This is a genomic window from Paenibacillus sp. LT-B23 (assembly GCF_059417685.1).
Genome location: NZ_JBSQBM010000018.1, coordinates 57,672 through 115,342 on the forward strand (window position 1 = coordinate 57,672; position 57,671 = coordinate 115,342).

The 57,671-nt window shown below is 46.8% G+C and carries 49 protein-coding genes (2 of these 49 cut by a window edge); 39 read left to right on the forward strand and 10 right to left on the reverse strand.

Translation table 11 applies throughout. From position 1 onward, the window contains the following. The 7 genes from ACWXW9_RS20865 to ACWXW9_RS20895 all read left to right on the forward strand — a co-directional run. Positions 1-385: the 3' portion of a deoxynucleoside kinase gene (locus ACWXW9_RS20865; protein WP_134911064.1), read on the forward strand. The gene continues 257 nt to the left of window position 1, outside the view; only the last 385 of its 642 coding nucleotides appear in the window; the start codon falls outside the window, past its left edge; the stop codon is at positions 383-385. Positions 386-388: 3 nt separating this feature from the next. After that, complete coding sequence (locus ACWXW9_RS20870; protein WP_494930974.1) at positions 389-1,282, forward strand: Rpn family recombination-promoting nuclease/putative transposase; 894 nt, start codon at positions 389-391, stop codon at positions 1,280-1,282. 193 nt (positions 1,283-1,475) lie between these two features. Next, on the forward strand, positions 1,476-2,477 hold the full coding sequence (locus ACWXW9_RS20875) for a Gfo/Idh/MocA family protein (protein ID WP_134914447.1): 1,002 nt from the start codon (positions 1,476-1,478) through the stop codon (positions 2,475-2,477). 329 nt (positions 2,478-2,806) lie between these two features. Beyond that, positions 2,807-3,832 carry a methionine ABC transporter ATP-binding protein gene (locus ACWXW9_RS20880; RefSeq protein ID WP_494930975.1) on the forward strand — a complete coding sequence of 342 codons (1,026 nt, stop codon included), beginning with the start codon at positions 2,807-2,809 and terminating at the stop codon, positions 3,830-3,832. After that, positions 3,822-4,484: a methionine ABC transporter permease gene (locus ACWXW9_RS20885; RefSeq protein WP_494930976.1), complete on the forward strand. Its 663-nt coding sequence runs from the start codon at positions 3,822-3,824 to the stop codon at positions 4,482-4,484. Before ACWXW9_RS20880 ends, ACWXW9_RS20885 begins: the two co-directional genes overlap by 11 nt. A gap of 44 nt (positions 4,485-4,528) precedes the next feature. Further along, positions 4,529-5,416, forward strand: coding sequence for a MetQ/NlpA family ABC transporter substrate-binding protein (locus ACWXW9_RS20890; protein WP_494930977.1), 888 nt, complete (start codon positions 4,529-4,531; stop codon positions 5,414-5,416). Positions 5,417-5,473: 57 nt separating this feature from the next. Beyond that, complete coding sequence (locus ACWXW9_RS20895) at positions 5,474-6,682, forward strand: M20 family metallopeptidase (protein ID WP_494930978.1); 1,209 nt, start codon at positions 5,474-5,476, stop codon at positions 6,680-6,682. A gap of 185 nt (positions 6,683-6,867) precedes the next feature. On the opposite strand, the gene ACWXW9_RS20900 is transcribed toward ACWXW9_RS20895, so the two are convergent. Further along, positions 6,868-7,230 carry a cupin domain-containing protein gene (locus ACWXW9_RS20900; protein ID WP_494930979.1) on the reverse strand — a complete coding sequence of 121 codons (363 nt, stop codon included), beginning with the start codon at positions 7,228-7,230 and terminating at the stop codon, positions 6,868-6,870. Between the two features lie 94 nt (positions 7,231-7,324). Between ACWXW9_RS20900 and ACWXW9_RS20905 the strand changes: the two genes are divergently transcribed. Beyond that, entirely contained in the window at positions 7,325-8,551 is a 1,227-nt protein-coding gene (locus ACWXW9_RS20905; protein WP_494930980.1) for an RtcB family protein, read from the forward strand. Positions 8,552-8,644: 93 nt separating this feature from the next. On the opposite strand, the gene ACWXW9_RS20910 is transcribed toward ACWXW9_RS20905, so the two are convergent. After that, entirely contained in the window at positions 8,645-9,535 is an 891-nt protein-coding gene (locus ACWXW9_RS20910) for a shikimate dehydrogenase (RefSeq protein WP_494930981.1), read from the reverse strand. 29 nt (positions 9,536-9,564) lie between these two features. Then, a complete protein-coding gene (locus ACWXW9_RS20915) occupies positions 9,565-10,755 on the reverse strand; it encodes an MFS transporter (protein ID WP_494930982.1) in 1,191 nt (396 codons plus the stop codon). 177 nt (positions 10,756-10,932) lie between these two features. Here ACWXW9_RS20915 and ACWXW9_RS20920 point away from each other — a divergent pair, with 177 nt between their 5' ends. The 3 genes from ACWXW9_RS20920 to aroD all read left to right on the forward strand — a co-directional run bounded on the left by ACWXW9_RS20920 (position 10,933) and on the right by aroD (position 14,107). Next, the gene (locus ACWXW9_RS20920; protein WP_494930983.1) at positions 10,933-11,844 is read left to right on the forward strand and encodes a LysR family transcriptional regulator; all 912 of its coding nucleotides are present in this window, start codon (positions 10,933-10,935) and stop codon (positions 11,842-11,844) included. A 133-nt stretch (positions 11,845-11,977) separates the two neighbouring features. Further along, on the forward strand, positions 11,978-13,237 hold the full coding sequence (locus ACWXW9_RS20925) for an MFS transporter (RefSeq protein WP_494930984.1): 1,260 nt from the start codon (positions 11,978-11,980) through the stop codon (positions 13,235-13,237). A 105-nt stretch (positions 13,238-13,342) separates the two neighbouring features. After that, on the forward strand, positions 13,343-14,107 hold the full coding sequence (gene aroD, locus ACWXW9_RS20930; RefSeq protein WP_494930985.1) for a type I 3-dehydroquinate dehydratase: 765 nt from the start codon (positions 13,343-13,345) through the stop codon (positions 14,105-14,107). A gap of 101 nt (positions 14,108-14,208) precedes the next feature. Here aroD and ACWXW9_RS20935 read toward each other — a convergent pair whose 3' ends face one another. After that, complete coding sequence (locus ACWXW9_RS20935; RefSeq protein ID WP_134914445.1) at positions 14,209-14,781, reverse strand: shikimate kinase; 573 nt, start codon at positions 14,779-14,781, stop codon at positions 14,209-14,211. 558 nt (positions 14,782-15,339) lie between these two features. Between ACWXW9_RS20935 and ACWXW9_RS20940 the strand changes: the two genes are divergently transcribed. From ACWXW9_RS20940 to ACWXW9_RS20950, 3 genes are all read left to right on the forward strand, one after another. Next, complete coding sequence (locus ACWXW9_RS20940; protein WP_494930986.1) at positions 15,340-16,032, forward strand: pectate lyase; 693 nt, start codon at positions 15,340-15,342, stop codon at positions 16,030-16,032. Between the two features lie 246 nt (positions 16,033-16,278). Beyond that, entirely contained in the window at positions 16,279-17,274 is a 996-nt protein-coding gene (locus tag ACWXW9_RS20945; protein WP_494930987.1) for a phosphotransferase family protein, read from the forward strand. Between the two features lie 43 nt (positions 17,275-17,317). Further along, a complete protein-coding gene (locus ACWXW9_RS20950; protein ID WP_494930988.1) occupies positions 17,318-18,316 on the forward strand; it encodes a glycosyltransferase in 999 nt (332 codons plus the stop codon). A 362-nt stretch (positions 18,317-18,678) separates the two neighbouring features. Here ACWXW9_RS20950 and ACWXW9_RS20955 read toward each other — a convergent pair whose 3' ends face one another. Together ACWXW9_RS20955 and ACWXW9_RS20960 are read right to left on the reverse strand one after the other, a co-directional pair. Beyond that, positions 18,679-18,843: a hypothetical protein gene (locus ACWXW9_RS20955; RefSeq protein ID WP_494930989.1), complete on the reverse strand. Its 165-nt coding sequence runs from the start codon at positions 18,841-18,843 to the stop codon at positions 18,679-18,681. Positions 18,844-19,133: 290 nt separating this feature from the next. Next, the gene (locus tag ACWXW9_RS20960; protein ID WP_494930990.1) at positions 19,134-20,342 is read right to left on the reverse strand and encodes an MFS transporter; all 1,209 of its coding nucleotides are present in this window, start codon (positions 20,340-20,342) and stop codon (positions 19,134-19,136) included. A 185-nt stretch (positions 20,343-20,527) separates the two neighbouring features. On the opposite strand from ACWXW9_RS20960, the gene cysK reads away from it, so the two are divergent. Both cysK and ACWXW9_RS20970 read left to right on the forward strand, forming a co-directional pair. Continuing rightward, complete coding sequence (cysK, locus tag ACWXW9_RS20965; protein ID WP_044646611.1) at positions 20,528-21,451, forward strand: cysteine synthase A; 924 nt, start codon at positions 20,528-20,530, stop codon at positions 21,449-21,451. Positions 21,452-21,583: 132 nt separating this feature from the next. Beyond that, positions 21,584-22,561, forward strand: coding sequence for an aldo/keto reductase (locus tag ACWXW9_RS20970; RefSeq protein WP_494930991.1), 978 nt, complete (start codon positions 21,584-21,586; stop codon positions 22,559-22,561). Positions 22,562-22,714: 153 nt separating this feature from the next. Here the strand turns inward: ACWXW9_RS20970 and ACWXW9_RS20975 are convergent, their stop codons facing one another. Together ACWXW9_RS20975 and ACWXW9_RS20980 are read right to left on the reverse strand one after the other, a co-directional pair. Then, on the reverse strand, positions 22,715-23,515 hold the full coding sequence (locus ACWXW9_RS20975) for a WYL domain-containing protein (RefSeq protein WP_494930992.1): 801 nt from the start codon (positions 23,513-23,515) through the stop codon (positions 22,715-22,717). Continuing rightward, a complete protein-coding gene (locus tag ACWXW9_RS20980) occupies positions 23,490-24,815 on the reverse strand; it encodes a helix-turn-helix transcriptional regulator (RefSeq protein ID WP_494930993.1) in 1,326 nt (441 codons plus the stop codon). The genes ACWXW9_RS20975 and ACWXW9_RS20980 overlap by 26 nt, the downstream gene beginning before the upstream one ends. A gap of 242 nt (positions 24,816-25,057) precedes the next feature. On the opposite strand from ACWXW9_RS20980, the gene ACWXW9_RS20985 reads away from it, so the two are divergent. From ACWXW9_RS20985 to ACWXW9_RS21080, 20 genes are all read left to right on the forward strand, one after another. Further along, positions 25,058-25,876, forward strand: a complete 819-nt coding sequence (locus ACWXW9_RS20985; protein ID WP_494930994.1) for a nucleotidyltransferase domain-containing protein — start codon at positions 25,058-25,060, stop codon at positions 25,874-25,876. 168 nt (positions 25,877-26,044) lie between these two features. Beyond that, entirely contained in the window at positions 26,045-26,848 is an 804-nt protein-coding gene (locus tag ACWXW9_RS20990) for a TatD family hydrolase (protein ID WP_494930995.1), read from the forward strand. 50 nt (positions 26,849-26,898) lie between these two features. After that, the gene (locus ACWXW9_RS20995) at positions 26,899-27,414 is read left to right on the forward strand and encodes an LURP-one-related/scramblase family protein (RefSeq protein ID WP_494930996.1); all 516 of its coding nucleotides are present in this window, start codon (positions 26,899-26,901) and stop codon (positions 27,412-27,414) included. 399 nt (positions 27,415-27,813) lie between these two features. Continuing rightward, positions 27,814-28,410: an ECF transporter S component gene (locus ACWXW9_RS21000; RefSeq protein ID WP_044646639.1), complete on the forward strand. Its 597-nt coding sequence runs from the start codon at positions 27,814-27,816 to the stop codon at positions 28,408-28,410. Further along, complete coding sequence (locus ACWXW9_RS21005) at positions 28,410-29,894, forward strand: ABC transporter ATP-binding protein (RefSeq protein WP_494930997.1); 1,485 nt, start codon at positions 28,410-28,412, stop codon at positions 29,892-29,894. The genes ACWXW9_RS21000 and ACWXW9_RS21005 overlap by 1 nt, the downstream gene beginning before the upstream one ends. Then, positions 29,869-30,660, forward strand: coding sequence for an energy-coupling factor transporter transmembrane component T family protein (locus ACWXW9_RS21010; RefSeq protein WP_494930998.1), 792 nt, complete (start codon positions 29,869-29,871; stop codon positions 30,658-30,660). The genes ACWXW9_RS21005 and ACWXW9_RS21010 overlap by 26 nt, the downstream gene beginning before the upstream one ends. Positions 30,661-30,799: 139 nt before the next feature. After that, the gene (locus tag ACWXW9_RS21015) at positions 30,800-31,525 is read left to right on the forward strand and encodes a methionine ABC transporter ATP-binding protein (RefSeq protein WP_494930999.1); all 726 of its coding nucleotides are present in this window, start codon (positions 30,800-30,802) and stop codon (positions 31,523-31,525) included. Beyond that, on the forward strand, positions 31,518-32,189 hold the full coding sequence (locus ACWXW9_RS21020) for a methionine ABC transporter permease (RefSeq protein ID WP_134911039.1): 672 nt from the start codon (positions 31,518-31,520) through the stop codon (positions 32,187-32,189). Before ACWXW9_RS21015 ends, ACWXW9_RS21020 begins: the two co-directional genes overlap by 8 nt. A 379-nt stretch (positions 32,190-32,568) precedes the next feature. Beyond that, positions 32,569-33,426, forward strand: a complete 858-nt coding sequence (locus tag ACWXW9_RS21025; protein WP_494931000.1) for a MetQ/NlpA family ABC transporter substrate-binding protein — start codon at positions 32,569-32,571, stop codon at positions 33,424-33,426. Between the two features lie 465 nt (positions 33,427-33,891). Then, positions 33,892-34,311 carry a hypothetical protein gene (locus tag ACWXW9_RS21030; RefSeq protein ID WP_149095928.1) on the forward strand — a complete coding sequence of 140 codons (420 nt, stop codon included), beginning with the start codon at positions 33,892-33,894 and terminating at the stop codon, positions 34,309-34,311. Between the two features lie 15 nt (positions 34,312-34,326). Next, a complete protein-coding gene (locus ACWXW9_RS21035) occupies positions 34,327-39,297 on the forward strand; it encodes a DUF4132 domain-containing protein (protein WP_494931001.1) in 4,971 nt (1,656 codons plus the stop codon). Positions 39,298-39,466: 169 nt separating this feature from the next. Further along, entirely contained in the window at positions 39,467-40,450 is a 984-nt protein-coding gene (locus ACWXW9_RS21040; protein WP_494931002.1) for a Gfo/Idh/MocA family protein, read from the forward strand. Positions 40,451-40,965: 515 nt separating this feature from the next. Next, a complete protein-coding gene (locus ACWXW9_RS21045) occupies positions 40,966-43,695 on the forward strand; it encodes a glycoside hydrolase family 3 C-terminal domain-containing protein (protein WP_494931003.1) in 2,730 nt (909 codons plus the stop codon). 127 nt (positions 43,696-43,822) lie between these two features. After that, positions 43,823-45,340, forward strand: a complete 1,518-nt coding sequence (locus tag ACWXW9_RS21050; protein ID WP_494931015.1) for a glycoside hydrolase family 30 protein — start codon at positions 43,823-43,825, stop codon at positions 45,338-45,340. A gap of 320 nt (positions 45,341-45,660) precedes the next feature. Next, a complete protein-coding gene (locus tag ACWXW9_RS21055; RefSeq protein WP_494931004.1) occupies positions 45,661-45,999 on the forward strand; it encodes an iron-sulfur cluster biosynthesis family protein in 339 nt (112 codons plus the stop codon). 361 nt (positions 46,000-46,360) lie between these two features. Continuing rightward, entirely contained in the window at positions 46,361-46,918 is a 558-nt protein-coding gene (locus ACWXW9_RS21060) for an SLOG family protein (RefSeq protein ID WP_494931016.1), read from the forward strand. 156 nt (positions 46,919-47,074) lie between these two features. Next, entirely contained in the window at positions 47,075-48,940 is a 1,866-nt protein-coding gene (locus ACWXW9_RS21065; protein WP_494931005.1) for a rhamnogalacturonan lyase, read from the forward strand. A gap of 177 nt (positions 48,941-49,117) precedes the next feature. Continuing rightward, on the forward strand, positions 49,118-49,351 hold the full coding sequence (locus ACWXW9_RS21070) for a hypothetical protein (protein ID WP_494931006.1): 234 nt from the start codon (positions 49,118-49,120) through the stop codon (positions 49,349-49,351). A gap of 123 nt (positions 49,352-49,474) precedes the next feature. After that, positions 49,475-50,347 carry a DL-endopeptidase inhibitor IseA family protein gene (locus ACWXW9_RS21075; RefSeq protein ID WP_494931017.1) on the forward strand — a complete coding sequence of 291 codons (873 nt, stop codon included), beginning with the start codon at positions 49,475-49,477 and terminating at the stop codon, positions 50,345-50,347. Between the two features lie 90 nt (positions 50,348-50,437). Further along, entirely contained in the window at positions 50,438-50,683 is a 246-nt protein-coding gene (locus ACWXW9_RS21080) for an HPr family phosphocarrier protein (protein WP_014279995.1), read from the forward strand. Between the two features lie 105 nt (positions 50,684-50,788). Here the strand turns inward: ACWXW9_RS21080 and ACWXW9_RS21085 are convergent, their stop codons facing one another. Together ACWXW9_RS21085 and ACWXW9_RS21090 are read right to left on the reverse strand one after the other, a co-directional pair. Continuing rightward, positions 50,789-51,577, reverse strand: coding sequence for a formate/nitrite transporter family protein (locus tag ACWXW9_RS21085; protein WP_354453746.1), 789 nt, complete (start codon positions 51,575-51,577; stop codon positions 50,789-50,791). A 90-nt stretch (positions 51,578-51,667) separates the two neighbouring features. Next, positions 51,668-52,450 carry a Cof-type HAD-IIB family hydrolase gene (locus tag ACWXW9_RS21090; protein ID WP_494931007.1) on the reverse strand — a complete coding sequence of 261 codons (783 nt, stop codon included), beginning with the start codon at positions 52,448-52,450 and terminating at the stop codon, positions 51,668-51,670. A 198-nt stretch (positions 52,451-52,648) separates the two neighbouring features. Here ACWXW9_RS21090 and ACWXW9_RS21095 point away from each other — a divergent pair, with 198 nt between their 5' ends. The 3 genes from ACWXW9_RS21095 to ACWXW9_RS21105 all read left to right on the forward strand — a co-directional run. Continuing rightward, positions 52,649-53,665 (forward strand): WXG100 family type VII secretion target, encoded by a 1,017-nt coding sequence (locus tag ACWXW9_RS21095; protein WP_494931008.1) that lies wholly within the window; start codon positions 52,649-52,651, stop codon positions 53,663-53,665. An 807-nt stretch (positions 53,666-54,472) separates the two neighbouring features. Next, complete coding sequence (fabD, locus tag ACWXW9_RS21100; RefSeq protein ID WP_494931009.1) at positions 54,473-55,684, forward strand: ACP S-malonyltransferase; 1,212 nt, start codon at positions 54,473-54,475, stop codon at positions 55,682-55,684. An 83-nt stretch (positions 55,685-55,767) separates the two neighbouring features. Next, a protein-coding gene (locus ACWXW9_RS21105) for an amino acid adenylation domain-containing protein (protein WP_494931010.1) crosses the window boundary here: on the forward strand, positions 55,768-57,671 show its beginning. Its footprint extends 13,837 nt past the window's final position; 1,904 of the gene's 15,741 nt are visible here — the first part of the coding sequence; the start codon lies at positions 55,768-55,770; its stop codon lies beyond the right edge, outside the window.

Sequence of the window (57,671 nt, forward strand, 5' to 3'; positions counted from 1 at the left end):
GGACCGTTCGATTTATGAGGACACAGGAATTTTTGCGAAAATGCATGCCGACCAGGGGACGATGAACCCTACGGATTATGAAACGTATACCAGTCTGTTTGAGGCGATGGTGATGACGCCATTTTTCCCGCACCCGGATGTACTGGTCTATCTGGAAGGCAGCTTGCCATCCATACTGAGCCGGATCGAGGAGCGCGGCCGTGAAATGGAGATCCAGACAGAGCGATCTTATTGGGAGCAAATGTATCGCAGATATTCCAATTGGATCAACGAGTTCGATGCCTGTCCTGTGCTGCGTCTGAACATTGATGAATATGACGTGCATGACCCAGCCTCCATGGATGCCATTTTGGTAGAGGTAGGCAAGGTGATTTCTAAAAAATAAAAATTGTTGACCGTCCGTGAGGACGGTTTTGACTTTTTGTTTAAGCGCATTTTCGGAAGCGAGGAAAATCGTGATGTGCTTTTAACTTTTCTAAATCGTACCTTTGAGGAAGCGGGGAAACCTCCATTAACGGAAATTGTACTTTTGAATCCGTATACGGATAAGGACGCACCGCGTGATAAGCAGTCTATTTTGGATATTCGGGCCAGAACGTCGGAAGGTCAGCTCATTAATGTGGAGATGCAGCTTTTCAATAAGTATGACATGGATAAACGAACTTTGTTTTATTGGAGTAAGCAGTATGCAGGACAATTGTACGAAGGCCAATCCTATAAGCTGCTGAGAAAGTGTGTAACGATCAACATTTTGAATTATTCCTTCCTACCGAACAGCCGTTATCATAATGTGTTTCATTTGGCAGAGGACCGTACGGGCATCCCGTTTAGTGATGATATGGAGTTGCATTTTTTGGAACTGCCCAAACTGGATGAGCACGAGATTCCGGCTGGTAGCGGTGGCTTGGTCAACTGGCTTCTGTTTCTAAAGGGAAGTAATCCATCTCAATGGGAGGTACTAGCCATGAATGAACCCGGTTTGAAAAAGGCGATGACTACGCTGGAGTTTCTAAGTCAGGATAAAGAGGCGCGTTTACAGTATGAAGCCCGACAAAAGTACCTGCATGATGAGGCTTCCATGATCGAAGGCGCAAGGGAAGAAGGCTTGAAACTAGGTAAGGCAGAGGGGAAGGCTGAAGGTAAAGCAGAAGGTAAAGTTGAAGGAGAGCGCCAGAAGGCAATTGAAATCGCACGAAATATGCTGAATATGGGGCTTGAAATTGAAGTGATTGTAAAAGCATCTGGCTTATCCGAGTCAGAGGTGCGTTCGCTGAAAGTATAAATCAGAAACAACATACAAGGACTGTGGTACAATCAGAATGAATTGGCTGATGACCGCAGTCTTTTTTTGTCGAATAGATTATCTCCAAGGACGAAGTATGCTTAACTGTATAGTGGACAAGCTTAGGCTAGAATGCGAGAATGGATACATATTTTAAATGTAAATTACTCACGGGGAAGGATGGGATACTGTGATACGTTTTGGTATTGTTGGAACCAACTGGATAACGGAGAGGTTTATTCAAGCCGCGGTAGAGACGGACGAATTTGCCCTGACGGCGGTATACTCACGAACAGAGGATAAAGGCAAAGCTTTTGCTGCCAAGAACAACAGCCATCCGGAGGTATTTACAGACTTAGCGCAAATGGCTGCAAGTGATCAGGTGGATGCCGTATACATTGCCAGTCCCAACTCCTTGCATGCGGAGCAGGCGATTGTGTGTATGAATCACGGAAAGCACGTACTGTGTGAGAAGCCGTTTGCCTCCAATGCAACGGAGGTGCAGAGCATGATTGAGGCTGCGCGCAACAATGATGTTTTGCTAATGGAGGCCATTAAATCTACGCTTATGCCAAACTTTAAAATTGTTAAAGACCATATGTATAAAATAGGCCGTGTTAGGCGTTATTTTGCAAGTTATTGTCAATATTCATCACGTTTTGATGCTTTTAAGCAAGGAAAAGTGTTGAATGCCTTTAATCCGGCTTTTTCGAATGGCTCATTGATGGACCTTGGGGTTTATTGCCTGTATCCTATGGTGGCATTGTTCGGCAAACCGGAGGAAGTTCGCGCGGTTGGTGTGCTCCTGTCCTCTGGTGTAGATGGGGAAGGCAGCATCGCTATGCGATATCCGGATATGGATGCCGTCGTGATGCATTCCAAAATTACCGATTCATATTTACCTGCCGAAATTCAGGGTGAAAATGGAACGATGGTGATTGATAAAATTAGCCAACCGTATGAGGTGAAAATTCATTATCGGGACGGCACGATTGAGGATTTGACGAAAGCACAAACGCGCGAACCGATGTATTATGAAATTCAGGAGTTTATTGATCTGATTAAAAGCGGAGAACGCAATAGCTCCATTAATTCACTGGAATGTTCACTCGCAGTCGCCGAAGTGATGGAGGATGCAAGACAGCAGATCGGCCTTCGCTTTGAAGCGGATTTGAAAGATACGACTGCACGTTAGTTGGCTAGTGATTTGACGATACTCTTGAACAGGGAAACAGGGCTGCCGGTTTTGCAAACTTTGCAAACATCCGGTCGGCCTTATTTGGTTTTGTATGCCCAAAAGTGTAAGCGGCTGTGATCACAGGAGGATGAAGGATGTATTCATTTTTATTGACAGATTCTCCTTCTTATCTTAAGGTGTTAACCATACGATATATAGTTAAATAATCCCACCTCCGGTATAAACGGAGCCAAGGGAGCTTTTTTTAGGCTATAATTCCGATTAATTCAACCGGATTACTAAAAAAGTGGGAACGCAGAGGTTCAGATGTAAGGAGGTAAGCAGGTTTGATTAAGTTTGAACAGGTCAGCAAAATATTTTCTTTACCCAATCGAAAGGTAAGTGCTTTGGAAAACGTTACATTATCCGTTGGAAAAGGAGAGATTTTCGGCGTCATTGGCTTCAGTGGAGCAGGTAAAAGCACGTTGTTACGGCTTGTAAATTTGCTGGAGCGTCCCTCGGAGGGGCGAATTGTCGTGAATGATCAGGATATTACCCGGATACGCCCCAAGGAGCTAAGGGATTTAAGAAGGCGGATCGGGATGGTGTTCCAGACTTTTAATTTATTCAATTCGCGTACCGTGTATGGGAATCTGGCTTATCCACTGAAGCTGGCTAAACTGCCAAAGGCGCAGATTGATGCTCGTGTTAAGGAACTACTGCGATTTGTAGGGCTGGAGGATAAGGCAGATTCGTATCCAGAGCAGCTATCTGGCGGTCAAAAGCAACGGGTTGGCATTGCCAGAGCGCTGGCAAATTCGCCGGATATTCTGATATGTGATGAAGCGACCTCGGCACTCGACCCAGAGACGACAGAAGATATATTAAAGCTGCTGAAAAAAGTCAATGAGGAGTATCAGATTACGATCTTACTCATTACCCATGAAATGAACGTGATCCGTAGTATCTGTGACCGTGTCGCGGTGATGGAGAATGGCAGGGTGATAGAACAGGGCAATGTGTTCGATGTATTCGCCAATCCACAGACGAAAACGACGAGAAATTTTATTCGCTCAGTGCTGAATGATCAGCTATCACCCAAGCTGCTGAGCAAGATTCGGGAGCACCATGCCGGACGGCTGTACAGACTTATTTTTCGGGATGGGGCGACAAGTGAACCCGTGCTGTCGAGGGCTACACGCAAATACAATCTGGATTACAACATCGTATACGGCAGCATTAATGAGCTACAGGGTGCGCTGTTCGGCAGCCTCATTGTGGAGTTGATCGGAGCCGAAGACGAGGTTGATAAGGTCGTGGAAGAACTGCGAACGACGGTGGAAGTCAGGGAGGTCGTCGATCATGAGAGTTAATTGGGATACATTTTGGCTGAAGGTGGTGGAGGCTACAGGAGAAACGCTTCTGATGGTTGTCGTCACGCTGGTTTTCGCCAGTATTTTGGGGCTTGTCATTGGTTTGTTGTTGTATGTGACACGCAAAGGGAGCCTGTTTGAAAACAAATTTGTATTTATGCTTTTGAATTTGCTGATTAATATCATCCGGCCGATTCCGTTTATTATTTTCTTGGTTGCGATTAGCCCGTTTACGCGTTTAGTTATGGGGACCACCATTGGAACCTCGGCGGCTATTTTCCCCATGACCATTGTAGCGGCCTTTGCTGTAGCGAGGATTGTGGAAAATAATCTGGTTTCCATCGATCCGGGGATGATTGAAGCGGCCAAGGCGTTGGGGGCGACTCCTTATCAGATCATCACGGATGTGCTGATTCGGGAAGCGTTGGGGCCTTTAATTCTCGGCCTGACGTTTATTACGGTGGCATTGATTGACTTCTCTGCAATGGCAGGCACCGTGGGCGGGGGAGGTCTGGGGAATCTGGCGATGACCTATGGTTATCAACGGTTCGATACCTCGGTAATGATTGTCACGATTGTTTTGCTGATCATTTTTGTACAGGTTGCCCAGTATGCGGGGAACTACCTGTCACGTAAATTTTTACGACGCTGATTTGAAAACAGGCATCATACATAACGATTAAAGGGGAAATGGATATGAGAAAAATAATTTGCTTGGGTTTGCTCGCTATTCTTAGTGTATCTCTTCTTTCTGCGTGCTCGGCTAACGGTTCAGGGTCAGGTGCAAATGACAAGGTGCATATTAAAATCGGGGTTTCCGGGTCGGAAGACACATATTGGGATGTGCTCAAGAAGAAAGCGGAGGCTAAAAATATTGAAATCGAGCTGATCAGCTTTTCGGATTACACGTTGCCCAACAAGGCGCTTGCCAATAAAGAGGTGGATTTGAACTCCTTTCAGCACTTGGCCTTCCTCAGTCAGTTCAACGTGGAAAATGATCTGAACATCGTTCCCATTGGTGCAACGGTCATTGCTCCGATGGCGCTGTACTCCGAAAAATTCAAAAACGTATCGGAACTTCCTGACGGCTCCAAAATTGCTATACCGGATGATCCCTCCAATCAGGGACGTGCTTTGAAACTGCTCCAGTCTGCCGGGCTGATTGAATTGAAGAAGGATGCAGGCTTGTATCCAACTACGGATGAGATTGAAGGCAATCCGAAAAAGCTGGAGATCGTACCTGTCGTCGCCCAACAGACGCCACGTGTGTTGTCTGATGTAGCAGCTTCGGCTGTGAATAGCGGTGTCGCTACAGATGCCGGGCTCAAGCTGGACGCGTCCATTTACAAGGATGATGCAAGTAGCGAGGAAGCGAAGCCTTATGTTAACGTATTTGCCGCCCGTGCAGAGGATAAGGACAATGCAGCCTACCAAACGATTGTGGATTTGTACCATGATCCGGAGGTCGCGGAGGCTGTAAAACAGGATTCCAAAGGAGCCAACGTAGTGGTAGACCAGTCTGCCGAGGAGCTACAGGCTACATTGGATAAGCTGGTGGCGGATGTCAAAGCGCAAAAGAAGTAAGGGCGTTTGAAAAATATAATTGAAAGCATATTATTCTAAAAAAGAGGAGAGATTGCGATGAGTGCAACGAATACGGTGGATACACACAAGCAGCGGATTATAGAACAAATCGAGGGTTCCCGAACACTCTATACGGAGACAAGCCGATTTATTCATGCCAACCCTGAAATCGGCAATCAGGAATTTCAAGCTTCCAAGGTACTGACGGATATTTTGCAGCAGGCGGGTTTTGAGATAACTCGTAACGTAGCGGGTCACGAAACGGGATTTGTTGCTCGTAAGGCTTCGACCCGACAAGGTCCTAAAATCGGATACCTGGCGGAATATGATGCGTTGCCTGGCCTGGGCCATGCTTGCGGTCATAACATTATCGGAACGGCGAGTACGGCTGCCGCCATCGCTTTGGGACAGGTGATTGACAAGACGGGAGGCGAGGTGTATGTATTCGGCACTCCGGCAGAGGAAGGTGGGCCTAATGGCAGTGCGAAGGGAAGCTTCGTAAAGCATGGGCTGTTCGAAGGGATTGACGCTGCGCTGATGGTTCATCCGTCTGGTGTAACCCGGCTGACTTCGCCAAGCCTGGCGGTTGACCCGCTGGACTTTCATTTTTACGGCAAAGCTGCTCATGCAGCCGGATCACCGGAGCAAGGGATTAATGCGCTGGATGCGGTTCTTCAATTGTTCAGCGGCATCAATGCCTTGCGTCAGCAGCTTCCCACCGATGTACGGATTCACGGCATTATTACGCATGGGGGAGACGCGCCCAATATTATCCCGGATTACGCATCGGCGCGCTTTTTCATTCGGGCAAGCACTTGGCAGCGCACGGAAGAGGTTTCCGCGAAGGTTCGCAATATCGCAGAAGCTGCTGCATTGGCAACAGGGGCTACTGTGAAGATTGAACGTTTTCAAAATGAAGTACGTGATTTCATTCTGAACGATACGCTGGATGAAGTTGTAGGCCGGGAGCTGGAAGCGCTAGGGGAACAATTGGATCGTAGACCCCGTGGCGGAATCGGCTCGACGGATGCGGGTAATGTAAGCCATGTCATTCCGACTGCGCATGCCTACATTAAAATCGGACCGGATGATCTGATCGCTCATACGGTGGAATTTCGGGAAGCGGCTGGCTCTGTCAAGGGAGAGGAAGCCTTAGTGACTGGCGCGAAGGCGTTAGCCTTATCGGGGTTGCAGCTCCTGGTAGATGAAGCGCTGCTGGCCGCGGTAAAAGAAGATTATAAACGTACGCATTCAGCGGCACAATAAGCATCATCGATGATGTAAAGCAGAGCGATCTATATGAATAGTATAAAAGGATATCCTACAGTCTTGTTGGCTGCATGGATATCCTTTTTCATTTTTTTATGGGACGTCTGCTGCTGTGCTTGTAATACTTATGCCCTGTTCGGAAGCTGGTAAAACGTACATAATGCTATTAACAGGTTCAACGTTTAAAGGTTGTCCACATGATGAACGGAGCGTTCATTTTGAACATTGCCGGTATTCAATAAATCGCCAGGTTCAATAAGAGCAACGTAAGCCTCTTCTTCTGCAAAAGGCATATGCTCTACGCCTTTAGGGATAACCACCATTTCACCTTCGTTCAGGTGTATATCCTTATCGCGTAGTTTTATAGTCAATTTCCCTTTAATGACAAGGAATAATTCGTCGGATTCATCATGGTGATGCCATAGAAATTCACCTTTGACTTTAACGATTTTAACGGCTGAATCATTTACATTGGCAACGATGCGGGGGCTGTAATATTCTTGAATCTGATCAAATTTGGACAACAAATTTACCTTTTCAATCATGAAAGATCCCTCCTCTAGTAGATGCTGCAATAGTATAGCAGAGAGACGGATAAGTGGCTAGAGATTTCCAAGCAAAATATAGGAGGCTGAAACGATGGCTTATCAAGAAATCAACGGAGTGCGCGTGTGGGGAGTACCCGATTCAGGGGCGTTATCTCAAGCCCGTACTTGTGCCGAGAACGGTAATGTGATTCAAGCGCTGCTGATGGCGGATCATCATAAAGGCTACAGTCAGCCGATTGGTGGCGTGATGGTATATGACGGACAAATTTCACCTTCGGGTGTCGGGTATGATATCGGATGCGGAAACAAGGCGGTTAGGACCAAGCTGTCCGCAGCAGATATTTTGCCACGTATTTCATCCATTATGGATGAGATTGCACGTCATATTTCCTTTGGAGTAGGTCGTATAAATGCGGTTCAGGTAGACCATGAGCTGTTCGATGACCCGGATTGGGCAGTATATGCTGCGGTTGGGAAACAGGAGCATGACAAGCTGAAATCCTTGGCGAGAGACCAGTTGGGTACGGTGGGGAGTGGTAATCATTTTGTTGACGTATTCGTGGAGGAAGCGACAGGTCAGGTCTGGATTGCGAATCATTTTGGGAGCCGGGGCTTTGGACACAAAACAGCAAGCGGATTTCTAAATTTGGCGGCAGGACGGGAGTTTCTCGGAAAAGCGCCAGGAGAGCATATGGATCAACCGCCGGTGCTGCTGGACATGAATAGTGAGTTGGGGGATATGTACTACCGTGCGATGCGGCTTGCCGGACGTTATGCTTATGCGGGACGGGATTATGTGATAGAACAGGTGCTTGGTATAATGGGCACCGAAGCGGACTTTGCCGTGCATAATCACCATAATTACGCATGGAAAGAGCAGCATGATGGACGTGACACGATTGTAGTCCGCAAAGGTGCTACTCCCTCGGCTCCTGGCCAAACGGGTTTTATTGGTGGAAGCATGGGTGATATTTCGGTGATTGTACGCGGTAAGGATACGGTAGAAAATCGCGATTCCTACTATAGTACAGTTCATGGTGCAGGACGCATTATGAGCCGTACGCAGGCAGCCGGTAAAATGAACTGGAAAACCCGTACGCGCAGCGGCGGTCAGATTACGGACTTGCAGATGAAGGAGGCCGTACAGGACTATGGTGTCGAGCTGCGCGGAGCGGGTACGGATGAAAGCCCGTTCGTTTACCGCAAGCTGCGCGAGGTGCTGGACGCTCATGCTGAGACAGTGGAGGTTCTGCATGAGCTCAAGCCTATTGGAGTATGTATGGCGGGGGCGAATGAGTTCGATCCGTATAAGGACTAATGAAAAGATTTAGTAATAAAAAGAGACTATATCCGGCAGAAACGATCATTCGCCGGATATAGTCTCTTTTTATTATTATAGTAACTTTAAGTCTTACAGTTGGTCCGCAAACAGTTGTTCCTTGATATAAGAGACCGGCATTTCCTGGCCTGTCCACAGCTCGAAAGCAAGTGCGCCCTGCCACAGCATCATGCCCAGACCGTTAATGGCGGTTGCACCTACGGATTCGGCTTGTTCCATCAGCTTGGATTTAGCCGGGCTGTATACTACATCGGTCACGATCAGATCGGAACGAAGCATGGACACATCTTCAATCACACTTTTGCCTTCCAGCGGTTTCATGCCAACGCCTGTACCGTTAGCGAAGATATGACTTGTGCGGATCTCTTCACGTAATTGTTCTTGATCCTCCAGAGGATATATATTTGCTTTGACTTGGGTGTGTTTCATATCTTCATTAATAATACGGACATTTTCTTCTGCACGGGCAAAGAACTGATCATTACGGGCAAAGATTGAAATTTCAGCCAGACCTGCTTGAGCCGCTTCAATAGCAATCGGAGTAGCAGCGCCGCCAGAGCCGACGAGTGTCATTTTTTTGCCGTTCAGATCAATGCCGTGTTCACGCAGGTTGCGAACATAACCGGATCCGTCTGTACTGTAACCTTTCAGTTTACCATCCGTATTCACAACGGTATTGACTGCTCCTGTAAATTTTGCGCTGTCGTCCAATTCGTCAAGGTACTGTAAAATAGCTGTTTTGTTAGGCATAGATACGTTATAACCGCGCATGTTCAGAGCACGCATCCCCCGTACTACTTCTTCCAGTTGTTCGTTTCCTACTTCAAAGGCCATATACGCGTTGTTCAGGCCCAGTTTTTCAAACGCAAGATTATGCATAGCTGGGGACAAAGAATGTCCGATCGGTGTAGCAAGCAGTCCTATTAATTGTGTTCTTCCGTCAATACGTCCAGCATTTTTCATGATATAAGCCTCCAAGTAATCTTTGTAGTTTAATGAAACACTTTTTTATATCGATAAGCAACAAACACGGCCAGCAAAATACTAACTACGGCAATCGCAATATCCAGAATGAACACGGAAGTAATTCCGAGGCTCTTGGACATGCCCCCGGTAGCTAACGGCATCAGGATAAACGAAAGACTGGCTGCAATGTTCACGAGAGAAGTCGTAGTCCCTTTGTTTTTGCGGAAGAATTCCGTCATAACGGTGAGAGCAATTTGGAATATACCTGCGGTAGACAATCCGATTAAGAACGAACTGATTATCGTAGCGGCAGGATTGTGCCAAGTAATTAAAGCCAGCAAGGAAAGCAGGGCAATAAACGGATACACAATCATGACAGTAACCGGTTTAATGAATCTGCCAAGTACCACGGCTAACAGAATAACGGAAACCAGCGAACCTATACTATAGTAGCTCAACAGTTTAATAGCACTGGCTTTCTCCATACCCAAAGCCTCTTGCCCGAAGGTAGGAAGCCATAGCTGCACGACCATGAACAATACAGTGGAAGTAAACCCGATAATGATCAGAGAAAGACCCTCTTGCCAAAACTTAGGCTCACTGCGGAATGTATCCACGGATTGAGCAGCCTTGGTTGTAGCCTTTTGTTCCTCCATTTTGTGATTGGGAAAGGCTGTCGTCGATAAGAAGATACCGCTCAGCAGATAAATACCTGCCGGAATAAAGAAGGAGTAGCCATAGAACATATTGTGATCGATAAAGAATGCAATCATGAACGGAATAACAATGGCACCGATAGAAACGGATGCTTTGACCAAGACCGTTGCAGAGCCGGCTTTTTTTCCGAACCCTTCAATTAATGCGGGATACGTTCCCGAATCCATCATGGAGTTACAAAGCCCTGCGATAATAGCAAATACGAAAGCCAACGTATAGTTGGGTGCAAGGGGAATACCGATCAGGAAAATTAAATAAGCAAATGATGCAATCACAACGAGCGGCTTTCTTCCGTATTTGTCTGACATTTTCCCGGCTACCCCGAGAGCCAGCAGCTTACCGATCCCGATCGCTGACACCAGATAGCCGATGGCTGCTTTATCCGTGTTCAATTGCACGGTCAGGAAGCTCATATTCGAGGAGAGGATAACATTGATCATACCCAGAAGAAAATAGTTGATGTAAAGCCCTGTTGCCATTCTGATATAAGGATTTTTCATGAGTATAGCTCCCAACTTAATTTTTAGATCAATGGCTTAGTAGTGAAATTATTCACATTGTTTCTGTGTCTTTATTATATAAGGAGTGATATTATAAATCCAATGCATATTTCTATCGTTTTTCATAGTTTAGGTCTATAATTTAAAATATAAATTAAAGAAGGGAATTACATAATTATGAACCTGAAGCACTTACAATATTTTCGTGTACTTGCAGAGATGGAGCATTATACCCAAGCAGCTTTACGACTATGTATTACTCAACCTAGTTTAAGCCATGCGATTTCAGAATTAGAAAAGGATCTGGGGGTTCATTTGTTTGAAAAGCAGGGGAGGAATATTCGGCTGAACAAATACGGACGATTTTTCCTGAAATATGTGGAGCATGCGATGGATGAATTGGAGAAGGGAGAGCACAACTTGCGGGAATTGGTTAGTCCAAGCCATGGGAATGTGGATTTGGCGTTCATTTACACGTTAGGCTCGCACTTCATTCCAGCGATTATTCAGGCCTTCTCCGCCTCGGATGCCCGTAAAGATATATCCTTTTCTTTTCACCAAGGGAACACGAACGATATTATCCAGGGCTTGAAGCAGGAGCATTACGATGTGGCGTTCTGTTCTCACATGGAAAATGAACCGGACGTTGAATTCATTCCGCTGGCTCAGCAGGAGCTGGTCGTTATTGTTTCACCAGATCATCCGCTGGCTTCGCTGGACCAAATCGATCTCAAGGATACGGCAGCTTATCCTTTTATCTTTTTTAACAAGAAAAGCGGTATACGTCCCATTATTGAAAATCTATTCGCCAGAGTAGGAGTTACTCCAGAGATTATTTGCGAGATTGAAGAGGACACGGCGATGGCAGGGCTGGTATCTGTGAATTACGGAATTGCGGTCATGCCCCGAATTTCATCGTTGGATTATTTTAACGTCAAAACATTGCCTATTGTTAATCCCGAATACGAGCGTTTTATCTATCTGGCGAGCATCAAAAACAGGTATTTATCCCCGGCTGTAGTGGACTTTCGGAACTTTGCACTAAGCTACGGTGAGGAATTTTATTTGAAAACGCATCAGCGTGTCTAAATGTGTGTCTCGCAATATTTAAACTTGATAAATTTAAAAATGTGTTCTATACTTCATCATCGACACAGATGATGTGAAATGATTCACATTAGTGGCACCACAAGACTTACTCACAAAAGCAGGTGAATTCACGATGAAACGTTCTCCTTTTCCAGTGGCGTCCGGCCTTTATGTAAACTATCTTCTGTTTGGTATGTTTAACATTATGCTGGCGTCACACATGTCCTTTTTAACCGAGCATTTGCATACAGATCAGGCGGGAATCAGTCTTCTGGTATCCGCAATGGGATTTGGCAGGCTGTTTACGCTGTACATATCCGGGGTGCTTTCCGACCGTTATGGTCGCAAGCCGTTTATTGTGGCCGCAGGGCTACTAATGGCCGTTTTTTTGGTTGGGATACCGCTAAGCTCCAGCTTTGAAATTGCGATGATGCTGGCTGTACTGGCAGGCGTAGCGAATTCTTTTCTCGATTCAGGCACCTATCCAGCTCTGATCGAAGCTTTTCCCCAATCCTCCGGTTCGGCTACCGTGTTGGTGAGAGGTTTTATATCCATCGGAGCGGCGTTTTTACCGTTAATGATTATCTTTTTTATGAATCACGATATTTTTTACGGATTCTCATTCTTTTTACCGGCACTCATATTTGCTCTGAATGCGATTTACCTGTTCAAAATGAAATTTCCAGACATGCGGGTTCAGGCGCCCAAGGAGCCAGTTCACGATACTACCGTGTCTGACATGGAACAAACGGTGGATCTAAAATCAAATGACCGGAGCAAGCCGCGCTTCTGGCAGGAAGGACTGTGCCTTATTGTTCTCGGCTTTACCGGGCCTACTTTGCTGTACATCGTTCAGTTGTGGCTGCCTACTTTTGGACAGCAGTTTATCGGTATGACTGAATCAGAGTCCCTGAGGTTATTAGTCTATTACAATGTCGGTTCTCTCGTATCCGTATTTGTATTGGTGATTGTGTTAAGAAAGTGGATCAAACCTGTTCACATTATTCTTATTTATCCATGCATTTCTTTGTTGGCTTTTGGAGCATTGCTCCTTTTCAAATCACAGGCTGCTGCCATTATTAGCTCATGTGTCATCGGGTTTTCCATTTCGGGTGTGCTTCAGCTGACATTGACCGTGATGAGTGAATTTTTCAGTCAACGTAAAGGACAGATTACGGGATTTATTTACACGGCAACTTCTCTGTCATACACGGTCATTCCTGTGTTTACGGGGTTCCTTTTGAAACATTCCCAAATATCCAGTGTGTTCATGCTGGCTATTATTGTGAATGTGTTGGGTATGGTGCTGGCGGTATTTGTTAATTTCCGATACAGTACAGTTTTTCCAGCGAATCGCAAGTTGCCCTCCAAAATCGCGCTGGAAACGGAATAGTAGGACAGGCTGAACCTAATCATCAGCTGGCTTATTCAGAATGCGTTATACTATGAAATATTGTAAATGCTCGATTTAAAACTATGATTTGGGAGTGAGTTAGATATGGAAAAAATCGTTAAGGTGAAAGATGTTCTGATTGGTGAAGGCGCACCTAAAATCTGTGTTCCGATGGTGGGAGAAACGTTGGAGCAACTGAAGGAGGAGGCTACCCATTTGCGTACACTCGACCTGGATATCGTGGAGTGGAGAGTCGATTTTTTCGAGCATGTAGAGGATTTGGAGAAGGTTAAGGCTGCCTTGATTGAAATCCGGTCCATCTTGGCGAATATTCCGCTCGTCTTTACGTTCCGCAGCGCTCGGGAAGGCGGGGAAAAGGAAATCAGTACGGCGAGTTATGTGGAGTTGAACCGCACGGCAGCCGAAACGGGACAGGTAGATATCATTGATGTGGAGCTTTTTAATGACGAAGCCGATGTGAAGGCGCTGGTGGAAGCTGCGCATAAGCATAACGTATCCGTGATTATATCCAACCACGATTTCCAGAAGACACCGCCGAAGGAGGAAATCGTATCTCGGTTGCGTAAGGCGCAGGAGCTGGGAGGCGATCTGCCTAAAATAGCAGTTATGCCAACAAATACGGCCGATGTACTGACCTTGCTGGATGCCACGCGTACCATGGCAGAGGAATATGCAGACCGGCCTATTATTACGATGTCGATGGCGGGAAAAGGTGTTGTGAGCCGTCTGACCGGAGAGCTGTTTGGTTCGGCTTTAACCTTTGGTGCGGCTAAGAAAGCTTCCGCGCCGGGGCAGATTCCTGTCACTGAACTGAGAGAGATATTGACGGTACTGCATAGTCATTCTTAAAAGACGCATGGCATTACTGCCAGCAAGCAAGGTACCCGCAGTGAACAAAAAAGGAAGGCCTCCCATGTGATTAGCATGCTGGAGCCTTCCTTTTTGTAACTCTAATTCAATCCACGGGTAGGTTCATACAACTCCCAACCCAGATTTAGAGTTTGGATAATATAGTCTGCGACTTCTTCCGCATCCAACTGATCCGTATCGATCTTGGAGTGATTCACCGCGTAAATGTCCTGTCTGGAACGGAAAAGAGCTTCGATTTCCTCCAAATTCTTGTTTTGCAGATTGGGACGGGTATCGATGAGCATCTTGAGTCGATCCTTCCAGGATTCCCAATTTAAATCTAAAAAGAAGACGATAGATGAAGCTAGACAAGCCTGTTTAACCTCTTCTTGTAAAAAAGCACCGCCGCCAACCGAAATGACTTTCAATCGAGTATTGCTGCATAGTTTGAGAATATGGTCTTTTTCAATCTCGCGGAAACCTTTTTCTCCATATGTTTTGAAAATTTCTGTTGTCGGCATGTTGTACTCTTGTTCAATCTCCTGATCAATATCCACAAAGTCCCGATACAGCTTGCGCGCGAGATGGGAACCGATCGTTGTTTTGCCTACACCCATAAAGCCAATGAGCACAATATTCTGTTCTCTTAATGGGATCTCTCTCTTGTTTTGCACCATAACCACTCTCTTCTCACCAGTAATGTTGAGATGTAACGCTTCAAAGCACTAAATACATTATACGTTCATCAAACGTGTCATTCAATAGTATAGATCACATCAAAAACGAGGTATAGGACGAAAGTGGTTCTTATTGCCATTTTGGTGATGTAGAGCATGCAAACGAGACTTAGATCATGAAGTCCATTAATGCATAATTTGACGAAAAATAAATTTACACAAGCATAATAAAGTCAATATTGTGTATTTAGTTGAAAAAAAGGACATATTTTGCCGAAAAATATATTGAAATTACTGGAAGTTGGATTATAATAGAGTTATGCAAATTGTAAATGAAATCGCTGTATTTACAATTTGTGTTTAATTAAATTCATGCGATTTGATAACTTTGAACCAAATACCAAGCATACATATGTAAATAATAATATATATTTCACAGACGTGTATCGGTCAATGGGTTCATTGTACGAAGGTGGTGATACGGTCTACGCGCTCTAGTCAACGAAGAATTGTGAGACAGAAATAAAAAAATATCTTCGAGAGGGATGAATTGAAATGAACACAAGCACAGCTAAAGTATTGAAAAAAGGAATGGGTATCTTTTTATCAGGTATGTTGGTTGCTTTATTCGTCGGTAATTATTCTGCTCATGCAGCTCCAGAAGTCGTTAGTAAAACCATTCTTGTAAAAGCCGGAGAAGTATACGATGGTAAGGGGAAGACTGTAGTCGCTGATCCAAAAACCTTGGGTGACGGAAGCCAGACTGAGGCCCAAAAGCCTATTTTCAAGCTTGAAAATGGTGCAACTTTGAAAAATGTGATCATTGCTGCACCTGCTGCGGATGGTGTGCATGTGTATGGCAACGGGACCATTTCCAACGTAACGTGGGAGGATGTAGGTGAAGATGCATTGACGCTTAAAGAAAAAGGTACGGTAAACATTACGGGCGGTGGAGCGTTCCATGCATATGACAAGGTGTTCCAAATCAATGCCGAAGGCACGATTAACATTAAAAACTTTAGAGCCGATGATATCGGAAAACTGGTTCGCCAGCTGGGCGGCTCTACTTTTAGAGTGAATATGACTTTGGATAACTCGGATATTTCCAATGTAAAGGATTCGATCCTGAGATCGGATGGTCCTAACAGCAAAGCTAAAATTACGAACACTCGTTATCACAATGTGCCACAATTGTTCAAAGGCTTTAAATCCGGCAATACGAGTGAGTCCGGCAATACAAAATATTAATCGGAACAGGATAGGAGCGGGGATGGGAATCGATAGATTTTGATTCTATACTTTGCCTGAATGAGAAGGGGCTTGTCCAACAGATCGCTTGGGTCTGATGGGGCAAGCCCCTATTTAGCTTTTATTTGTTTTTCGTGCTACTGAAAGATACCGTTGGAATGCTCAAAAGACAAGCCGGGCTTCGTTCAGAACGAGTACTGTGATATGATCGTGCTATTACATTTTATACAAAGAAGTTGGGTAGCTATGAATCTATTTCATCCATATGTGAATGTTGACGGTACTTTGAATGATAGGCAGGTATGGAGTCGGGAAGTTTTATATACAGGTACAAACGGTCGGCATGTTGAACGTTTTTACGTGTCACCTTCTGAGAGCTATGTGTTCAAGCCGTTAACCAATGATGAGCAAGAAGGCCGAGAAAGATGGGTATATGAGCATGTACTTCCTTCATTACCGACGGTTTATCCCCAATTGCTTGCCTGGTCTGATTCGGGGGAAGATGGCAGTGGGGAGTGGATGATTTTTGAGGACCTTGGTCCATTAGATCATCTGCATGATGAAGAAGTCATGTTGCAAGCGGTTGAACTTGTAGCAGGGTGGCATGCTTTGCCGCCGGATCGTTTTACCGGAATTACAATGCGAGGACCGAAGCCGCTTATTCAAGATTTGGTTGCTGAGCTGTACATGCACCAGCTTGATGTGTTGAAGCTTTGCAGCTCGTTAGGGGTTCCTAAACAGCAGGTTCAGCGTATGTATGCACAGCTGGATCAGTTCATTTTTTCACCGCAGCTAGTGCTGTCTCATGGTGACCTTCATCCGGGTAACTATGCGCTAAGTGGGGATCGGCTGATGGTGCTGGATTGGGAGCATGCCCATTTGAACACACCGCTTTGGGATGTGTATCATCTGATCGACATGTCCCATCCTTTGTTTCCCCGGCGTATGACGCCCGACTTGCGAATTTGCTTGCTGGACAGGTATTTGGAGCTGCTGGGAGCAGGACTGGAGCGGGGCACATTTATGCAAGAATACAGCATGTTTGCCGTGGTATTTTCACTGTGGATGCTGTTGTTAATTGAAAGTGATTTGCGAAAGATCGGAACGAAATTGCATATAAACGGTGATAAATGGTCAAAAGAGCAATTAGAAGCCCAACGGGGCGAGGCGTTAGCCTGCTTGAGCCAATGTGCAGCGACGCTGGAATGGGGACAAGCCAGACAGTGTAAATCAAGAGTTTGAATTACAGAGTGTGTACAGATCGTAAACAAAGGTGGGGACATACATGAAAAAAGTCGGTTTGGTCATGAGAAAAATACAGTTTGCCGAAGCGCAGGGCCCGCGTATTTTTGCGGAACGTCTGCAGCAGATTGGGCTCGAGCTGGGCGTGGATATCGTATTTGTGTCACCGGAGCGCCATGTTAGCAGCCATGACTGGCTTCCCGGTTATGAGCATGAAAAGGGTGATCTTGTTAATTATGACGTGGTACTCGACCAGCTTCATGAGCAGCAGATTGAGCATGTTATTTATACGGTATCCGGATTTACATATTTGAATATGTTTTTAAAAAAAAGCGTACTTTTTCCGCACAGTTTTCCTGACCCGGCGCTTACTGGATATGAGATGATGAAGCCTTTTTATCAGATTGTGGACAAGGCTATTGTGCAGACTGATTTTCTCAAGCAGGAGATGGCATCCAAATTTGGTGTAACCGATGTGACAGTCATCCCGATTGGATTTAATGAGCGACTGGTGGAAAAGCATTTTGACCCTTCGCAGGTAGTGGAGAATCGGGTGATGTGGATCGGAAGGGATGAAGAGAATCGGCGTCCTGATCTGGTATTGGAGTATGCGCGGCATAATCCCGACAAGGAAGTTTACATGGTGTTTGGCGGTGAACGCTACAAGGAAAGCATGAAGAAGTACGATATCCCTGACAATGTGAAGCTTCAATTTGCGTTGACGCAGGATGAGGTATTCGCGCTGATGAATACGGCGAAAGTATACTGGAGCTGCTCCAAATTCGACACGTTTGCGATGCCGCTGACCGAAGCGCTGGCTATGGGGAAAATCGTCGTGAAGCCTGAGCATCCTTGCTACGGACATATCAGCTCCACGCACTCTTTTTCGGGCAATGAGAAAAACTGGTTCGAGCTGGTCAATATGGCTACCGCCTCACCTCGTCGGGTTTCCACGGAAAATCAGGCGTATGCCATGGAAAAGTTTTCGAGTAAGGTGATGAAGCAGGGATATCGGGACTTTTTTGAGAATTGGTTAAGCTGAGCAGGTAACGTCGCAGTATTTAAAAGCCATCGTTTGAATAAGTAAAAGGAAGAGGGGGTTACCCTCTCCTTTTTGAATTCTAAATATGTGGTTTGTTGGGGATAATATGAAATAAAAATATACCTTCTACTATGGCAAATAAGCTAGTAAATGAATGGTTAGTAAAGCGGGTTTGGTTCGTTAACTTTGAATACTCAGGCGGATGAATGTGGTAGGGCTCTGTTGTAGTTTGATAATCCTCATCTTGATGTGGTTCACAGTGGAATTTAGCTAGAACCTGTTTATCGTCTTTGCTAATCCAATCGTAGTAATAGTGTGTAATCACACCGTGTCGTATATGTTCAGTTATGTATAACTTGGAGTCATTTAATTCCTGATTCCAAGTTTGCAGGTAACGCATTAAATCTCACAGCGATGTTATGAAAAACCTTCAAAATAACTTCTGCTTTCTCCGGGGATCGTAAAGATTCAGTTGTGAAGTTTTCGAATATTATTTTATCTTCTGTTGATAACGCCACCATATTCACCTCTTTATGCCTCTTTTCTAAATGAACTGCAATCAAACTGCGAGTTAAACTGCAAATAAACTACAACTTCCTTTATTTCCATTGTATCTGTCTCCTTCATTTGTATACCTAAAAGATTTGAAAAAATTAATATCGAAAGTGCGATAAGGTTAGTTTCTGTTGGTGTAGAAATCAAAAGAGATCCCTGTGTGACTTATCACAAGAATCTCTTCAATGTTTTGCAGTGCTGCTATCAAATAGGTCCAAACTCAATATCTGTAGCCAAGGTTTCTCTAACGAGTTAATCCAATTTAGGATTGTATCCCCGCTACGGCTTCAGATTGAGCAGTTCTGCGGTCGATGACGTAGCTGACCAGCATGAGAAGCAGGCCACCGACAGTGATAAGAGATGCGACCCATGGGATGGCGGCGAGTCCCATTTGATTAATGACGACCCCGCCGATAAAAGCACCTCCTGCATTGCCCAGATTCAATGCGGAATGGCTGGAGGTAGAAGCGAGCAAAGGAGCCTCATAGGCCAGATTCATGATGCGAACCTGAATGCCGGGCATAATGCCGAACGCGGCAATGCCCCAGATAAAGACGGTGATGACGGCCAGCACCGGGCTTTGAAGCGTGAACGTCAGGATGGCCAAAATAACTGCCAATACGGCATAGTTCGCGATCAGCGACGGCAGCAGTTTCCAATCTGCAAGCTTGCCTCCGACGATGTTGCCGATGGTTACGCCGAGACCAAACAGGACAAGAATCCACGTGATGCTATGCTCGGCAAAGCCGCTAATGTCGGTCAGTAAAGGTGTGATATACGTAAAGACGGTGAACAGGCTACCGCAACCGACAGCACCTGTGAGCAGCATCAGCAGTACCTTCGGATTAAACAGGCTTCGGACTTCTTGTTTGAGACTGGAAGGCTTGTCCTGATGAGTGACCGGAATGTAACGGATGATGCCAAAGAGAGAAATCAGGCCGATCACGACGATGGCTCCAAAGGAAGCGCGCCAGCCGAGCTGTTGTCCGATAAAGGTGCCAAAGGGCACGCCGATAATGTTGGCTACGGTCAGTCCGGTCAGCACCATGGAGATGGCACCAGCCCGCTTATCAGGACGGACCAGCCGGGCGGCGATCAGGGAACCCACTCCCAAAAAGGTTCCGTGTGATAACGCGGTAGCCATACGGGCTACAATCAGAAGCTCGTAATTGGGAGCAATAACGGAAAAAAGATTGCCTAAAATGAATATAATCATCAGCAGGCATAACAGCTTTTTTTGCGGTACCTTGTGAGTCAATACGGTGAGCACAGGTGCGCCAATGGCTACACCAAGCGCGTAACTGGTGATTAGCTGTCCGGCTTGCGGGATGGTAACATGAAGGTCCTGGGCTACATTAGGCAGAAGCCCCATGATGACGAATTCGGTCATACCGATAGCGAAGGCACCGAGCGTCAACCATAGCAAGGAGGGTGGAAAGCGATTGGCTGTCAAATTTTCTTGAGTACTCATAAATGCTTGTATCCTCCTGAAAAATAGTAATGCGAGTATATCATTAGAAACCACATCTGGCGACCCATTTGCAAGAATTTTACATACTAAGCAGATGAGATTTATGTATTTTACAAAAGCGACAGGTATGAGCGGGTTAAATATGTTATTTTTATAATATGGACTCATCCAAGGAGGATATAATGATGACGCTTAAAGTGGTACATAGTATTACAGATTTAATTGGAGATACGCCTTGTGTGCGGCTTCAACGGTTAACCGGACCGCAGGATGCGGAAGTGTATGTGAAGCTGGAATACTTTAATCCCAGCGGCAGTGTTAAGGATCGGGCGGCGGGTAATTTGATTGACGAGGCGGAAAAGGCTGGACACTTAAAGCCGGGTGGAACCATTATTGAGCCGACCAGTGGCAACACGGGGATCGGTTTGGCGATGAATGCGGCTGCCCGAGGCTACCGTGCGATTTTGGTCATGCCGTCGAATATGACGAGGGAACGAATCAATATTTTAAAAGCGTATGGGGCTGAGGTTGTGCTGACACCAGCGGAAGAACGAATGTCAGGAGCGATTCGCAAGGCGCTGGAGCTGGGGGCTGAAATTGAAGGGAGCTTTATCCCGCATCAATTTGAAAACGAGGCCAACCCGGATATCCACCGTACAACGACTGCACTTGAAATTTTGGAGCAGACAGAAGGCAAGCTGGACGTGTTCGTCGCTTCTTCGGGAACAGGCGGTACGATTACAGGAACGGGTGAGGTGCTGCGCCAGCATTTGCCGGATCTGCGGGTTGTCGTGGTGGAGCCGAAGGGTTCGCCCGTGCTGTCAGGGGGCAAGCCTGGTCCGCATAAGCTGGTCGGTACTAGCCCAGGATTCGTTCCTGCCGTACTGAATACGGATATTTATGACGAAATCATACAGGTTTCGGATGAGGATGCGATTGCGATGACACGGGCCATTGCTGCTCAGGAAGGAATTCTTGTCGGACCTTCCAGCGGAGCTACAATATGGACGGCAATTCAGGAAGCTCGGCGCTTGGGAGCGGGCAAACGGGTGCTTTGTATTGCCCCGGATACAGGAGAGCGTTATTTGAGCATGGGGATTTTCGGATAAAAAGGTGCGATTCGGGGCACATCGTTATACACGACCACGTGTAGGTGTTAAAATAGTAGTGGTAACGGTTTCATAGGTTGATATCATGCGGGATGCTTAAGGAATATTTTAGAGAAGTGAAGGAGGAGCAGCATGAAGATTATGCCTTTACAGAAACGTGGAATCTCCGATAGTCGTCTGGTTCTGGGCTGTATGCCTTTTGGTGGAGAATGGAGCCAGGCGCCATTTACGGAGGAGCATATTGTTGAAGCAGAAAGAGCGGTGGAAGCCGCACGTTCCATCGGCATTACGATGTTCGATCATGCAGACATCTATCGTATGGGGAAAGCGGAAGAAATTTTCGGCCGGATTTTGAAGGGACAGCCTGGTTTGCGCGAGCAGATCGTTATCCAGTCCAAATGCGGCATTTTCCTGCCAGATGGTACGCTCCCAGGGCGATTTGATTTTTCATATGCTCATATTATGGAGTCTGTGGATGGTATTCTGAAGCGTTTGGGTACCGAATATTTGGACATCCTGCTGCTGCACCGTCCCGATCCACTGGTAGAGCCGGAAGAAGTGGCGGAGGCGTTCAGCAAGCTCAAGAAATCCGGTAAAGTACGGCATTTTGGCGTCTCCAATATGAATGTAAGCCAAATTCGGTTTTTGGAACGCAGTTTAGCCGGTCCGCTGGTGGCTAATCAATTGGAGATGAGCCTGGCGCATTTGCATTTTGTAGATCAGACGGTGCATGTGAATCAGCAGGCAGGGACGAATGTCCATTTTGGCGAAGGCTTGCTGGAATACTGCCAAACGGAGGATATTCAGCTTCAAGCGTGGGGTCCGCTGGCACAGGGACGCTTTAGCGGTGGTTCTTTGGACGGGGAGCCGGAGCATATACGCCAAACAGCAGAGCTGGTGCAAAAGCTGGCTGTTGAAAAGGAAACGACACGTGAGTCCATCGTGCTTGGCTGGCTCATGAAGCATCCGGCACGGATTCAGCCCGTGATTGGCAGTGCCAATCCTGAACGGATCAAGGCGTGTCAGGACGCAGAGCGCCAGAGTGAGCTGATGACCCGTGAGGAATGGTACGCGCTGTATGTGAGCGCACGGGGACAAGCTTTGCCGTAACTTTGGAATGCTTCTCAGCTTGTTATAGCAGGCACATTTTCATGAAAGAGTATGACTTGGTAATACAAACCATAATTGAATAGGCCTGCCCTTTGTCTTATGGACAGAGTGCGGGCTTTTTTTTTATTGGACGTATTAATATTTTTTCAGCGGCTAATCCTCTTCGTATCTTGCAAGTGCCCTGGCGGTTGTTTCCTTCATTCGGGAAATGAGCCGGGAGCCTTGGACGACCTTGATGCGTTTGCCGAGGAAACGGATTTTGGACAGTACATATTCATCTTCGTCTGCCTGAAAAGCGAGCGTAATGCGATAGGTATCCGTATCCTGAATATACTCTACTTCTTTCTCAAAGCAGGAAAAGGCGTATAAAATACGGGACATTTCCCCGTTGTAGACAGGAATAATTTCGATGATGCCCTGTTCTTTGCGTGACTCCAGAATACCGAGTATACGTTGGGTGAATTTCTCGGTCTCTTCAGTTGGAATTTCCTCTTTGGTGATGGTTACGATGTTAGGCAGCTTGGTGGACATCAGCGCACGGTGTCTGCGATTGTACCAAAGCAGGCTCCATTCCTTTTTGACCATGGAAAATTCCAGTTTATACGGAAATCCGGATATACGCTCATGAACACGCCCGTTGCGCATTCTGTAGCTCATACAGATACCTGAGCGTGACCGCAGGATGGGACGCAATATACGCAGGAGCGGATGATAAACCGGGGAGGCAGGAATGCCGGCCTTTTCCCTTAAGCTGCCGTCGACTTCCAGCGGCTCGTCATCTGCGAGCATCAGCCGAAGCTTATCGAGCGTAGACGGGGTAAAAGCCTCTGCCGCCGCTGGATCTGCCAGCATGGACTGGAGCCAGATTCTTTCCTGCGATGTAGTAGCAAAAGCGCCCGATTCATCCAGCCGCGAGACGATTTGGTAGTTAAATATTTTCTCGAATAGGCTCATAATAGGCTTGAAGCTCCTTCCATTCCTGCTTGAATTCCTGACGCAGCCGCTTGGGTTCCAATACCTCACAGCTTGATCCAAAGCTGCGTAGCCATGGTTTAATCTCGGTGATTCCATTCACTGTAATTTCATAGATAAAGGATTCTCTTTCTTCCTCCGTGATCGTTCCCCATTGTCCCTGCAACAGCACACGTTCCCGAATAAAGTTGCGTTTGGCACCTTCGGGATTGAAAAAACGTACTCGCACCTTCACGGTGCGCCCGGTATCCACAAGCCAGCTATACCGCGTTCTTTCTTCCAACACGGCCAGCAGGTCGGCAAAACGCTTCTCCGACACGGGTCCGCCCTCCGCCAATTGTGTCATGCCCTCCATGCGGAACTTCATGATTCCTTTGCCGCCCACCTGCCCCAGTACATACCAACGCCCGTATTGATGATCATAGATGACTTGCAAGGGAAGAATGGTGTGTTCACGGCCTTCGGTTTCTTTTTCAAACAGCGGATTTGTGTTCTGTGACCCGTACATGCTTCGTTTGGCTGTAGAAAAATATAAAAAAGTTACATAGCGACGTTGCCGAATGGCGTGAAGAAGCGGATGAATATGGGCCTCATCCAGAATGCGTGAGTAATAGTGGTATTTGTATAAAAAAGGTTCCACCATTTCCTGATCTCCGGCTTGACGACGCATGGCTTTTTTTAAAAGATCGCGCAGCAGATATCCCTGTACAGAGGGGAGGTGCGTATTCGCCATAATGTCCACAAAGTCATACAGGTCCAGTAATTCCTCGTCCGTCAGTCCAGTGACCAGATCATTGCGAACAGCATAGCGGTAAGGTCTGCCGCCGGGCTCCTTGCGAACCACGCCGACTTCGACCAGATATTTCAGGTCCGAACGGATCGTTTTCTCATCCGGGAGCGTACTGTCGGGAGGCAGCCCGTCGCAGCAGGCATCCAGCAGCTCCATGGTGGTCAGTGGTTGTGACTGTAGCGCTGTCAACAGAAGGGCCAGGCGGACGCTTTCCGACTCCTTGAGCGATTTGGCCCGAAACAGGAATAGCAGTAGTGGATCAGCGGATTCATAGTAGTTGAAGCGCAGCATCTCATTGAAGTCATGTCCTTGCTCCGCTGGTAATTGCTGCTGCACGGATTGAACGATTTCTTTGAGACGCCGGCTCGTTTTATCAAAGGTATGTACCGAAATGCCCAGTCTGTCTGCAAATTGCTGCCGATTATAAGCGCCGCTCGTCAGTGTCAGCATGCGCAGAAATTGAATTTCTTTATCAAAGCTCTCTCTCGCCATGGCGGATTCCCCGTTTCTGTTGCCGTTCTCCGAAAATAAGTATCCCTCTATTCTAACAGGGAAGAGATGCGGGAAAAAGGGAATTTATTCATCTTTGTAATACTTTCGCCATGTTCGCGGCAAGCAAAATATAGGATGATATAAATATCAAGTAGAATCCGTCAGCCGAGACGGGGCGTAGAATGAATGAGGAGCATTCAGGAAATATCAAGGTATAAAAGGGCGGTTAGGGAGGGAATAGCATGACAGATATAAAACATGAGCGGGATTCAATCAGACCGGAAATGCGTGAAACGATATTGCAGGAGCTGCGCGTTTTGGAGCAGGAGGAGCAGGTGCGCATTGTATATGCCTGTGAATCAGGCAGTCGGGCGTGGGGATTTCCTTCACAGGATAGTGACTACGATGTACGTTTTATTTATGTAAGGCCGGTGGAGTGGTATTTGTCCATTTTTGATAAACGGGATGTGATTGAGCGTCCGATCAGCGATTTGCTGGATATCAACGGCTGGGATTTGAAAAAGTCGCTCAATCTGTTTCGCAAGTCCAATCCGCCTTTGCTGGAATGGCTGCAATCCCCGATTCCCTATCTGGAGCCATATTCAGTGGCAGAACAGATTCGCGCTATATCGCCGTTAACTTTTTCGCCTAAGTCCTGTATGTATCACTATCTGAATATGGCGCGGGGAAACTATCGGGATTATTTGCAAGGAGAACAGGTGAAGATTAAAAAGTATTTTTATGTGCTGCGCCCGTTGCTGGCGTGTGGCTGGATTGAACGCTATAACAGTATGCCTCCGATGGAATTCGAAGACTTGCTGGAGGAATTAATTCCGGCAGATACAGAGCTTTATCAGGTGATCGGACATTTGCTGCAACGTAAAAAAGCAGGCGAGGAACTGGATATTGAGCCACAGCTTTCTGTGGTCAATGATTATATCCAGCAGCAAATGGCTTATTTTGAACAAAAGGCGCCTTTGCTCCAGCATATGGAGGGTGGACATGACCAGCAACTGGATGATTTGTTCCGCGCTGCGGTGAAGGAAGTATGGCAAGCATAGGCGAGCAGTCTGTGTGAATTTTACGATTGTTGCCGTTATGTGGATAAGGAAGGACAGGGTGCGAACGGCAAGCCGATCTGTAAAGACTGGTTCGTTGACTATGAATCGGGAGAAATAATGGTATGGGAACATGGTCCGAGATTGTAGTTTTATAAAGGAGGAACTGAAATGGGGACGTCACTGATTGATATTGGTGTAAATCTGATGCATCGTTCGTTTCATGAGGATCGGGAGCAGGTGGTGGAGAGAGCGGCAGTCGAAGGGATTACACCGCTGATTATTACCGGGACAAGTGTCCGCAGCAGCCGGGAGGCTTCTCAGTATGCGGCACGTTACCCCGGCAAGCTGTATGCGACGGCTGGTGTGCATCCCCATGATGCCAAAGGCTGTACCCCGGATACGATTCAACAGCTCCGTACGCTGGCGGGTCAGCCGCAGGTCGTAGCCATCGGGGAATGCGGGCTGGATTATAACCGCGATTTCTCTCCGCGTGATGTGCAGCGTCAATGGTTTAGGGAACAGATTAAGCTGGCTGGCGAGCTGAAAATGCCGTTATTTTTGCATGAGAGGGATGCGCATGAGGATTTCGCGGCTATGCTACGGGAGCATCATGGGTTGGTAGATAAGGCGGTGGTGCATTGCTTTACCGGAACCGCACAGGAGCTGCACACGTATGTAGATATGGGATTATACATCGGTATTACAGGCTGGATCTGCGATGAACGACGCGGGAAGCATTTGCGTGAACTGATCAGGGATATTCCGCTGGACCGTCTGATGATTGAAACGGATGCTCCATTTCTCACCCCGCGTAATTTACCTGTAAAGCCGAAGAAAGGGCGCAATGAGCCGATCTATCTCGCACATATTGCCGCTACGGTTGCAGAATGTACAGGTCGAAGCATCATGGAGATCGAAATCGCGACGACGGAGACGGCAAAACGTTTTTTTGGATTATCTGTAGAAGAATAAGGCCGTAATCCAAAATGCATGATCCAATATCCAAATTGGGGTGACGCCAGATGGAATTATTTTTCAGAGACAACTTTTTTAGCGCAGGATTGACTGAGATTGTGGATATACATGATGAAGCGGCGGGAAGTGTGGATTTGAAAAGCGCATTTGGTTCATCTGTGGATGTATATGATGCTGACGGGAGGCGGGCATTCGGCGGTAAATTTCGTTTTTTTGTCGGCAAATGGGAAGTGACGGACCCTACGGGGCAATTGGTGGGTGTACTGCGGACCCGAATGAGCTTCATGTCCAAAAGGTATGAATATGATGCAGGGCCGCGTGGCATATATGAGATTACCTCCCCCGCATTTTCCAAGGAGTACAAAATTCAGGGCTATGATGGGAAAACGGTGGCGGTATTTAATCAGACCAGCCGTTGGTTCCAGTCCGGGGCATTTCATTTGGATAATGGCTCGTCGCTATTGGATAGCTATGAACTGATTGCGGTTGTCATGGGTGTGCATGCCATTCAAAACAGGAACTCCTCGGCTGCAAGTCAGCCTCCTGGTGTAAATGGTTATTGAAACCAATATTAGGATTGTCAAAGCAATAGATGTAGTGTACATTATAGTGAATTAAAAAGCATTGTCGGGAGCTTGAGAAAGTCAGGCTGAGAGGGTGGCCCTTGCCATCGACCGTGAAATCTGATCTGGGTAATGCCAGCGTAGAGAAACCTAGAACACTATACAGGAATGCCGCTTGTTTTGCGGTTGTCGATAGATTCGGTGGTTCGGTTCATATCTTATAATCAAGCTAGACGGCTGCGCTTGGGCTACTGGTTATATGAGGCATATCAACGAATCATGTTTTGTATGGTGATCCACCTTTTACTGCGCATAAAGCTTGCCTGGAGATTCAGCTCCGGACAGGCTTTTTTTCATGGCCACGAGGCCCATTTTAAGGGAAAAGGGGAGTACATCATAATGAATACTGCTGTAAAAGCGTCTAAAGGATTGAAGCTGACGGATATTTTGGTCACGATTGTGATCGCCGTCGTGTTTGGATTGGTCTATAAAATATGGGGGCCTGCGTATGATCTGGTGAAACCGCTTGGGCTGAACGCCGAGCAATTGGTGTATGGCATGTGGTTTATGGCGGGCACATTCGCATACCTTATTATCCGCAAGCCGGGAGTTGCGATTTTGGCAGAGGTGGCAGCGGCAACGGTCAGTGCTTTTTTGGGAAGTGAATGGGGGATGTCTACCTTGTACTATGGCTTGCTGCAAGGATTGGGAGCAGAACTGTTTTTTGCGGTTTTTCTGTACCGGAACGCCAATCTGTGGGTCACTTCCCTGGCTGCGGCTGGATCGGCTATAGCCTCCCTGATTTTAGACTTCAGTTACGGGTATATTGATCAGCTTTCGACCTGGAACTATGTTTTGTATGTCGGATTCCGCATGATTGGCAGTATTGTGATTGCCGGGGTGTTCGCGTTCTATCTGGCTAAGGCGCTGGAAGTCACCGGGGTGACACGTACCTTGAGACCCGCAACGGAACAGGACTATAAGGGGCTGGACTAATGAGTTGGGTAGTCGAAGATGTAGTGGCGTCGGTCACTCGTCTTCGTTTGAAATTTCCCGGCGAGCAGGAACTGATTTTCCACAATATGTATATATCCGTCCGCAAGGGGGAAAAGCTGCTGCTGCTTGGACCGAGTGGATGTGGTAAATCAACGCTGCTCCAGGTGCTGAGCGGTCTGATTCCACGCACGATAGAAGTGCCGATGAAATGTGATGCTGCTGTCATTCCGGCGCGTGCGGGTATCGTATTTCAAGATCCAGATACGCAGTTTTGTATGTCGTATGCGGACGAGGAACTGGCTTTTGTATTGGAAAATAATCAGGTTCCCCGTGAGCAAATGCCTTCTCGTATCCGCAAGCTGCTGACGCAGGTAGGTCTTTCAACGGATGAAATACATATGCCGATTGGCAGCATGTCTCAGGGCATGAAGCAACGGCTGGCAATTGCGTCTGTGCTGGCGATGGAGCCGGAGGTGCTTTTTCTGGATGAGCCGACGGCTTTGCTGGATGAAGAAGGAACCGCACAGGTGTGGGATATGATTCGCCACATTTCGGCAGATCAGACACTACTGATTGTGGAGCATAAAATTAATGAAATTGTCCATGATGTGGACCGGATTGTGGTGCTTTCTGCTCAAGGGGAAATCATGGCGGACGGGACTGCGGAGGAGGTATTTCATAAGCATCGGCAGGCGTTGTCTGATTATGGTGTCTGGTATCCGGGCGTATGGGATGAGGCATCCTCACCACGTTGGAGTGAACAAGGGACACAGGAGCATGGAGTGGGGAATGACTGCGGGGCGTTCATCTTGGCAGCGGGTACTCCTATACTGGAGCTGGAGCATTTCAGCGGCCTTCGGGGTTCGAACTCAGTCATTTATGTAGAGCAAGCGCAGGTGAAGCCGGGGGACTGGATTGGTGTGGTCGGTGAAAATGGGGCTGGTAAAAGCTCGCTGCTGCTCTCCATGATGAGCTTAATCCGAACGCAGGGAAGTTACAACGTGGACGGAATAGAGGCTGGCGGTACGGAACAACTGGCAGAGCGTATCGCGTTCGTGTTTCAAAATCCGGAGCTGCAATTCGTAGCTCACACCGTTCGAAAGGAACTGGAGTATTCGCTGCCGGAGAGCTTGTTTATGGATGAACAGCGCCGGGAGCGAGTGGATCGAATACTCTTACAGTTCGGGCTGGAACGGCTGGATGAACGTCATCCGTATCAGCTTTCGTTGGGGCAAAAAAGGCGGCTGAGCATTGCCACGGCCATTATCCGTGAGCCAGCGGTGCTGCTGCTGGATGAGCCGACCTTTGGGCAGGATGCGCGTAATACCTTTGTCATGCTAGACATGCTGGAACAGCTTAGAGCGGCAGGCACGGCGATTGTGATGGTCACGCATGACCCGGAAATTGTCCGTCGATATTGCACGGATATATGGCGGATACAGAAGGGGGAACTGCGGCATGAACCTGTCTTTTCCCCATCATGAAACATGGCTTCACCGGGTTAATCCGGGATTAAAGCTTGTAATGTTTTCCTTGTTGTTCGTGGTCGTCATTCTGATTCACAATCCGAACGTGATGTTCAATGTAGCGTGCGCTATGCTGCTGTTGCTCGTCTGGTCAGGCCATCCGTGGAAGCGACTGCTGCTGTATGGTTCTCCCTTTATACTGGTGTTTATTTCAACCTCCACAGGCATGATGATGTTCGGCAAAGGGGTGACGACCTGGTGGACATGGGGCCTGATCCATATCACGCAGGAAAGCTTTTATCGGGGAATGCATCTTGGATTTCGTGCACTGAGTATGGCGGCGGCAGGACTGTTATTTGGTTTGACGACCCGCCCGGTGAACCTGTTTTATTCGCTGATGCAGCAATGGAGGCTTCCTCCGAAATATGCGTACAGCTTTTTGGCGGCGATGCGGATGATGCCGATGATGCTGGAGGAACTGCAAACGTTGAGACATGCCCACCGCATTCGGGGTGTACATCAGCATGTATCCAAATGGAATATGTATGCTACGCTACGCAGATATGCGATTCCGCTGCTGGCTCAAAGCATCCGGCGCGCCCAGCGAATTGCTGTTGCCATGGAAGCCAAGGGTTTTGCCAATGAGACCAAGCGCACGTATTATTATGAGATCCATCATTCGGCTGTAGATATCGTGTTTATTTGTTATTTTGTGGTGATGATTACACTGGCTTGGGGACTTGGTATCCAGTTCCCTTATGTGGGGACATGGGATGTACGCTAATTGTTGCCAAAAGGCTTTGCCGGGTTTCTGCCCTGTGGTATATTAATGCAATGGGAAATGACGGCTCGCACAGACCCGCGTGGTCTGGCGGGCTTTATTACATATTCCCGAGAAATGGATCATCAGGAGGCCAGGTTTCATGATTACGCTGCATCAGGTAAGCAAGCATTATACGACCTCAAGCGGCCCATTTCATGCGGTTCAATCCGTGTCCCTTCATGTGGAGGAAGGGGAGATTCACGGTATCATAGGCACCAGCGGCGCCGGCAAGTCTACATTGCTCCGGTTGATGAATGTATTGGAACAGCCGGATGATGGAAATGTGGTTGTAAATGGAGACGAGCTGACCCGCATGCCGGAAAAACGTCTTCGTGAAGCGCGGCGATCCATCGGGATGATTTTTCAGCATTATCATCTCGTCCACAACCGTATGGTTAGTGGCAATGTGGCAATGCCGCTGGAGCTGGCAGGCGTACCGAAAAAAGAGAGAGCGGTACGCGTGCGCGAATGCCTGCAATTCGTCGGCTTGGCTGACAAGGCGGAGCACTATCCAGCACAGTTGAGCGGAGGCCAGAAGCAACGTGTGGCGATTGCCAGAGCGCTGGCGAATCGACCTGCGGTGCTGCTTTGTGATGAGCCGACCTCGGCGCTTGATCCGCAGACAACGGCGGATATTCTAGGCGTGTTGCGGGAGATCAACCGTGAGCTGGGCGTTACGATTGTGATTGTGACGCACGATATGGATGTGGTGCGGAGTGTTTGTAGCCGCGTTTCGGAGATGCGGGATGGGCGACTGCTTTCAACGCAGCCTGTAGGCGGTCCATCGGACGGTTCAAAAGCGGGAGAAGGTGAAGCCCATGAATGAAACGCTGAGCATCATTGCGCAGTATCAGTCCGAGATATGGAAGGCTATCGGAGAGACGTTTATCATGGTGGGCATTTCCATCGCAGCAGCCGTGCTGCTGGGACTTCCGGCAGGAACGATGTTGTATTTGTGCGGCAAGGGGCAAAAATATGAGAATCGGCTGGTGTTCACCATATTGAACAGTTTGGTCAATGTCATTCGCTCGTTCCCGTTCTTGCTGCTGGTCGTGTTTATGATTCCATTTACACGTCTCGTGGTGGGTACGGCGCTGGGTACGATGGCAGCTACGGTTCCCATGTCAGTGGTAGCCATTGCCTACTATTCAAGGCTGGTGGAGCAGTCACTCCTGGATGTGCCCAAGGGTGTAATCGAAGCTGCCACTTCTATGGGGGCGTCTACCCTCCAGCTTATTTTTAAATTTTTGTACGTGGAAGCCCGTTCGGGGCTTGTACTTGGCTTGACCACGTCCACAATTAGCTTCATTTCTTACTCCACGGTGATGGGCATTGTGGGCGGCGGCGGCGTGGGCGATTTCGCCATCCGCTACGGTTACCAGCGTTTTGAAACCGGATTGATGGCGTTCACCATCGTTGTCATGATTATTTTCGTGCAAACGATCCAGTTCACCGGAAGCACGATATCCCGCCGGATCGACAAGCGATAAGATAGGTTATAGCCTGCTATGTTGGAGCGGACGCTTTATTGAACATCTTATAAGTTCAAGCGTAACAGCAGCCTATGGCAAGAAGGTAAACTGAGGATGTAATCCCTCAGTACCGATAGATCGTAGGCAATACACTTGCACCACCCACCATGGGAAATGAGAATGACTTTACAGTGCCTCAAAAGCGTAGCGGGCAGAATTGTTCTAAAGAAGCGATAGCGTTCGCCTTTACCCCCGGATTTTTACCTTATAATGTTTTACTAAATGAAAAAAATCCGGGGGTAACAGCGATCGTAAGATCAAATCATTCGCGAAGCGGCTCCACTGTAACTCACTCCCCTCTTCCCAATCACAAATTTACTTGGAGGTTCCTCACCTAATGAGTCGGAAAAACAACCTGAAAACTAACCTGAAATTACTTACACTATTCGCTGTCGTCATGCTGCTGGTTGCCGGATGCGGCGGTCAAAAGCAGGCGGCACAAGGAACACAGCCTAAAGAAGCGACTTCTCAAAAAGAAGTGACTTTGAAAGTGGCAACGCTGATTCCCCCGATGACGGATGTACTGGATATCGTAAAACCATTGCTCAAACAGGACGGAGTTAATCTGGAAATCGTCGTGCTGTCGGACAATATTCAACCCAATAACGCATTGGCAGCCCATGAAGTGGATGCAAACTTCTTTCAGCATGCTCCTTTTATGCAACAATACAATGAAAGCAACAAGTCTGATCTGGTAGCAGTCAAACCGATTTACAACGCCATCTATGGCGCGTACTCCAAAAAATACAAGAACATTAAAGACCTGCCCGAAGGTGCGACGATTGCGATTGCCAACGACCCGGCCAATACCGGACGTTCTCTCGTAATGATGGAGCAAAACGGTCTGATCAAGCTTAAAGAAGGTGTAGGCTATAATGCCACACAGGCTGATATTATTGAAAACAAGAAAAAGTTTGTGTTCAAAGAAGTCGATCTGTTGATGCTGGCGCGGTCGCTGGATGATGTGGACATGGCTGCCATGTATCCCGCTTATGCCAAGCCGTTGGGCCTGACACCGAAGAAGGACGCGTTAATTACTGAAAAGGACGATACCCACTTTGCCATTAATCTGGTAGCACGCAAGGATAATGCGGATTCGGATGCCATTCAAAAGCTGGCGAAGCGTATGACTGGTCCGGAGGTTCGTAAATTTTTCGAGGATAATTACAAGGACAGCGTTGTCCCAGCATTTTAAATAAACAAGCATTTTGCATAAATCCAGAGAGCGGTTTTCAATCTATAATATATAGATCGGAATGCTTATGTTCGTCTATATATTAACCCGCTAGCGACTGGAATCGAATTATGCAAAATGCTAAATACGAGTGTTGAAACGTTGTTTTATGATTAGTTGCGGCCTGTATAAGGTAATGAAGTCTGTGATGAGCAGATGGAGTTCCTTGTGCAGGTCTTTTTTCTATCCTTTATATGGATATTTTTTAGCGAAAACAGGGTATAAAGTCTTAGTTTTTAAGGTTTTAGGGTGCATACACTGCTATAAATTTTAGTCATTAAGGGTGATGGAGTAATGCTTGCGAGCATATTAAAATAAATATACGAACAAACATTCGTTTTCGATTTCGTTAACGGTGTCTTTGGATGGGTGGAAAATTCAACTGACAACGGGTCAGAAGCGGGAGCAAGAAGGAAGGGGAACGACATGAAGCTGGCTGTAACTGTAAAAAGTTTGGGAAAACGAAAGCCGGAACTCGCAAAACAGGAAATGGAGCTGAATCCTGCCCCTGAAACTTTGCGAGAACTGATTGCTGCTACCGTCGCCCTGAATGTCCGCAGACTGCGTGAAAAGCAGGAGAGTGTCGCATTGATCCCGTTCCTCACAGGGCAAGAGGTTCAGGCGCAGGGCGAGACAGGCAAGGTAGGATTCGGGTCCATCTATAATGATGGTGTTCCTGATGTGGAGGATGCGGTAAACACGGCGATGCAGGCTTTTGAAGACGGCTTGTACAGGGTTTTTGTACGTGACGAGGAAGCTACTGTGCTGGATGCCCCTTTGTTGCTTGAGGATGGAGACGAGATTGTATTTATACGGTTCACAATGCTGGCCGGAAGCCTATGGTAGAGGGGGAAATGAAATATGCATCAGGAGAAAAATGAGCAGGAATATTTCACCGAACTGAAGGGGCGCGCGGCGCAACTGGATGGACAACAACAGGAATTGGCCCAACATGTTATGGAACTGGGTCGAATTCATTACATACGCGAGGATGAGGAGCCTTTTAACGAATGCCAGCGCATATTAAAAGTACAGGCAGAAGCAAGCGGAGAGCCGCTGTTCAAGCCACTGGCAGAGGTGCTGCGTCAGTTGATTGGAACAACGGCCGGAGATGTGTTTGCATATATAACAGAGCATGTGACTGAATATCCTTACAGTACAGGGTATGAGCGTAAACCGTTCCGTACCTCGGATATCACATTCCATACTTCGCGGATTTATAAAAGACTGGTGCAGCTTATCCGAATGGACTGGATCGGCTTCTCGCTTATAGATTATTTAACGAAAAAGGATTATGAACATGGGAATGACTATCGGATTCAAGAGACGATTAGTGATTGGATAGCCTATGAGTTGGACAACGGTAATCCGCAGGTGTTGAAGGCGCTAAAGGGTATTGTTTATGGCGATAACCAGACTGCGCTTCTTACGCGTGCCATGATTAAAGGAATGCTCTTGAGCCATCAAGAGGAGAATTACCATATGGTCGGCGAGCTTTTGGCAGCTGCCAAGCTTCAGGAGGGATTGCGCCAAAGCATCGTGGAGCAAATGGATGAAGGAACCCCGGAGGCTCTTGTATATCTGTTGAAGGTGATTATCGATCAGGGTTTCATTCGTTACAGCTCGGTGGTACGGGCGCTTGTGGTATGGACAGGCATGGGCTTGGAGTCTGCTAATCAGCGGGTGGTTCGCCAACTGATTGAGCAGGCGTATGAAGCATTGACGAAAAGCGAGCTGCGTCAGGAATGGCTGACTAGCGCGAATGCCAATGAGGTATATATGAGCTTGTGGGCTACCGCAGTACATGAGGAACGTGATCTGTATGGACAAGTTCGGCAAGTCATGGAACAGGGAGCACCTTATCAGAAGATTGTAGCGCTTTATGTACTCTCTAACAGTGAAAACAAGGATGTGCGTCTGGGGATTGCCAGAGAATATCTGAATGAGACGGACCCGGAGCTTCAATATTGGGTATTGACGAACTATACAAGTAATTATTTTTACGAATGGGTAGAAGGCGGGACGGTCGCGGATCGGATCGTTAAAGTGGTGCGTACTCCATTACTGAAAAATAAAGAAGAGCGACGCAAGGATTTTGAGCGACTTCATGCTCTGTTTTCACAGATGAAAAAAGGCGAGTCTGCCCAGCCCTCCAAGGTGCTGGATTTTGTAAACGTTTATCACCGTTCGGATGCACCGATTCAAAAAATGCTGTATCTCGTCAGTTATGATATGGACGCGACCTGGATCGGTGAAATCGTAGCCTTGAAGGATCAGATTAGCCCTGATCTGCGTGGCGAGCTGCTGAATCATTTTGTGCAGAACCCGGATGATACGGTGCAACGTGAATTTATTTTCTCAAGCCTGTCCGACAAAAGTATGAGCATTCGCGAGTTCGCTGTTGCCAAGGCGCACAAGCTGACACTGGCGGAAGAGGAAATGCATCAAATGGAGGGGCTATTGAAGCTCAAGACGGGTTCCCTGCGGCAAAGTGTCATTGGTGTACTGCTGGTACAGCCGGAGAAGTCTCTGAATAGTTCGTTGGAGCGGTTGCTTCGGGCAAAGGCGGAGCTGCAACGATTGGGCGGACTAGAAATATTGACGAAAATCTATGCAGACCCCGAGCGTGCCGAGCAGTATGAAACCCTCCAGCCTTTAGCAGATATTATCCAGCAGCCGACGGCTAAGGAAGAACAACTGCTGTCCAAGCTGGGGCAGGAGGATGCTTATACGGGGACAAACGGCTTTGGCTTGTACGAGCCTGCTGCCAAGGAGGCTTGGCTGGAGAAGCATCCGGATCTGGGTGATTTCCGGTTGGGTGATGTTTTTGTGGGTTCACTGGAGAAGATGAAGCAATTCCTGAGCGGACTGAATGAGTTTGTCCACCAGCATCGTGATGTAGAATATACTGCTGAGTATTATTCGGGCTACAAAGAAACGCTGCTAATCGGTGCTAATTTTCGTACCGTGCGGTTGGCTCAGCCTAATGAGGAAGCAGTTTCCATGCTGTCTTTATATCCTCTTCACGAGGAATGGAGTCGTTATTTGCAGGAGAGCGACATGGAAGCCAGTGAACTGCTAGAGCTTGTTTTATATGACCGATTCGAGTCTATGGATCAAACACTTGACCGCTATTACCGTTATTTCTCCAATCATAACATGGACTATTCAGAACTGAGCAAGCACAAGCTGCTGGAAGGATGGCGTAAAGATTTCGCTGAACAAATGTATCCTTTAGATCGAATTAACGAGATGCAGCGATGGATAGCAGAGCTGACGTATAACGATCAGGTAAGCACGCTGATTAATGCTTATTTCCTGGACACTCCCGGTGATAAAACCTTTGATACCATTGATTTCTCGTTGAATACATTGATGCAAGCTATGCCGAAGGACCGACCTGCTGAGGACATGGGAATGCTGCACCTGCTGTCCAGCCCGTGGATCGGGTTGGAGAAAGGGCGTGTATATGATGATGAGTCCTTTAAACGTTTTTTCCATACTTTTGTTAACTATAATGAACTGGCAGGTGTATCAAATCACTTTTATTCACCGTTGGATCTGGAGGATTATTTTAAAGCATATGAAAAAGGACTGATCGGTGTAGGAGAAGTGTATCGGGAACTGTTGGCTGGCAGTGACAGTAGAAGACATATGAGTTCCTTAACGAATGCCCGCAATACATGGATTGCCAGCAATCCGGAATTTTTGGAAATACGGAGTACGGTTATTGACCGACTGCTGGAGGTTGAATTGGTTCGAGGTGATTTGCCTACCGAGGCTACCCCAAAAGTGATGGGCTTGAGCCGAATTGAAGGCATGGATTATTTCCTCCGTATTCTGGATGGACTCGACAAGGAAACGTTCGTGCGTGGTTATGTGTATGGCTACGGCGATCGTATTACCAAAAAGGAATCGTTCAGCCACTTGCTCAAGGCATGTTATCCGCGTGATGGCGAGGATTCTTCCTTGCTGAAGGAAAAGCTGAGTAACGCTAAAATTACGGATAAACGTCTGCTGGAGGCGGCAATGTATGCTCCACAGTGGATTGAAATTGTAGCAGGCTACCTCGGATGGGAAGGTCTTCGCAGTGCTGCATGGTACTTCCATGCGCATATTAATGAAGGTTTTTCCGCCGAGAAGGAAACGATTGTAGCTCATTATTCCCCGATTGCTCCGCAGGATTTTAATGATGGAGCCTTCGATATTCACTGGTTTCATGAGGCCTATGATACGTTGGGCGAGGAACGATTTGATCTGCTGTACGACTGTGCCAAATATATTTCGGCCGGAGCCAATCATCGCCGTTCCCAGTTATTTGCGGATGCGACGCTGGGTAAGCTGAAACTGAGTGAAATGAAAAAGTCGGTCGAAGACAAACGGAACAAGGAACATTTGCTGACCTACAGTCTGATTCCTCTTGTCAAACCTCCTGAACCAGATGTACGGGAACGTTATGACTTCATCCAGAAGTTTTTGGAACAAAGCAAAAAATTCGGGGCACAGCGTAAGGCCAGTGAAGCTCTGGTTTCACGAATTGCGCTTGGGAATTTGGCACGTAATGCAGGTTATGATGATGTAACCCGGCTCGTGTGGGACATGGAAGCCCGTAAGCTGGAGGATCTTCGGTCTTATTTTGAGCCACATGCTTTGGAAGAGGCCACAACGATACAACTGGTCATTGATGAAGAAGGAACGGCAGAAATTGAGATTGTCAGCAAAGGGAAGACGCTGAAATCTATTCCGGCTCGCTTCAAGAAGGATGAGTATGTTGCTACGTTGAAGGAGCTAAAAGGCGATCTGGTGGATCAGTATCGTAGAGCCCGCAAGGAATTGGAACGCTCTATGGAGTCCGGTACAGCCTTTATGATGAAGGAATTAACGGGATTACTGGGTAACCCTGTGCTTGCTCCGTTGGTGCGGACGCTGGTTTTCAAGGCTGGAGATCGCCTGGGATATTTCAATGAGGGTACATCCGGGTTGGCCGATCCTTCGGGTCAACAGTATCCCGTAGGTGAAGAGGACAAGCTGATCATTGCTCATCCGCTCCATTTGTACGAAAGTGGTCGTTGGAGCGACTTCCAGAAGGATTTATTTGACCGCCAGATTCGTCAGCCGTTTAAGCAGGTGTTCCGTGAGCTGTACTTGCCAAATGCAGATGAACGTGCAAGCGCCACGGTTTCCCGTCGATATGCAGGACATCAGGTACAGCCGAATAAAACGGTAGCCCTGCTGAAAGGTCGCCAGTGGACGGTCAGCTATGAGGAAGGACTACAGAAGGTGTATTATGCCGAAAACCTGATTGCTAACCTGTACGCGATGGCAGATTGGTTCTCACCAGCCGATACCGAGGCTCCTACACTGGAGACGGTGCAATTCTTTGATCGGACAACGTATAAGAGTGTGCCGTTGGAGGAAGTCCCTCCAGTGCTGTTCTCGGAAGTCATGCGGGATGTAGATTTGGTCGTCAGTGTTGCTCATGTGGGTGGTGTTGATCCGGAAGCCAGTCTTACGACTATTGAAATGCGTAGCGTTATTGTGCAGGAATCGTTGCGTCTGCTGAAAATCAGTAATGTACGCTTGGATGGCAATTACGCGCGTGTAGACGGCAGCCTTGGTGAATATGCGGTGCATTTGGGAAGCGGCGGTGTCTACAAGCAGGCGAAGGGAGCGCTGCATATCATTCCGGTGCATTCGCAGCATCGTGGGCGCATCTTCCTGCCGTTCCTGGATGAAGATCCAAGAACAGCCGAGATTTTATCCAAAATTGTACTGCTGGCTGAGGATCAGAAAATCAAGGACCCGCAAATTCTTACCCAGCTTCAGGCGTAGGATTCTACTCTACTCGCAAAGGTGTAGCGTGAAGCCCTGTCCATGCAGATTCGTGTGGCGGGGCTTCATCATTTGCGTCAGATAATTCTTTTGTTCCTGGCAGGCGTTTGCTAGAATAAAGGGGATTGTGTAAGTCAACGTTGACCATATTGCAGGGAGGGACACAAGTATGAGCAAGAAGATCAAATGGGGAATTGTCGGCACGGGATGGATTGCAGATCAATTCGCTGCGGATTTGGCGCATGTTACGAACGGGGAAGGGTACGCTGTAGGATCACGCACTATTGAAAGCGCTACCGAATTTGCAGCCAAGCATCAAATTGCACGCGCTTATGGAAGCTACGAGGAGCTGGCTCAAGATCCTGAGGTAGATGCTATATACATAGGCACTCCTCATCCTTTTCATAAAGAAAATGTTCTGACGGCTCTTCGGGCGGGGAAATCCGTTCTGTGTGAGAAACCTTTCACTGTGAATAGCGGGGAACTGGAGGAACTGATCGGCTTTGCGCGTGAACATAAGCTGTTCCTGATGGAAGCGATGTGGACACGCTTTTTGCCTGCGATTCGCCAAGTGCGGGAGTGGATACATGCAGGACGAATTGGTGAGGTGAAGCTGGTTAAGGCGGAATTTGGTTTTCGCGTAGATTGGAATCCCGAGGGACGCTTATTGAACCCCGATCTGGGCGGAGGTGCTTTATTAGATACAGGGATTTATCCGGTTTCTTTTGCTTCGATGGTGTTTGGTCCTGAACCCAAGCATGTATGGAGTACCGCTCATATTGGGGAAACGGGCGTTGACGAGACGTTCTCCATCCTGTTGGATTACGGAAACGGGCGCACGGCTATGCTTAACGGGGCAGTTCGTCTCGGACTGACGAATGAGGCATACATCCATGGCACAAAGGGATATATCCATATCCCATCTTTCCTGAATAGCACATCGGCTATTTTACATGTAGACGGTGAAGAGGCACAAACCTTTCAGGATAGCCGAGCTTCCACAGGGTATGCCTTTGAAGCAGAAGAAGTGGGGCGTTGCCTGAATGAAGGCTTGCTCGAAAGTACCACGATATCTTTGGATGAATCACTGGGTATTATGAAGCTGATGGATCAGATTCGCGCACAGTGGGGGCTTCGGTATCCTTTTGAGTAATTTAATTATGAATTGAATAAAGAATAAACCACTTAAAGTCCAGAGAGCTTTTGAAGCTCTTTGGACTTTTTTGTGTACACCGTTTGGAATTAATGCAATCTCCATAAATCGGCTCAATCCCAACTTTGGTCGCAGATTAAAAATGTTCATATGAGCACTGGAATGAGTGGGTCATATGAATCATTTTTTGTGATTTAAATTAGTTAAAAAATAGTCATATAAAAGTGACAAAAATGTAATTAAATCATCAGTTAACGGAATTGGTAACGCTCTCTTTCTATGAAAATAAATGATGGTCCTAGGAAGTGGTTTCCAGAATTTTTCAATGAAATTTTCAGAAATATACGGTAGGGTGTTGTACGTGTCACTTGAGCCAGTGCGGCTTTTGCTGACTTGCTTGCTTATCCCGTGGCTCTTGATTCTTGTCGGAGCTCGCAGGATCGAGAGCCTTTGCAAGCCTGGAGAGTTGAATTGGCATTCACCTCATGACCTAACATCAAGGAGGAATTACAAACGTGAAAGTGAAATCAACATGGTTGTTTCGTATGATGATGATGACCGTCATTGCTGCTGTTGTGATCGGACCGATGAATATTGCAGGAGCGGCAGGCAGCCGGGCAGATCGGCCCTGGATGAATACGTCCCTTTCGGCTGAAGAACGGACGACGCTGTTGTTGAAGGAAATGACGCTAGAAGAGAAAATAGATTTGGTGACTGGCAAGGTCAACAATTATTATGGATTCTACAATGATCCAATTGAGCGTTTGGGTATCCCGGCGCTGACGATGGCAGATGGTCCTGGCGGGGTACGTATCGCCAATCCGGATGTTCAGAACAAGCAATCTACTGCACTGCCAGCTCCAATTGCGTTAGCTGCAACATGGGATACCAAAGCTGCCAAACAGTATGGTGATCTGATCGGAGACGAGGCTTTTAATACGACCCATAATGTCGTGCTCGGACCGGGGATGGATATTGCCCGCATTCCATGGGGATCGCGGAACTTTGAATCTATGGGTGAGGACCCGCTGCTGCAATCGCAAATGGCGACCGCTTATGTCAAAGGTGTACAAAGCCATCCTGTGTTGGCCACAGCCAAGCATTATCTTTTGAATAATCAGGAGACGGAGCGCTTCACGACGAACGTCAAAGTCAGTGACCGTGCGCTGCATGAAATTTACATACGTCCGTTTCAGGAGGTTATTGCCAAGGCTGATTTGGGAGGGGCGATGTGCTCTTTTAACAAGGTCAACGGCGAGCCTGCTTGTGAGAACAAGACCCTCTTGACGGACCTCTTGAAGAAGGAACTTCAATTCAAAGGTTTCATAATGAGCGATTACGGTGCGAACCTGAGTACAGTAGAGTCCGCTAATGCCGGCTTGGACCTGGAAACACCAGGTACACCTTTTGGTAAATGGGGAGATCAACTGTTGACTGCTGTCAAGAACGGCAAGGTAAGTGAGAAAACAGTTGATGATAAGGCTGGGCGTATTTTGGTGCAAATGTTCAGCAAAGGGTTGTTTGATCATCCGGTTAAAAATAAGCAGATTGATGCCCGTGACCATGGCAAGACGGCCCGTCAATTGGCTGAGGAGAGCATGGTGCTGCTGCAAAATAAAAATAATACTTTGCCAATTTCCAAGGATAAGCTCAAATCCATTGCTGTTATCGGTCCTGATGCAGATAGCGGCACTGTAGCAGGCGGAGGCAGCTCGTTGGTGAACCCGACGTATACTGTAAGTCCGTTAGAGGGAATCCGCAACCGTGTCGGCAAAGGGGTAACTGTCCAATATGCACCGGGTACAGACCCGATTTCTGCGGGAGACATTATGCCGGGTCCATCGGCTGTGCCATCCTCATTGCTGACCACATCCGACAAAAAAGAGGATATCAGCGTTGGATACGCCACTTATGGAGATGACGAACAGGGACTGCGGGGCGAATACTGGAAGAACAACAAAATGGAGGGCAGTCCGGAGCTTGTACGTAATGATGGTCAGGTCAACATGAATCTTGGATTCTATAATTACCAGGGCTTTAATGCGAAGTCCCCTAAAGTTCCCAATACGCCAACGACACTTAACGGCTTGATATCGGCGCGCTGGACGGGAGCAATTGCAGCACCTAAGGATGGCGATTATGCATTATCTTTAACCAGTTTGGGATCAAGCAAGCTATATCTCGATGATAAGCTATTTGTGGATAATCAGGGTACGAAGCTGGGTACCACGAAGAAAAACATCTCGCTCAAAGCAGGTGAAAAGCACAAGGTGCGGATCGAATATCGTGCCGATTATCCGACAAATGGCCGTGATTCCGGCGGAATGGTTCGTTTGGGCTGGGAACCTCCAGCAGATACGTCAGACAAGCTGATTGACAATGCGGTGAAGCTGGCGAAAAAGTCGGATGTAGCGATTGTCGTCACACGTACTTATGAGAGCGAAGGCTATGTTGAGCGTTCCGATATGGAACTGCCAAACAATCAGGATCGGCTGATCCGTGCGGTTGCCGCGGCGAACCCGAAAACCATTGTTGTGCAAATGAGCGGCAGAGCTGTACAGATGGACACTTGGCAGAATAAAGTTCCCGCCATCGTACAAGCATGGTTTGCTGGTCAAGAGCAGGGGAATGCCATAGCACGCGTTCTGTTCGGGGATGTGAATCCTTCCGGCAAGCTGCCCGTAACCTTCCCGGTTAACGAGCAGTCCACGCCGGTATCCTCACCGGAAAAATTTCCGGGTGTGAACGGAATAGGTGACTATTCGGATGGTATTTTTGTAGGCTACCGGGGATATGAGAAATCAGGAATTCAACCCGCATTTTCCTTCGGATACGGCTTATCCTATACGACGTTTGGCTATAGCGATCTGAAAACAAAACAGCACGCAAGCGGAAAGAAATCCAATCGTACGAATTCCGTCGAGGTCTCGCTGAAATTGAAAAATACCGGAAAAGTAGCTGGAGCAGAGGTTGTACAGGTGTACAGCGGTAAGCTTCCGACGAATGTAGAAACTCCATCGCGGCAATTGGCAGGCTGGTCCAAGGTCGAGCTGAAGCCGGGCCAAGAGAAAAATATCCGCGTGGAGCTGGACCCGAAAGCCTTCTCCTACTGGGATGAGAAATCCAAAGCATGGGTTATGCCATCGGGTGAAGTACCCATTTATGCAGGTAGCTCCTCTCAGGATATCCGTCTGACAGGAAGTGTTACCCTTCCGGCAGCATCTACAGGAAAGACAGCGAAGTAACCCCGTTACATTTGTTTTAAAATGGTTATATTCAAGAGAGCGCGGGCAATGCACCGGCTCTCTTTTTGCGCTAGGTATGCAAGGGGGATTCCAAGTGAAAGCTGAAACAGAAGGAAGGCTGAGGACGATGAAGAAACCCCAAAAGCAACGACGTTCCAACATGTGGCTGCTCGTAGCTGCAACTGCGATTTTGGTCTGTGCTATTCTGGTCAGTATTGCTATACGAAATAACCCTGAGCCGAAAGTAGAAAGTGACGTCAGCATGTGGCTGACGACACCGGACCCGGCGAATCGCTTGACCGAGCAAGCTCCGATACATTGGAGTAACGATAATGCTAAAGGCAACACAGCGAACTTGAACGTACTGACGGTTGAGGTAAAGCCAGATATTCGTTACCAGACGATGGAGGGGTTCGGCGCAGCGGTATCCGGCTCGTCCGCTTATCTGATGATTCACGGCATGTCTCCGGATCAGCGTGACCAGTTACTCAACGATTTGTTTACCGCGAGCGGTATTCAATTGAGCTATATTCGTCACACCATCGGGGCATCCGATTATTCGGTGGATGAACAGGGACAGCCCAGCAGCTATACCTATGACGATGTGGCATCAGGCAAGGACTATGATCTGAACCACTTTTCCATTGCCAAGGATCGGGACGTGACGGATGTGCTAAAGCAGATCGTACGAAGAAATTCTGACCTTCGGATTATGGGAACCCCGTGGACTGCGCCGCCCTGGATGAAATATGGGGAGCAGACCTTCAATGGCTGGTATTTGGACTACAACGATCCGCGCGTCTATTCCGCGTATGCTGACTATTTTGTACGTTATATTCGGGCTTATGCGAACGAAGGCATTCCGATTCAGGCGATTTCCATTCAAAATGAGCCGGAGTTCACCACGTCCAAGTATCCCAGCATGAGTATGGGGGCAGCCGAGCAGGCAAATTTTATTAAGCAATATCTGGGTCCTGCCCTAAGTCGGAACAAATTGTCTACCCAGATTATTGCTTTTGACCATAACTGGGATACCGGGAGTGACTATGCCCGCATGGTGATGGGAGATGAGCAAGCCCGAAGCTATACGCATGGCACGGCCTTTCACTGCTACAAAGGAGAGGCTACAGCGATGACAGACGTGCATAATGCCTTTCCGAATAAGGCCGTTTTCATGACAGAATGCAGCGGGGGGCAGTGGAGTCCGGATTTTGGAGATAATTTGAGCTGGGATATGTCCAAGCTGATCATCGGCGCACCTCGCAACTGGTCGCAAAATGTCCTGTTCTGGAACGTGGCGCTTGATCCATCCGGCGGCCCGACAAATGGTGGCTGTACCAACTGTCGCGGTGTGGTTACCATTGATCCGTTGAGCGGTGCCGTTACAAAAAATGTGGAATACTATGCGATTGGACATGCCAGCAAATTTGTTCGCCCGGGTGCGGTACGTATTGATTCCACGCAGTACAGCGGAAATATTGAAACGGTCGCCTACCGTAACCCCAACGGTACCCTTGTCCTGATTGCTGCTAATACGGGAGCGGACGAGCGGACTTTCAAGGTTCGGCAAGGAAGCAAAGTCTTCACGTGCAAGCTTCCAGCCAAATCGGCAGCTACCTTTCAATGGAGCTCTTCGGCTTCATAAAAATGTACCATTCTTCTGAATGCTTACAGTAGATTTAGAGCGCTCAGCCTATACGGCTGGGTGCTCGTTTTTGTGTGTTCTAAAGTTCAAGCCGTGAGAAGATAAAATTTTAACATTGTTCAGAATTGCTTCAGAGGCGGATGATAAGATTTTTTCAATATGGTTCGGCACTGACCATCACTCCATCCTTCAAAAAGTGAGTGCAGTCACACAAGTACAATGAAAAGCTTAACTATAATGTATACATATACATTGTTTAAATTTCGCTCTTTTGGAATCACGGTTCCAAGTATTCATGCATAAAGGAGAAGAATAGCCTCATGAATATACAATTACAGTTGGACCCCTTGTCAGTTGAACGATTAGCGAACGCGCTTTCAGCACGACCGGGAGTATTTAAGCTGTTTTATGACACAGAGGGCTGCGGATGTAACGGCGTAATTGTCATCTTGGTTATCACTGCGCCCAATGCTACCGATATAGTCATTCAGTCCGAGCCCTATTCTTTTTTTGTAGACCGGCAGCAGGAGCAGCAATTCGACAGCAGAATGCGGCTTGAGGCAGACCCTAATTATCCGTCATTTAAATTGAGCAGCGATGCGGGCCTATTCAGCAGCAACATTAGAATGAAAGATGTGCGTGTCAAATCGTCTACTTGAAGAGTGCTGGGTGGCTAGGGGAAGTATGTAATGTAAACGGAGACGACTATTGCGAATATGAAATCCCTTTTTGATAAATTGGGAATAAAACTTAAATAGAGAGCGGTTTTTAATGGAAAAGAATAATCTTGCCCAATTTCAAGAATATTAGGAGAACAAATTTACCAAACGCATTATTCATAAAGAAGCATGAACACGAAACCAGTAGCGAATCCCAAAAGACGAACCTCATCCAGCAAATATGGAGCGAAGTTCGTCTATTTGGACATATTCACTCAGCCCTCTAAGAACTAAGTTATTTAGGGTCTCCTTGTAAGTGGTACAATAACCATTATGATAATCGGAGAAGGACGTTGAGATGATGAAAAACTTGCTCGTTTCGGGCTACCGCGCTCATGAATTGAATATTTTCAACCAAAAGCACGAAGGCATTCCATATATCAAAAAGGCGATCACAGGCAGGCTCATTCCCCTGATTGAAGAAGGACTGGAGTGGATTATTACCCCTGGCCAGTACGGGGTGGATCTGTGGGCCTGTGAAGTGGCAATTTCACTGAAGCAGCAATATCCTCACTTAAAATGCTCCATTATGGCGGCCTATCAAAATATGGAGGAAAAGTGGAAAGAGGACAAAAAGGAGTATTTCCAGCAGATCTGTAAGGGAGTTGACTATGTGGGAGTAGTCAGCCGCCAGCCTTATCAGGGAATATGGCAACTCAAGGCACGGGATGAACTGCTTTTCCGCAAAACCGATGGTTTATTGCTCGTTTATGACGAGGATGCCGGGGAGGGCAGCCCACGTTTTATGAAAGAAATGGCATTAAAAAAACAACAGGCAGAAGGCTATCAATATATCAGCATTAGCTCAGAGGATATCCAGAGCATAGCGGATGAAGAACAATTATTCATGGACCTCTGATTTTTAAAGCATTAGCTCGGATTATTGAACAAAAAGGACGTATTCGTCCCTTTACTTTTATGTAAGCGCTATCATAAAATTTAAACAACAATAATTTATCAGTCAGATAAAATAAATTTATTGAAAAACAAATTATGAAAGGAGTTAAGGATTCAGATGAAAAAAAGATTTCGGTATACTGCGCTGCTCTGTCTCGGTGTCATTTTGTGTGGAACAGTCACCCCGATGGATTGCCAGGTCTCTGCTGCTTCTACGAGGCAAATGGAAAAGCTGAGTCGGGGAGCCGTCGCGGTCAAGGTGCCAGAGGGTGTGCTGGTGAGCTGGCGACAGCTGGGCACGGAAGCGGATTTGGTCAGCTTCAATCTGTACAGAGGGACAAGCAAGGTCAATGATGCGCCGATTACGTCGAAAACCAACTTTCTGGACAAGGCAGGTACGACTTCCTCTTCGTACACGGTTCGTGCCGTGGTGAATGGAACAGAACAGGCTGCTTCTCCTGCGGTAAAGGTATGGAGCAACAACTATCTGGATGTTCCCATCCAGCAGCCTGCGGGTGGTACAACCCCGGATAAGGTGAGCTACACGTACAATGCCAATGACGCCAGTGTAGGTGACCTGGATGGGGATGGCGAGTATGAGATTGTGTTAAAATGGGACCCTTCCAATGCCAAGGACAATTCACAATCTGGCTACACGGGAAATGTATTTTTGGACGGCTACAAGCTGGATGGAACACGCCAATGGCGAATCGACCTGGGTCGGAACATTCGGGCTGGAGCGCACTACACGCAATTTCTCGTTTATGATTTTGACGGAGACGGCAAAGCAGAAATCGTATGCAAAACAGCAGACGGCACTAAAGATGGCACAGGGGTGACCATTGGCAACGCCTCGGCGGATTATCGCAATGCCAGTGGTTATATTTTGGACGGGCCTGAATTTTTGACCGTGTTCTCGGGCGATACGGGCAAAGCACTTAGCACGATTGACTATGTACCGCCACGGGGAACGGTATTTAGCTGGGGAGATAATTATGGCAACCGGGTGGATCGTTTTCTCGCCGGGGTTGCTTATCTGGATGGCGTGCGGCCCAGCATTGTGATGGCACGGGGTTATTACACCCGGACGGTTCTGGTCGCGTACGATTGGCGTAATGGTAACTTGAATCGACGCTGGACCTTTGATAGCAATAGCTCCACCAATGCCGGAACCGCTGGACAGGGCAACCATAGCTTGAGTGTGGCGGATGTGGATGGAGACGATAAGGATGAGATCGTGTACGGCTCGCTGGTGGTGGACGATAACGGGACCAAGCTAACAAATACGGGCATGGGACACGGCGATGCGCTTCATGTTGGGGATCTGGACCCGGACCGTTCAGGCTATGAAGTGTTTAAGGTAAACGAGGACAAAAATGCAACCTACGGCGCTGCCATGTATGACCCGCGTAATGGAAACATATTATGGGGCGTAAATACAGGCAAGGATACCGGAAGAGGTATGTCGGCAGACATTGACCCGCGTACCAAGGGCAACGAACAATGGGCACCGGGCATCGGCGTACGTTCTGCCAAAGGAGAGCTTATCACGAATACGCTACCGTCCTCCACTAATTTTGGAATCTGGTGGGATGGCGATTTGCTGCGTGAGCTGCTGGACCATACCTCGTCGAGCGCTGGCAAAATTGACAAGTGGAACTATACCAACTCAACCACTTCCAATTTGCTTACGGCGACGGGCACCAGCTCCAATAACGGAACGAAAGGAACTCCGTCCTTGCAGGCCGATCTGTTCGGAGACTGGCGCGAGGAAGTGATTTGGCGCAAAAGCGACAATTCAGCACTGCGTATCTACACAACACCATATGAGTCAGAGTATCGTTTTTATACACTTATGCATGATCCGTTGTACCGCCTGAGTGTAGCGTGGCAGAACGTGGCCTATAACCAGCCTCCACACACTGGGTTTTATCTGGGAGAAGGGATGTCCAAGCCCGCGCAGCCGAATATATACACCCCTTGATTTGCAGGTCAATTTGCAGGTCGAAATGAAACGCGAATGAACAAAAACGGAAAGGGTTCCGGGTTGATCGGAGCTCTTTTTGTCGTGCCAACAAAGAAGACAACGTATGATTTTCATAAAAATGGGAACATTAGTTCTTATTAGCGAAATATACGTATGAAAAAGGAGGCGGGATATGTGACTTCTCTAACGACGGAAGGTATGATTGCGCTCGTAACCAATGTCGGATTCCCTGCTGCATTAAGTCTGATTCTGTTAAAATATATCCTTGTCACCCTTAGCCACAGATTGGAGCAGCTTGACCGGTCTGTTAAGCAACTGTCCCAATCCCTGGAAGAGGTGGAGGCAAAGCGAGTGAAGCAGTCGGAAGAAACTCACCCGGCAAATACGGACAAACTTCGTGCAGAATGAACAAATAAAGGCAAATAGAAACAATTTAGCAACCCAATTGTGGTGCGGGATTCTTATAATAGAAACGTGTGCAGTTTATGCAGGTATATGATTATGGAGGTGCATCGAATGATGAAAACAGGTATGAAAATAAATACGAAGCTATCCGCGCTGTGCATCGCAGCTACGCTTATGAGCGTAGCACAGGCCGCAGCCGCCGCGCCCGCCGTGACCGCTCCAGCGGAAGCGACGCAACCGGGCATTGCCAGTCCGGCAGCATCGGCCCCAGCCAAGGTGCCAGCACCAGCAGCATCTGCGTCGGTTACGGCGCCAGCCCCGGCACAAGCGCCGTCGGTTCCAGCAGCATCGGCCCCGTCCGCAGCCGCGGATTCCGCCAAAGCCGCTACACCAGTAGCTCCGTCTGCACCAGCACCGCGTCCATCCGCGTCGGTAGCGCCAGCGGCTGCTCCGTCCGCACCGTCGACTGCGAAGCCGTCCAAGCCGCAGCAGCCGTCCACTTCGGGGCCAGCAGCAGCCGCTGCTACCAGCGTGAAACCAACGCAGCTGGACAAGTTGAATCACGAGAGCGCCATTCCGCTCGTGCTGGAGGCGCAGTCGCGCTATCTGTACGCGATCAGCGGTGGTACCACGGTGGGCGAATCGTTCCAGTGGAACGGCAAAAGCTACCGCTATCTGTCCGAGGACATCGGTACGAAGACCAAGCTGATCAGCTATCTGACGCAGGCATACACCAAGCAGGCAAGTGAGCAATTTGTTGGAAAATTTTTTGTTGAAATTAACGGAAAACTAGCTCAACTGGACGCAGATGGTGGTAACCTGCTGGAGTTCAACCGGGCTACAGCGAAAATGGTGACGATGACCGCGGTTAAGCGCAGCTATCTGCTGACCGTGCCTTATCCGGCAGGAACCAAGCAGGCGAACGAGAAAATCACCGTAAATTTTGAAAAGGTCGGCAGCTACTGGAAAATCAGCTCCCCACCGCATGTCGTTTTCTAAATTAAGATTTTGCAACATGCTTCATATGGGGTAAAGTGAAGTTAAGACTTGTTTCGTAAGTCCCAATTCAAGGCAGGGGAGTGCTGCGCAATGATGACACCCATCAAGGTAAAAGACGTTAAGGATATTGAAAAAATCAATCAAATCGTTTCGAATTATACCTATGACATTTGGATTCATGGCAAAAGCGGCATGGCAGATGCCAAATCCATTTTAGGCATGTATGTGCTAAAGCTGGATGAACCGCTGACTCTGGTGGTGCCCGACACTGTCAATCCCAAAAAACTGTTCAAGGAGCTGGAGGAATTTATTCATTTTCCTGCTCAAGAAGGATAACAGACAAGTAAACACCTGTAGACGCTGCATACTCTAATTAAAAATCTACTAATTCAAAATAATGCAAAGAAGCCGTGGAACGCTTGGATCCCACGGCTTCTTTTTTTAATGCTCCTCCTCGTCCAAAAACGGGAGATTCACCGAATAGTACATGACTCCCATCAGCAGCACACCGCCAACCAGATTCCCGAGCGTAACCGGAACGAGATTATGGATCACACCAGCGACAGAGACTGTACCCGGATGGTCCAGCACGAGGGCAATGGCGAAAGTACACATATTAGCCACGCTATGCTCATATCCCGAAATGAAAAAGCAGAACACGAACAGCATCATGGCAAACATTTTCGCGCCGTTTTCCTTCATGAACATGGGCACGAAGAAGGCAAGGCAGACCAGCCAGTTACACAAAATAGCCCGGAAGAACAGTTGCATTGCAGGCGCTTCCATTTTATGCTCCACCACGTTCAGCAAAAAGCTGTTTACATTGGAGGATTCAAACAGCCCGGTCAGGAAAATAAGGAGCGCGAATACCCCCGCACCCAGCAAATTACCGCCATAGCTGGCAGCCCACAGCCGAAGCACCTCACTCCAGCGCAGCTTCTTACGGAGCGCCGCGTAGGTGTAATAGAAGGTATTGCCTGTAAACAAATCCCCGCCGCCGTATGCGATCAGAATGATAGCCGCCCCGAATGTTAGCGCCGCCATGGGATAAGTGAATGGAGAATGCTCCATGTAAAAAAAGTTGCCCGTCTTGAACGCTACAATAACACCGAACCCGATGAACATACTCGCCAGCATGGAACGCGCCAAATACCGGAGCAGGCTTTGTTTGTAAATTTTGTACTTCTTCATGGCTAGCTGTTCAACATTGCGTAAGCCCTCCGTCTCCATTTCCAACGACAACCTCCTATTTTCACAGATGTAAATCTTTAAACAGACCTTATTTTTTCTGAAGCATCGCCCAGTTAGTCGGTAATCCTGTTAGCTTAACAAACCAAGCTTTTGCAGCCCGTACAAAATGCCGTCTTCATCTGCGCGCTTTGTTACCATTTTAGCCGCAGCCTTGGCTTCATCACAGCCGTTGCCCATCGCGACACTGTTATGTACAGCCGTCAGCATTTCCACATCGTTCAAACCGTCGCCAAAAGCGTACTGATTTTCATCGGCAATGCCCAGTCTGGACGTAATTTCGCGGATGCCTATTGCTTTGGAGCCAGCGTGAGGAACAACGTCCACAGAACTCGGATGCCAGCGCACAAAGTCAAAAGCTTTGAATACCGCTTCATAGAAAGGTTCTTCTTCTACCGTACACATCAACAGCGTCTGATAAATATCTCTTCCCTGGAAATAAAGCGGATCGTATCCAACCGAAAGCTTGGCCTTGAACGTTTGAAGCGATTTTTCTACAAGCTCATCGTTAGGAATATTAGCCTTCATGTTGGTATGATCCATATATACGATCGCATGATTATGTGTGAGGGCCAGATCAGTCATGGATTGCAAAGCTTCTCTGTTCAGCGGATTTGTAGCAACTACTTCCCCACGAAGCACGACATATTGCCCGTTAAAGCTGACATAAGAATCAATTTCAAGCTGCTCACGGATTTCCTTGAACATAAAAGGCGCGCGTCCTGTGGCAATAGCTACCTCATGGCCCTGCTCTTTCAAAGCAAAGACGGCCTTTTCAGCCGTTAGCGGCATTTTTTTGTCATCGTCCAGTAAAGTACCGTCGATATCGAAAAAGATAATTTTTTTGTCTGACATGTTCTTACACCTGACTTTCAATAATGTATTGTCGAAATGGACTCATATGGATTCATTATATCAAAGGAACTGCTCCTGAATACACAAATACGTATAAATCCTCATGAATGTCCGACTTCTATAGCTTACAATATGAAATAAGGATTACTGTAAAAAATAATGCCTATCTCCTATTTTCATAGACGGGATGTGATCATCATGACGAAAATCCAAGTCACACCGGAGCAACTGGATAGCGTGGCCTCCCAATTTGCCAATGCCCACGGAACACTGTATAACCAGTTAAACGGCCTGGATAACACAATGAACAATCTTCACAGCCAGTGGGACGGTATGGAGAGAAATCGTTTTTATAACGACTATCGGACGGCTAAATATACGCTTTCTTCCGTGTTAAACAAGGTTCAATCCATTGAAATTGAGCTGAAAAGCATTGCTTCGAAGTTTAGAAGTACGGATGACAACCCGCGTGGCTTCTGGACTGCATTAGCGGCGGCTATGAGCGCTAGTGCAGCGTCGGCGGGCGGTGGAGAAGCCGGGAAACAAGCTGGAGATGCCTCCGAGCCTCCTAAAAACATAGATGACTGGGATCGGGCCGACGCCGATAAATACCATCAATATGAGAAATTACTGAAAGATGCCGAGGCGATGGGAGACAAGCAGGTTATGCAGAAAATCCACGACCAGATGAACGTCCTGCGGCTGCAATATGAGGACTCGGTGACCCGTACAGATTACAATACAGGAGAAACGTCCAAGATCACGTCTGATTCTCTCGTCGCCGTCACCGAGCTGACGGGTAAGGATGGCACAAAAACGGATATTTCCATAGATAAAAAAGGTAACGTCGTCAGCTACCAGCAAAATACCGACAAATATGATTACTGGGTCCAAAAGCATACCCAATCCGCCGAAGAGCACGCTCTGGGTAAAACGGCCCAGACCGTCACCGGATATGGCATAGGTCTTATATTGTCGCGCGGAACTGGCGTTGGTGGAGCAGGTTCAGGTGCAGCCTCCGGCTGGGGAGAGCACGTCGTCGGCATCGGCGGTGGTATGATCAGTGATAAGGTACTATTCTCCGTTCCCGATGAGGGCGAAACCCGCACCATGATCTACCGAACCAACAAAGAAACTGGACATATCGAAAACATGATCATCGTCACCAAGGGTGAGAATGAAATGGAGTACCGTTACTGGGAGGACTATAACTAGAAGCGGTCATGAGCTGGGAACGATCATACTCAATGCGAATAGGAGTATCTATAAAATCTACAGTCTTTTTTTCTGGAACAGGTGAGTGGCAGTTGGAAACTGTAAAACTTGCTAGCTGGAGAAGTCTGTAGATTTTTTGTTTACCAAAATTTTAATTACTATAAGTTGCTTAAATGAATAGAATTTATGGTTTTGGCAGCAAATCACTGAGTAAAGATAACGATTTTTTAAAGCCCTTCCTTTAATTTATATCTCGATTTAGATAAAACATAGATTAGCAGCAAGATTAAAGAAAGATCTAATATTATTATTTGGATAAACAGTAAAATATAAATATAATGTATATATTTATATTTTTTCATATAAATAAACAAATTTATATTTTTAATTTGTTGTTTTTTATTTGATGAAAATAAAGAAAAATCGATTATTTTCAAGAAAACGACTTCATTTGTCGATAAGCAACAAAAATCTACATAACACGACCTGTTATTTACAAAAATGTAACATTTGAAGGTTGACTAATTGATTGACTTTGTTGAAATAAATAGTTATTTTAATTCGTAAAAGGTGTAAAACATTGGTTGAAAATTTTAATTATAAATTACTATTATAAACTTTTTAATTATTTCGATATACGGATGTAATATATTTTTCTTGATACATCTTGAAAAAATAAGATATTTTTTATCACTCCGTTAAATTTCTGCTTTAATACTTCAAAGGTTATAACTTGCAACTGAGGTTAAATTTGAAAAGTACATAATAAGAGATATCTTAAAAGTTATCTGGAAAAGAGGTTTTCAGATGAATAAAGTATCGTTCATTTTTCCTGGCCAGGGTTCGCAATATGTCGGTATGAGTAAAGAATTCTGGAATGATTTTACTGTGGTAAAGCGTTTGTTTGAAGAAGCAGATGATACATTGGGTTTTAAGCTCTCAAAACTTTGTTTTGAAGGTAACCCTCATGAACTTGTTCAGACCATAAATGCTCAGCCCGCATTGCTCGCTGCCAGTCTTGCTGCTTATCATGTCAGCAAAGAGGTATTGGAATTGGAACCTCAACTGATGGCAGGACATAGTTTGGGAGAATACTCTGCATTGGTATGTAGCGGATACCTTTCTTTTCAGGATGGACTTCAAATTGTGAGAAAACGAGGGATGTTTATGCAGCAGGCTGCCGCTAATGGAACAGGTACTATGGTTGCCGTTGCGAATGTCTCTGCTCCAATTCTGGAGAACTTATGCACGGAGGTATCTACTGATCGTAAAGTTGTATCTATTGCATGTCACAATTTGGATGACCAGTACGTTCTATCGGGACATCGAGAATCGTTGGATCAAGTAGTGGAACAAATAAAACGTCTTGATAAGAGTAAAGTTAGCTATCTTGCAGTAAGCGGACCTTTTCATAGTATCCTGATGAAATCTGCAGCAGATAAGCTTGCGATAGAACTAAAAAAATTCCCGCTGCGAAAGGGGAAATGGCAGGTTATTTCTAATGTAACAGCTTTACCGCATGATGAAGCATCGATCCATGATTTACTTTACAAGCAAATGATACGACCCGTACGCTGGGCTGACACGATGGATTATCTATACCAGAATGGTATCCGTACCGTGTTAGAATTGGGGCCTAGGCAAGTACTTGGACAACTAATGAAAAAAAGATATCCTGTTATTTCAACCTTTTCTATTAATAGTACATCTTCCCTAAAAGTAGTGGAACAGTCGCTATGGAAGCAACAGAGTGTACGTACAAAAATACTTGAGCGCCTGGAGGAAGGGTTTGCAGCGGCGCTCATCGCCAGAAACAGGAATGGGGATTTTGAAAATCATATGGAGGGTGTTGTTTATCCAAGCCAACAGATTAGAAAATGGATCGATGATCTTCATAATAATAAGGATGGCACAGATTATAATTCCATTAATAAAGAGGTGCTAGAGTTACTCCGTACTATACTCGTTACTAAACAAGTACCCGAGCATGAACAGCAGACGATTCTGAATATGATTTGAACAAGGTTCATCGGTTATGTCATTGGAAATTGTAAATTTATTGCTGGAAGCTAATAAATCTTATGATATACGGGGTGAATGGCATGTATACGAATAGATTCAAAACACTGGTCGATGTCATTGCAGAACGGGGAGAATGCAAAAATAACTCAATTACCTTTATTGAGTCAGATCAACTCGAAACAACACTTACTTATGAAGATGTATATCAGGAAGCATTAGCATTTTTAGGGGAGCTTCAGGATGCAGGCGTTAAACAAGGACAGGAAATTGTGTTTCAATTAGAAAATAACCGTCATTTTGTAAAAGCGTTTTGGGCTTGTATTCTTGGGGGGATGATCCCGGTACCTGTCAGCATTGGCAACAATGATGAACATAAAATGAAGATTTTTAAGATCTGGGATGTGCTTGACGATCCGTTTTTGCTCATTGAACCTAAAATATTAAAAGACCTTGAAAAATATACATTAAAAAGTAACCAGACTACATTATTCGAAACTATTCGCCATCGCTATAAATTACTTGAACAACATGAACAACCAAAGCATCTGTTTGTAAGAGTACACACCCCCCAACCGGATGATATAGCATTTATTCAGTTTTCGTCTGGCTCAACGGGAGATCCCAAGGGAGTTACCCTTACGCATGATAATCTCATTCATAACACAAGTGGAATTATAAATAGAACAGTCATCACTGAGCAAGACTCGTTCTTGCAGTGGATGCCTCTAACCCATGACATGGGTCTAATTTACAATCATATTACTCCATTAGTTGCTGGAGTGAATCAATATATTATGCCGACCTCGCTATTTATTCGTCAGCCTGTATTATGGATAAAAAAAGCAAGTGAACATCAAGTAAGTATTATTTCATCGCCAAACTTCGGATATAAATATTTCATGCAGTTTTTTAAACCGGAAAAAGCGATGGACTGGGATCTCTCCAAGATCCGTTCCATTATTAATGGTGCTGAGCCTATCTCTCCCGAATTATGTGACACATTTCTTGATACATTAGCTCCCTTTGGATTGAAAAGAACTACTATGCGTACATCATACGGTTTGGCAGAGGCTTCGGTTGCAGTTGCTATTCCCAAAACCAATACAAAATATGTAACTGTATATGTTGACCGTAAGCATTTAAATATCGGGGAACCTGTCTTAGAGGTGGACAAGACTTTTCTTAACGCCCTGCCATTTGTCGTAGTAGGTCAGTCGTTAGATTATTGTGAAATAAGAATATGCAATGACGAGGATGAGCAAGTTGCTGAACGCGTCATTGGACACATACAAATTAAAGGTAAAAATGTTACAAAGGGATACTATAACAACGAACAATCGACATCTAAAATTTTGACATCAGACGGATGGGTAAGAACAGGGGATCTTGGTTTCTTTCGTGAAGGTCAATTGGTCATTACAGGGAGAGCAAAGGATATTATTTTTATGAATGGTCAGAATGTGTATCCGCACGACATTGAGCGTATCGCTGAAGAGGTTGAAGGGGTAGAACTTAATCGCGTGGCGGTTTGCGGAGTACGTGTAGCGGAGGCGGAAACAGAGGAAATTGTAATATTTGTCGTGTCAAAAAAGACACTGGAGAAATTTGCGCCAATCGCAAAGAGGCTAAAAAAACATTTGTACCGCAAAGGTGGATGGTCTGTATACGATATCGTACCCATTAAGCAAATGCCCAAAACAACCAGCGGAAAGTTGCAAAGGTTTAAGCTTGCTGCTCAGTATCAATCGGGTCATTATCAGAAGATTCTATTGGCTTTGAACGACCTTTTGGAGCAGGAAACAAAAAAACAGGAGTCGCCGAAGACTTCGACCCAAATAGAAAATATACTTCACGATATTTGCTGTGAGGTGTTACATAGGGAAGAGGTTGATACGGGGGAAAGCTACTTTGATCTGGGTGCGAATTCGTTACAGTTGGTTCAGATTACAGAGAGGATTGAAAATCTGCTGGGGATACAGTTGTC

Coding starts and splice junctions, on each gene's coding strand:
- ACWXW9_RS20885 (WP_494930976.1), top strand. CDS start 3,822: ATGAGAGTTAATTGGGATACATTTTGGCTGAAGGTGGTGGAGGCTACA.
- ACWXW9_RS20890 (WP_494930977.1), top strand. CDS start 4,529: ATGAGAAAAATAATTTGCTTGGGTTTGCTCGCTATTCTTAGTGTATCT.
- ACWXW9_RS20895 (WP_494930978.1), top strand. CDS start 5,474: ATGAGTGCAACGAATACGGTGGATACACACAAGCAGCGGATTATAGAA.
- ACWXW9_RS20900 (WP_494930979.1), bottom strand. CDS start 7,230: ATGATTGAAAAGGTAAATTTGTTGTCCAAATTTGATCAGATTCAAGAA.
- ACWXW9_RS20905 (WP_494930980.1), top strand. CDS start 7,325: ATGGCTTATCAAGAAATCAACGGAGTGCGCGTGTGGGGAGTACCCGAT.
- ACWXW9_RS20910 (WP_494930981.1), bottom strand. CDS start 9,535: ATGAAAAATGCTGGACGTATTGACGGAAGAACACAATTAATAGGACTG.
- ACWXW9_RS20915 (WP_494930982.1), bottom strand. CDS start 10,755: ATGAAAAATCCTTATATCAGAATGGCAACAGGGCTTTACATCAACTAT.
- ACWXW9_RS20920 (WP_494930983.1), top strand. CDS start 10,933: ATGAACCTGAAGCACTTACAATATTTTCGTGTACTTGCAGAGATGGAG.
- ACWXW9_RS20925 (WP_494930984.1), top strand. CDS start 11,978: ATGAAACGTTCTCCTTTTCCAGTGGCGTCCGGCCTTTATGTAAACTAT.
- aroD (WP_494930985.1), top strand. CDS start 13,343: ATGGAAAAAATCGTTAAGGTGAAAGATGTTCTGATTGGTGAAGGCGCA.
- ACWXW9_RS20940 (WP_494930986.1), top strand. CDS start 15,340: ATGAACACAAGCACAGCTAAAGTATTGAAAAAAGGAATGGGTATCTTT.
- ACWXW9_RS20945 (WP_494930987.1), top strand. CDS start 16,279: ATGAATCTATTTCATCCATATGTGAATGTTGACGGTACTTTGAATGAT.
- ACWXW9_RS20950 (WP_494930988.1), top strand. CDS start 17,318: ATGAAAAAAGTCGGTTTGGTCATGAGAAAAATACAGTTTGCCGAAGCG.
- ACWXW9_RS20960 (WP_494930990.1), bottom strand. CDS start 20,342: ATGAGTACTCAAGAAAATTTGACAGCCAATCGCTTTCCACCCTCCTTG.
- cysK (WP_044646611.1), top strand. CDS start 20,528: ATGACGCTTAAAGTGGTACATAGTATTACAGATTTAATTGGAGATACG.
- ACWXW9_RS20970 (WP_494930991.1), top strand. CDS start 21,584: ATGAAGATTATGCCTTTACAGAAACGTGGAATCTCCGATAGTCGTCTG.
- ACWXW9_RS20975 (WP_494930992.1), bottom strand. CDS start 23,515: ATGAGCCTATTCGAGAAAATATTTAACTACCAAATCGTCTCGCGGCTG.
- ACWXW9_RS20980 (WP_494930993.1), bottom strand. CDS start 24,815: ATGGCGAGAGAGAGCTTTGATAAAGAAATTCAATTTCTGCGCATGCTG.
- ACWXW9_RS20985 (WP_494930994.1), top strand. CDS start 25,058: ATGACAGATATAAAACATGAGCGGGATTCAATCAGACCGGAAATGCGT.
- ACWXW9_RS20990 (WP_494930995.1), top strand. CDS start 26,045: ATGGGGACGTCACTGATTGATATTGGTGTAAATCTGATGCATCGTTCG.
- ACWXW9_RS20995 (WP_494930996.1), top strand. CDS start 26,899: ATGGAATTATTTTTCAGAGACAACTTTTTTAGCGCAGGATTGACTGAG.
- ACWXW9_RS21000 (WP_044646639.1), top strand. CDS start 27,814: ATGAATACTGCTGTAAAAGCGTCTAAAGGATTGAAGCTGACGGATATT.
- ACWXW9_RS21005 (WP_494930997.1), top strand. CDS start 28,410: ATGAGTTGGGTAGTCGAAGATGTAGTGGCGTCGGTCACTCGTCTTCGT.
- ACWXW9_RS21010 (WP_494930998.1), top strand. CDS start 29,869: ATGAACCTGTCTTTTCCCCATCATGAAACATGGCTTCACCGGGTTAAT.
- ACWXW9_RS21015 (WP_494930999.1), top strand. CDS start 30,800: ATGATTACGCTGCATCAGGTAAGCAAGCATTATACGACCTCAAGCGGC.
- ACWXW9_RS21020 (WP_134911039.1), top strand. CDS start 31,518: ATGAATGAAACGCTGAGCATCATTGCGCAGTATCAGTCCGAGATATGG.
- ACWXW9_RS21025 (WP_494931000.1), top strand. CDS start 32,569: ATGAGTCGGAAAAACAACCTGAAAACTAACCTGAAATTACTTACACTA.
- ACWXW9_RS21030 (WP_149095928.1), top strand. CDS start 33,892: ATGAAGCTGGCTGTAACTGTAAAAAGTTTGGGAAAACGAAAGCCGGAA.
- ACWXW9_RS21035 (WP_494931001.1), top strand. CDS start 34,327: ATGCATCAGGAGAAAAATGAGCAGGAATATTTCACCGAACTGAAGGGG.
- ACWXW9_RS21040 (WP_494931002.1), top strand. CDS start 39,467: ATGAGCAAGAAGATCAAATGGGGAATTGTCGGCACGGGATGGATTGCA.
- ACWXW9_RS21050 (WP_494931015.1), top strand. CDS start 43,823: ATGAAGAAACCCCAAAAGCAACGACGTTCCAACATGTGGCTGCTCGTA.
- ACWXW9_RS21055 (WP_494931004.1), top strand. CDS start 45,661: ATGAATATACAATTACAGTTGGACCCCTTGTCAGTTGAACGATTAGCG.
- ACWXW9_RS21060 (WP_494931016.1), top strand. CDS start 46,361: ATGAAAAACTTGCTCGTTTCGGGCTACCGCGCTCATGAATTGAATATT.
- ACWXW9_RS21065 (WP_494931005.1), top strand. CDS start 47,075: ATGAAAAAAAGATTTCGGTATACTGCGCTGCTCTGTCTCGGTGTCATT.
- ACWXW9_RS21075 (WP_494931017.1), top strand. CDS start 49,475: ATGAAAATAAATACGAAGCTATCCGCGCTGTGCATCGCAGCTACGCTT.
- ACWXW9_RS21080 (WP_014279995.1), top strand. CDS start 50,438: ATGATGACACCCATCAAGGTAAAAGACGTTAAGGATATTGAAAAAATC.
- ACWXW9_RS21085 (WP_354453746.1), bottom strand. CDS start 51,577: ATGGAGACGGAGGGCTTACGCAATGTTGAACAGCTAGCCATGAAGAAG.
- ACWXW9_RS21090 (WP_494931007.1), bottom strand. CDS start 52,450: ATGTCAGACAAAAAAATTATCTTTTTCGATATCGACGGTACTTTACTG.
- ACWXW9_RS21095 (WP_494931008.1), top strand. CDS start 52,649: ATGACGAAAATCCAAGTCACACCGGAGCAACTGGATAGCGTGGCCTCC.
- fabD (WP_494931009.1), top strand. CDS start 54,473: ATGAATAAAGTATCGTTCATTTTTCCTGGCCAGGGTTCGCAATATGTC.